Raw genomic sequence first — 47361 nt, 5'->3', positions numbered from 1 at the left:
CCGCAGCGATATTGTCGAGGTGGATACCGGGCGTGGAGGCCACTACACGCAGGATGGCCAGCTCTCGTGTTGTGCGGTGCCGTTGTTCGATGGTGGTCATGTTGTGCTCTCCTGGGTGTTGGTTGAAATGCATATGCAGGCACTGCCACCCCTAAGGGTGTGGCTACGGTGCATCTGGTCGTATCGGTCGTGCATCTGGCGTGCATCTGGCGTGCATCTGTGCTGGTCGTCGTGCATCTGGTGTGCATCTGGCCTGCACAAGCGGTGTGCATATGGCGTGCATCTGAGGGCCGAAAACCAGACAGCTCGTGCATCTGTGCTGGTCACGGCCCCTCAGGCGTGCATCTGTGCTGGTCAGGGGTTCACGTCGAACACGTCCCTGGTGTTGCGTTTCGTGGACCGTTTGACGATCTTTCCCTCGGTGATCAGCTTGAGGAACCACCGATTGTGGGTCGTGACCGCTGCCGGAATCTCTTCCGGTTTGCCGGCCTCGTTGCGGTCAGCCTGGTACCACTTCCACGAGTCCGCTCGGGTGAATCCGTCCACGGTCCCGTTCTCCTGCAGAACCGCACAGAGCGCATCCTTACCGTCGAACGAGTCCTCGGCCTCGGCGAACAACGACTCGGCATCGAACCGCCCGTTCGTCATCACCAACGAATCCCGGTCCCCTGGCATCGCGACTTTCTTCATCACGAATTTGTGCTCACACTTGTCCGGCGCATCCTTGTGTTTCTCGCAGACGATCTTGAGATTCATCGACGCCCCGACCCGTTCCAGCATCAGATTGGTGTTGACTGCGCCGTCCCACGAATTCGAGCCGCGGGCCGACGTTCCTGCCTTCGATGAGTGGTGGATCACGAGCAGAACCGCGCCGGTCTTCTTACGCAGGATCTCAGCCTGTTCGATGGCAACACCTTGATCTTTCGCGGAGTTCTCGTCGAGTCCGGTGGTCATCCTGGCGCGGGTGTCGAGGATGATCAGCACCGATTCGAGGTCGACCGCTTCGGCAGTGACTTCGGCCATCGCGTTCGTATCTGCCAGCGACACCACGTCGGTCATCACGCGCAGGTTGTCTTCGAGTTGTGCTGAGGCGTCGGAGTCGATGGTGATCTGTTTCCATGCGTCGATCCGATCCACCAGACCCGACTCTCCTTCGGCAGCAACGTAGAGCACCCGCCCGTTTCGGTGGATCGGATGCGACTCCCACTGCTCCTGGCCCGACGCGACCGCACACGCCATACCGAGAGCCGCGAACGACTTGAACGTTCCCGGTGCGCCGTAGAGCTGAGCCAGGGTGTTCTGGTAGAGCAACCCTTCGATGAGAGGTTCGGGCCTCGGACGTGACCGCAGTTCACCCAACGACACGAACCGCCGTGGCCGCGCAACAGGATCGGCGGCAACTGCACCCTGAGATCGAACGGCCTCGATCAGCTCGTCTGCGGCGTTGCGGCCCTCGATCGTGTTGTGCTCAGCCGATGGCGTCTGTCCGACCTTGACTCGTGCACCGCCGACCATCCGATCGAACTCGGCTCCAGCATCGGAGCGATCGGGACCGACCGCCGTGACGTACGCGGCCCGCAACTGCGCCAGTGCGTCCTCGGTGCCGGGATGTCCACGCTCAGCCTGCCGAACGATCCGGTTGATGGCACCGAGTACCGCATCATGGCGTGATCCTGAATCGCCCTGTGCTGCTTCGATCGCCTCGGCCAGTGCTCGTGCTACCTCGGTGTCCGCAGATCCGTCCGTGAGCCGTACAGGACCGGCATCGGGTGCTGTGATCGTCGCGGGAGCGGTGCCCAGGCCGTCGAGGTGGTCTACCCACGACTGCGGCAACATCGGCAGCGACTCGACAGCCGGGAAGTCGACCTCGGTGCCGTCGGAGTCCAGCCACCGATACGGGGTGCCCTCGGGATGCAGTGACGGTGGTGCCACCGCGTAGCGATGCCCGCGACGAACGATATCGATCCCCTTGCCGAGCCCGCTCGGGAGCAACGTCGAGACCGGAATGCGGTAGAACGAGATACCCGACCCGTCGGTGCGCGCGGTGGTCCTCGGTGTCGACGGCAGCGCTCCGAGATCCTGCACGAGCACAGCCAGAGTCGTGAGACCGCCGTGATAGGCGTCGATGTCGATCCCGACGACCGTCTCAGGCATCCGTAGACCGATGTTGTCGGCGTCGTGGCCATCCTCGATCCACGCCTGCAGATCCGCACCCGATGCGTCGATACCGTCGTTACCCGTGTAGCCGGTTATCGTGATGCGCTTTGTGCCGTGTGGAATCGGGACTACGTTCCAGCCTGCGGACTTGTAGCTGTGTGCAGTATCGCCGAATCCGCTCATGCCGAACCGCCTTGGATGCAGTGCGGGCAGGTGAGCTTGCCGTCGAGGTGGGTCCAGTCGGACAACGGTTCGTGACGTGGCTGCCGGTGGCAGAGGTGGCAGTGAGCAGTGGGTCGATCAGTCCAGCGTCGGCCGGACACCATGCCTGCGGACTTCACAGCGCGCCCGCGTCCACGAACGCTTCGAGGTCACTGCGCTTGACGCGGATCGGCGAAGTCTTGCCGCCACCGAGTTTCGACGCTTTGAGTTGTCCTGCAGCGATATACCCGCGAACGGTGGTGGTGCCGAGACCTAGTTCGTCGGCCACCTGCGAGATAGAGAGATACGAATTGGACATCGGATTGCCTTCCAGCACACGAAAATACGGTGTGTGGTTGGCATCCGGCCTTAGCGACGGTCAGCCCCGTCGAGGTCGCGCCCACAGTCATGCCTGGCAGTCCTGGGTGTCGTACGTCGGAGCGGTGCGAGCTGACTTCGCTTCTCCGATAAAGTCAGTCTGTATCAGGTTGTACCGGGTTGCAATGCTCGCGCCTCGGAAACGCTCTGAGCAGGTACGATAAGGGGCACGGGTTGCCTTCCCGATTCTGTTGACGATGCCCTCGGTGTGCTGACACTAGCCGGGGGCATCGTCGTGTCATCGGCCTGTCGACAACCGTTGCGCCAGCTCGGCATCTCGGGCGTCTGCGGCGTGCTGGTACCGCAATGCCATCGACGGCGTCGAGTGTCCGATCCTGCGCATGAGTTCGGCTGTGGTGGCCCCGTGCTGCGCTGCCAGTGTCGCGCCGGTATGCCGGAGATCGTGGATCCGTAAGTCCTTGTGGCCGAGCTTGTCCGCAGCAGCCTTGAACGGACGGCGTAGCTCCCAATCGCCCAGGAACTCGCCACCGATCAGCGACGGGAACACCACGGCGTGAACGCTGTTCGGCAGCACGGCCACCAACGCAGCACGGATATGAGGCGGCACAGCAACGGTCCTGACACCGGCCTTTGTCTTGGGAGCACCGCAATGCCACTCGCCCGACCTGTACGAGGCTGCTTTGTTGACTCGGATCGTCGAACCGTCGTCAGCTACGTCCGACCGCAGCAGTCCGCGCATCTCGCCTACACGGAGCCCGCACCAACCCATGACCAGGATCGGCACGGCCAGGTGTTCGGGCATCTCGGCAGCCAGGGCGTCGAGTTCGTCGGCGGTCAACGGCTCGACAGTGCGTTCGGTGCTCGATGACATGGCACCGCGAATTTTGGCGGGGTTGGACTCGATCACATCGTCGGCAGCAGCACTGGCCAGGATCGCGTGCAGCAGCGAATAGGTGTGCGCCTTGCGGGTGGTGCCGGTGGTCAACCCTTGATGCCAGGACCGGATCACCGCCGACGAGATCGCCGATACTTCGAGGTCGCCCAGCACCGGATTGATATGCAGGCGCAACAGGTCGCGGTAGAGCTGTGCCGTGCGGGGCCGCAATGGCTGTCCTGACTTGTTGCGCCGTTCATCGACCCACCGATCGGCATAGTCGGCCAGCTTCTCCCCCGCCTCGGCGACAGCACCGGGCGGCTTCCACTTCGGCCCCTCGGTCTCGGCCCGAACCCGCTCACGAGCAAGCCAGGCCAGTGCATCGACCTTGGCTGTGTACGTCTTGGGTGCGGCATACCGAACACCGTCGGGACCGACGAACGAGGCCCGCCACTTCCCCGACGGCAGCTTCTTGGCCGTGCCCCACGAGTTGCGCCTGCGTGTCGCCATCTGCCGTTCCCTTCGATCCCTCTGCGTTCCCTAAGAGACCTACAGTAGCTCACACAATCGCGAACTATCCGACGCAGCGAACCCGCTATAGCGCCAGCTCAGAGAGCACAACAGGGGCTCTGGCCTGCAGGTTCACTGTACCGGAAAATGAGGTTCGAATCCTGCCGGGGGCACAGTTCGACCAGCGCAGACGTCGGTTGCCGCAGTGTGGAAGAGCATCGTGTGGTGAACGAAAGTTCGCAGGAGGTCACCGACTGACCGGCGCGCTCCACAAACCCACGATGGCATCGACCAGGTCCGATCCGAAGTCCGTCCAACCACTGGGGTCGTGACGCTCCCGCTCGGCGCTCATGTGGACGATCAACTGCCGGGCCATGTCGCTGCGCGTCGTGCGCACCGATTCCGGAAGATCGCCGACACAGCGTCTCAATCCATCCAGAGTCGTACGCAGCGCAGGCGATTCCAACGCGGTCTCGTAGATCAGTCCGCGTAGTACCGGGTCTGCCATCGCCTGCGCACTGAACCGGGCGTAAGACGAGGAGACTCCGATCGCAGCGAGGTGCTCGGTGTACGGAATCACCAGGCACGACACCCAGTCACGGAGATCCGTCGACTCCTCGACCTCGGCCAGAACTCGGATGCGACGCTCTTCGATCGGCCCCGCGTGTTTCTCTACGATGGCCAGGACCAGGTCTTCCTTGGTCCCGAAGTGATAGCCGACCGCCGAACTGTTTCGCTGCCCGGCCCATTCGCTGACCTGTCGATTCGATACCGCGAACACGCCGCGCTCGGCGAACAGTCGTTCGGCTGCCGCCAGGATCGCGTCCCGCGTGTCATCGCTGGACACTCGCACCCCTTCCGCTTGCCATTTTCAACCATGTCACACAACTTCTTCGGGTCGGCCGAATCAATTGTTTCCCGGCCACCCAAGTGACCGGAAGAGCCTGTGAGCTGGACGAACGCTATCTGGGTGGACTTGCTGTGGTTGACTTGAAAACAACGAAGGGTTACACGTGCAACAGCTCACTCTCGGAGTCCTCTCACGTTCGCGCAAACCCGATGAGCGTCGACTTCCGATTCATCCACTTCATTTCGATCGCATCGACGCCGACATCAGATCCCGCATGTTCCTCGAATTCGGCTACGGCGAGCCGTTCGGAATTTCGGACGAGCACCTGGCCACCCAGGTTGCCGGGATTCGCACTCGCGCCGAGCTCATTGCCGAGTGCGATGTGATTCTGCTGCCGAAGCCGCAAGCAGAGGAACTCTCCGAATTACGAACGGGCCAAACGCTGTGGGGTTGGCCCCACTGTGTGCAGGATCAGAAGCTCACCCAGATCGCGGTCGATCGCAAGCTGACGTTGATCGCCTTCGAGGCCATGAATCACTGGACGCAGGACGGTTGGTTCAATCTCCACGTGTTCCACAAGAACAACGAATTGGCCGGCTACTGCTCGGTGCTGCATGCGTTGCAGCTGATCGGCTCCACCGGCGATTACGGCCGTAGGTTGCGTGCCGCGGTGATCGGCTTCGGTGCCACCGCTCGCGGTGCCGTGACGGCGCTGAGCGCACACGGCATCCACGATGTCGACGTTCTCACCCAGCGCGGTGTCACTGCCGTGAGTTCGCCGATTCATTCGGCCAACATCGTCAACTTCGATCTCGACGATGCCGATCCCCAGCAGAGTCGAGCTCTCACTCCCGAGGGTCGGGTACCACTGTCACAGTTCCTCGCCGACCACGACGTCATCGTCAATTGTGTTCTGCAGGATACCAATTCGCCACTGACATTTCTGTCCAACCAGGATCTCCCCACTCTCGCGCCGGGCACCCTCGTGGTGGACGTGTCCTGCGACGAGGGGATGGGCTTCGAATGGGCGAAGCCGACGTCGTTCGCAGATCCTATGTTCACCGTCGGCGACAACGTGCGGTACTACGCCGTGGACCACAGCCCGTCCTACCTGTGGAACTCCGCAACCTGGGAAATCAGCGAATCGTTGTTGCCGTACTTGCGGATCGTGCTCGACGGCCCGTCGGCCTGGAGCACCGATGCCACCATCGAGCGATCGATCGAGATCAGGGACGGCGTCATCATGAACCCCAATATCCTTGCCTTCCAACACCGCAGTGCGGAGTACCCGCACACTGCAGCGTGAACGAGAACGCAGTATGAATCTCACCTGGGTCGAGGATGGGAGCGAACACACCTCTCGTTGGCAGGCGGAGAACGGCGCTCCCCCACCCCGGATGGTCCATATCGTCGACGATTCGACGACCGCGGACGTCGCGTACAAATTGGCCACGATCGGCGAGGCGCTGCTATGGCGTGGTGATTACAACAATGCACGACAACTGCTGTCGGCGATGACCCGTCGGGTGCCGCCGGCCAAACAGTCACCGGAGGCGTCATCAGCGGAACGGTTCCACCTGCATCGTCAATATCAGGCACGACGGGCTCGGGTACTGGGAATGCTTCTGGTGGAACTCGATTCGGGCTTCCAACTCGACCTGGGCCGGGCACCGGACGTCCGAGCGGCAGCATCGCAGGCACTCGGCCCGGACGCCGCACCGTGTGTGCTCTCGTTGCGCGAACTTCTCGGCATGGTCGGTGCGCACGAATGGCGTCGCACGGGCGTCTTCGTGCCGGCCCTGGACGGCTCGATTCACCCGCACTACGGAGTCTTCTCCCCCGTCCGCGGCGAGTACATCCAACTCGTGGCCGACGCACCGCTTCCGGCTGCGGAGCGCGCGTTCGATATCGGCACCGGCTCGGGTGTACTGGCCGCCGTCCTCGCCCGCCGCGGTGTGACCTCGGTGGTCGCTACCGACAAGGACCCTCGATCGGTCGCCTGTGCACGAGAGAACATCGACGCCCTCGGCTACACCGATCGGGTCGAGGTGGTGCAGACCGACATCTTCCCGTCCGGGCGCGCAGGGCTGATCGTGTGCAATCCGCCCTGGATTCCCACGAAGCCGACGTCCGGCATAGAGCATGCGGTCTACGACCCGGGCTCGCGGATGCTCAAGTCCTTTCTGAGCCGTCTGAACGGGCATCTGACTCCCGACGGCGAGGCGTGGTTGGTGCTGTCCGACCTTGCCGAACTGCTCGGACTGGCTACTCGCACAGATCTGCTCGAGGCCATCGATACCGCCGGGCTGATCGTCGTCGACCGCGCCGACACCACACCGACACATTCGCGGGTGAGCGACACCAAGGATGTGCTGCACGAGGCCCGGGCGCGCGAAACCACGTCGCTCTGGCGACTTCGCCGGCGCTAGCTTTCCCAACCCGAAACACGACGAGGCCGCCCGAGAATTACTCGGGCGGCCTCGTCGCTGATCGGATGAATCGCTACCGGTCGCGGGTCTCGAACTCGCCGTTGATGACGGTGCCGAGGGGTGCGTCGCGTTCCGCCTTCTTCGCCGCTTCCCGCATCTCGATGCCGTCGGTGATCAAATCACCGATTTCACGGGTGACGTCGCGGACGGCTCCGGCGATGATCACCACGATCCGGCCGACATGAGTGGCGGCAGATTCGGTGAAGTCCTGCACAGTGTCCTTGTTGCGCTCGAACTTTCCTACCAACAGGACCGCCCCCTTCGAAGTCGTCACGCTGCGTCGGTCTTCTTTCGCTCGACGATAACACTGGCCGGTGCCGCCGATCCCGTCAGCGAATTGGGCAGCGCGAGCTTGAAGATCTTGCCCCACACGGTGCCGATCTGGTGGAAGAATCCACCGGTGTTGTACGGCAGTTCGTACTTCTCGCACAGCGCCTTGACCTCGGGCGCGATCTGCGGGTAGCGACGTGCAGGCAGGTCCGGGAACAAATGGTGCTCGATCTGGTGCGAGAGGTTGCCCGACATGATGTGGAACAGCGGGGATCCCTCGATGTTGGCCGATCCCAGCATCTGACGGACGTACCACTCGCCACGGGTCTCCTCGGCCGTCTCTTCCTGGCTGAAGGTCTGGACGCCGGTCGGGAAGTGACCACAGAAGATGATCGAGTACGTCCACACGTTGCGGATGAGATTGGCTGCAACGTTGCCGACGACTGTGGACGCGAAGAACGGTCCGGTCAGCGCCGGGAAGATGACGTAGTCCTTGAGCGCCTGCTTGCCTGCCTTGCGCCACATGCCCTGCAGCAACGGCTTCACGTCGTGCCACTTCCGCTTGCCCGCGACGATGTTCTCCGTCTCGAGGTCGTGCAGCATTACGCCCCACTCGAAGAACGTCATCAGCAGGAACGCGTAGACCGGGTTACCGAGGTAGTACGGATTCCACTTCTGCTCCTGGTCCATCCGCAGGACGCCGTAGCCGATGTCGCGGTCCATGCCGACGATGTTGGTGAAGGTGTGGTGCATGTAGTTGTGCGAGTGCTTCCACTGATCTGCCGGGCAGACGGTATCCCACTCGAACACCTCGGAGTTCAGGCCGGGCTCACGCATCCAGTCGTACTGGCCGTGCATGACGTTGTGGCCGATCTCCATGTTGTCGAGAATTTTCGCCACGCCGAGCGCGCCGACGCCTGCGAGCCACGCTGGCGGGATGAACGGCAGGTACATGAGGGCGCGACCGGTGATTTCGAGGCCACGCTGCGCCTTGATGACCTTGTAGATGTACTCACGGTCGTCGTCGCCCAGCTTGGCGACCGTGCGGGCACGCAGCGCGTCGAGTTCACGGCCGAGTTCCTCGACCTGTTCGTGAGTCAGCACGGTCGGCTGCTCCGGCAGGGTTTCGTCTCGGCGGAACGGCAGGACGGCGGTGGGCAGGATCGAGAGAATCGGTCCGAGCATCTGATGATCTCCAATTCGATCGGGTCGAGATGGTCTGTGGTCGTCGATGTCTGTGTCGGGGTAGATCTAGATGTCGATGTCGACGTCACCGACGGCAACGGACACGCAGAGCTGGATCTTCTTGTCGGACTCGGTGTCGGTCTCGCCGGTCTTGATGTTCTTGGTGCATCCGGATTTCTTCACCGAGGTGCAGGTGAAGCAGATGCCCATCCGGCAGCCGTTGGCCGGCGTGAGCCCCGCCGCCTCGGCCTGCTCGAGCAGCGTCTCGCCGTCGTTGTCGGAGGCGACATCGCTACCGGAGAACGTGGTGGTGCCGGTGACGTCGTCAGCGACGGTGGCGAACGAGGGCGTGAATTCCTCGAGGTGCAGCCGCTCTCCCAATCCTGCGTCTTCGAAGAAGGACGTCACGCCCTTCATCAGCCCGGGAGGTCCACACAGGAATGTGTCCGCGTCGGCGAACCAGGGAGCCACGGCATCGAGGTGTTCCTGGCCGAAGAACCCATACAGGTCGCCGCCGGTCTTCTGCTCGGTGTACGCGAAGACGATGTTCACGTTCTCGTGCTCGGCGGCGATCTTCTCCAGCTCCTGCTTGTAGGCGACATCGTTCTCGGTGTACCCGTAGTGCAGGAAAGTCAGGTCGCTGCTGTACCCCTCGTCCAGCAGCGACCTGAGCATGGACAGCACCGGAGTGATGCCGCTGCCGCCGCTGATCAGCAGCGTCTTCGCCGGGCGTGGCGTGGGGAGCTTGAACGTGCCGTCTGCCTGCGACAGGCTGACCACGAGGCCGACGTGCGCATTCTTGTGCAGATACTGCGACACGAGACCCTCGGGATGCGCCTTGATCGTCAGTTCGATCCGGCCGTCCTTGCGGTATTGCGAGCAGGCGGGCGAATAGCACCGGGTGTGGCGAACCCCGTCGATGACGACGCCGACCTGAACGAACTGGCCCGCATCGAAGCCCTTCCACTGTCGCGTGGGACGAATGGTGAGAGTGAGCGAGTCTTCGGTGGACCGATGTATCTCGGTCACTTCGCCGCGGAGGTCCCGAACAGTCGTCATAGGATCGACGAGTTCGAGGTAGCGATCGAGCGCATGGGGTGTGGCCATGGCCTCGAACAGGGAAAGAAGCGAGAACTTCCGCGAACCCGAGGTTCGGGTCGGCCGTTCTTGAAGCGTCATTCCATCCTCCATAACCGGATCGAAACCAACGACCCATTCAGTGAACGATTGTGCACTAACATGAGTGTGACAGAGCGACACCGGTACCTGTCAACGTTTATGTGACCGTCGTTACAGGCCGCATCGACAGATTTCCGGAGTCGCGGAGGAACCGGAGGGGAGATCACAGAATGCGCGCCCATAAACTGGACGTTGTGACAGAACCGGGGACCCGCGCCGAACGCAAGGAACGCACGCGTCAGGCATTGATCGAGGGCACGCTCGACCTGTTGCGTGACCGCTCCTTCGCCAGCGTCAGCCTGCGCGAGGTCGCCCGATCCGCCGGTATCGTCCCCACCGCCTTCTATCGCCACTTCGCTTCCATGGAGGACCTCGGCGTCGCCCTCGTCGAGGACAGCATGCGCATGCTGCGACAGATGCTGCGCGATGCCCGAAAGAACCCGAGCACCAAGACGGCCACCGAATCATTCGGCATCCTCGTCCGTCAGGTGCGCACCCACGAAGAGCAGTTCCGCTTTCTCACTCGGGAGCGATACGGGGGTGTGACCGAGGTACGCCGCGCCTTCGCCACCGAGCTCCGACTGTTCGTCAGCGAGCTGACCATCGACCTCTCCCGAATGCCCGGTCTCGAACAATGGGATATTGCCGATCTGGAGATGACGGCAGATCTCCTCGTGTCGACGATGCTGACTGCCGTGGTCGGTCTGTTGGAAATCGATCGACCGGGTAGTCGAAACGAGAAAGACCTGATCCAGCGCACCGAGAAACAAATCCGCATGATCATGCTCGGGATGGGCCAGTGGAAACCACGACGGGCCTGACCGAGCAAGAGAATTCGGGCGAGAAGGGATGTAGATGACGACCGAGATAGCCGTCGGCGAGCACGTGTTCGAGGTAGCGATATCGGGACCGACAGACGGTGTTCCGGTGGTTGCGTTGCACGGCTTTCCGCAGACCAACGCGTCGTGGACGAGAGCGACGCCCGGCCTGATCGCCGCGGGTTGCCGTGTGATCGCACCCAACCAGCGGGGCTACTCCCCCGGTGCCCGCCCGGTGGGTGTCGAGCACTATCGCATCGAACACCTCATCGGCGACGTGCTCGGCTTGCTCGACGCACTCGACCTTCCGTCTGCGCATCTGGTCGGACACGACTGGGGTGCGGTGGTCGCCTGGCACCTCGCTGCCGAACACCCCGATCGCGTGCGCACGCTCACTGCGGCATCGGTTCCGCATTCGGCGGCCTTCAACTGGGCCATCCGCGAGGATCCCGATCAGCGGGAGCGGTCGACGTACTTCGGTCTGCTCCGCGAGCCCGAGAAAGCCGAACGAGTTCTGGCGGAGAACGACGCGCAGCGGCTACGCGCGATGTTCGGCGCCGAAAGTCTCGACGACGAATACGTTCGGCACCTCACGGTGCCCGGGGCGCTGACGGCAGCCTCCAGTTGGTATGCCGCGATGACCAAGGAGTTCGCCAATCTGCCCGCTGTGACCGTGCCCACCACGTACGTCTGGAGCAACGGCGACACCGCCATCGGCCGGGCCGGCGCACAGCGCTGCGGCGAATTCGTCGATGCACCGTATCGATTCGTCGAATTGGACGGCGTCTCCCACTGGATCCCCGAGGAAGCGCCCGAGACACTCACTGCCGAGATTCTGGCGCGTATCGAGTCCGTTCAGACCTGCTGAGGGGCCCGCACTTTCAGTAGCGCCAGCAGTCCGGCGGCGAGGACGATGATGATCCCGGCAATACCCGCGCGGTCTGCGTCGAACAGCCATACGAACAGACCGAACAGCGACGGTGCCAGGAAAGAGGCGGCCCGACCCGTCGTCGCAAACAACCCGAAGAACTGTCCCTCTCGCCCGGGCGGCGCGAGCCTGGCGAGGAAGGTGCGCGCCGACGACTGAGCCGGGCCGACGAACAGGGTCAGGATCAGCCCGAAGACCCAGAACATCGTCGGTCCCGAGACGAACAGCAGGACGATACCGGCGGCGATCATCGACGTGAGGGAGAAGACGATGACCTTCTTCGGGCCGATGCGGTCGTCGAACCGTCCGGCGACGACAGCACCGAGTCCGGCGATGACGTTGGCGGCGACGCCGAACAGCAGGACGTCTGCCGCTCCGATGCCGTAGACACTGACGGCGAGAACAGCCCCGAAGGTGAACACGCCCGCCAGCCCGTCTCGAAACAGAGCACTGGCGATCAAGAAGTAGACCGCGCGACGGTCTGCACTCCACAACTCCCGAACATCGCGAAAGAGAACACGGTACGACGCTGCGAAGCCGGCCTCGGCGGCCTTCGGATCGGCGACGGCTCGCGGCACCTCGGGCACTGCGAACATCACCGGGATCGCCGACACCGCGAACCACACGGCCGCGAGTACGGCGACGAGCCTGATGTTCACACCGCCGTCGGTGCTCAGGCCGAGAAAGCCTCGAGTGTCTCCGTCGCCGACGATGAAGCCGAGATAGCAGATCAGCAACAGCACAATTCCGCCGAAATAGCCCATCGCCCAGCCGAACCCGGATACCCGGCCGATGTTCGCGGGGCTGGAGACCTGCCGCAGCATCGAGTTGTACGGAATGCTCGCCAACTCGAACATGATGGATCCGAGAGCGAGCAGTAGGAGGCCGAGCCACAGGTAGTGGTAGTCGTCCTTGACGAAGAACAGACCCGCCATGGCCACGACCGTCAGTGCGGTCAACACCCCCAGCAGCCACTTGCGTTTGCCGCGCGCATCGAAGTATTGCCCACAGACCGGCGCAAGGAGCGCGATGACGACGCTCGATACTGCGATCGACCAGCTGAACCAGGTGGTGGCCGAGATCGTGCCGGGCAGGTCGTCGCCGACCGCGTCGGTGAGATACACCGAGAACACGAACGTGAGAATCACCGCGTTGAACGCGGCCGAACCCCAGTCCCAGAACCCCCAGGCGGTGACCTGCTTACGTGTGGTTGCGACTCCGACGACAGCGGCCTCCGGCTGGGTTCCCATGGTTGCCAACACTAGACCGAGAAAGACGCCGAACAGACGTGCACCTAGTTGCATAGTCACTGCGTTGCATACATACTCTCGGTTGTGGCTTTGGAACACGCAATTCTTGTTTCCCTCACCGAGCTCAGCGGCTCGGGGTACGAGCTCGCCCGACGTTTCGACAAGTCCATCGGCTTCTTCTGGAGCGCAACCCACCAGCAGATCTACCGGACGCTGACGCGAATGGACACTGCCGGATGGATCACCGGTGAAGCCGTGACGCAGGACGGCCGTCCGGACAAGAAGGTCTATTCCGTCAGCGCTGCCGGCCACTCCGAGCTCGATCGCTGGATTGCCGCACCGACCGATCCCTCGCAGCTACGCGAGGAGCTCGCCGTCAAGATTCGCGGTGCCGCCAACGGTGATGTCGATGCTCTCAAGGTCGAGGTCGCCCGTCACCGTGCTGTTCATGCCACCCGCCTCGACGTCTACCGACTGATCGAGAAGCAGGACTTTCCGGCCCCCGCTGCCCTCACCGGCACCGCATTGCACCAGTACCTGGTGCTGCGCGGCGGAATTCGCGTCGAAGAAGGATTCACCGAGTGGTGCACCGAGGTATTGGAGAAGCTGTGAAGACCGATCAGACCGTAGGTCCGTATCCGATTTTGTTGTCGCCGTTGGACGTCGGCGCGACCACGCTGAAGAACCGCGTGATCATGGGCTCGATTCATACCGGCCTGGAAGATCGCGCTAGCGACACCGGCAGGTTGGCCGCCTACTTCGCCGAGCGCGCCCGCGGCGGAGTCGCACTGATCATCACCGGGGGCTATGCCCCCAATCGCACCGGTTGGTTGCTGCCGTTCGGAGCCAAGCTGACCAACCGCATCGAAGCACGCCGACACCGCCGAATCACCGCGGCGGTGCACCGCGAGGGCGGCAAGATCGCTCTGCAGATCCTGCACGCCGGGCGCTACTCGTATCAGCCGCTGAGCGTGTCGGCCTCGTCGATCAAAGCTCCCATCAACCCCTTTCGGCCGCGGCGACTGACGTCGAGGGGAGTTCGTTGGCAGATCCGGAATTTCGTGCGCTGCGCCCGGCTCGCCCAGAGCGCCGGATACGACGGCGTCGAAATCATGGGCGGTGAGGGCTACTTCATCAATCAGTTCCTGTCCGAACGCACCAACAAGCGGCGCGACGAGTGGGGCGGTTCGGCCGCCAATCGCCGCCGGATGGCCGTGGAGATCGTGCGGCAGACACGGGCCGCGGTCGGGCCGGACTTCCTCATCGTGTTCCGGCTGTCGATGGCCGACCTCGTGGAACAGGGCCAGAGCTGGAACGACATCGTCGCGCTGGCGCAGGACGTCGAGGCCGCCGGTGCGAACATCATCAACACCGACATCGGGTGGCACGAGTCGAGGGTGCCGACCATCGTCACGTCGGTCCCGCGAGCTGCATTCGCGGACATCACCGGCAAGCTCGAGAAGCACGTGGCCATTCCGGTCGCCGCGTCCAATCGCATCAACATGCCCGAGATCGCCGAGAACATCCTCGCCCGCGGCGACGCGCAATTGATTGCGATGGCCAGGCCGATGCTGGCCGATCCGTTCTGGGTCGAGAAAGCCGCCGCCGACTCGGCGGACCAGATCAACACCTGCATTGCATGCAATCAGGCCTGCCTCGATCACGCCTTCGTGCACAAGAAGGTCTCCTGCCTGGTCAACCCGCGAGCCGGCCGTGAGATCGATCTGCAGCTGCTGCCGACCAAGACGACGAAGAAGGTCGCGGTCGTCGGAGCCGGGCCCGCAGGCCTGGCCGCCGCCCTGAACCTCGCGCAACGCGGACATGCCGTCAGCCTGTTCGAGGCCAGGAGCGAAATCGGCGGGCAGTTCGGAATCGCGCGACTCATTCCCGGCAAGGAGGAGTTCGCCGAAACGATCCGGTACTTCTCCAGCGCACTACGCAGCGAGGACGTCGCCGTTCACCTGGACACCCGAGTCACCGCCGCCGAACTGATTGCAGGCGAGTTCGACGAGGTGGTGCTCGCCACCGGCGTCACGCCCCGGATTCCCCGTATCCCCGGCATCGAGCACCCGTCGGTGCTGTCGTACGCGGAGCTGGTGCGCGACGGCAGGCCCGTCGGCGATCGGGTCGCGGTCATCGGTGCCGGCGGTATCGGCATCGACATCTCCGAATTCCTTACCACCGTCGCCTCCCCCACGTTGGATCTGAAGGAATGGAAGCAGGAGTGGGGCGTCACAGAGCCCGAGGCCGCACCGGGGGCGTTGACCACTCCGGTTCCCGCGCCGTCTCCGCGTGAGGTGTATCTACTGCAGCGCAAGTCCGGACGCATCGGTGCCGGCCTCGCGAAGACGACCGGTTGGGTTCATCGCGCAGCCCTCAAAGCCAAGGGCGTGCATCAGCTTTCGGGAGTGAACTACGAGAAGATCGACGACGCAGGGCTGCACATCTCGTTCGGAGAGAAGCACGAGCGCCCACGACTGCTCGAGGTCGACACCATCGTGATCTGCGCCGGGCAGGAATCCGTCCGTGACCTGGTCGACGAGCTCGAGACCGCGGGCACCGTCACCCACATCATCGGCGGTGCAGACGTCGCGGCGGAGCTCGATGCCAAGCGAGCGATCGAGCAAGGCACCCGGCTCGCGGCCACGATCTGATCTGTCCGCTAGCCTGTCTCACCGTGAGCCTGCCCAAGCCCAACCCCGATGCCCGCGCCGTCGTCACCGGAGCCTCTTCCGGTATCGGTGAAGCCCTGGCCACCGAACTCGCCGCCCGAGGTCACTCGCTGATTGTGGTGGCTCGACGCGGTGAACTGCTCGAGGCGCTGGCTGCGAAGCTCACTGCCGAGTACGGCGTGACCGTCGAGGTGCGGCAGTCGGATCTGTCGAATCGTCAGCAGCGGCAGGAGCTGGTCACCGAGCTGTCCGAACGTGAGATCTCGATTCTGTGCAACAACGCGGGGATCGCGACGTTCGGACCGTTGGCCGGGCTCGATCCTGCGTACGAACGCGACCAGGTCGAGCTCAATGCCGTTGCCGTGCACGATCTCACGTTGGCCGTCATGCCCGGCATGATCGGGCGCGGAGCAGGCGGCATCCTCATCACCGGATCCGCAGCAGGAAACATGGCCATCCCCAACAACGCGACCTACGCCGCAACCAAAGCCTTCGTCAATACGTTCTCCGAGTCGATACGCGGGGAGCTCGAAGGCACCGGGGTCAACGTCACCCTGCTCGCTCCCGGCCCGGTGCGCACCGAGACACCCGACCCGGCCGAGGCCTCGATCGTGGACAAGATGGTCCCAGACTTCCTGTGGATCGACAGCGCGTACACCGCGAAGGTGTCACTGGACGGCCTGGAGAAGAACAAGATGCGCGTCGTACCCGGCGTGCTGAGCAAAGGCATGTCCGTCGCTGGGCAGTACAGCCCGCGCAGCATCTCCGCACCGATCATCGGCAGCTTCTACAAGAAGCTGGGAAACTGACTGCGCATCAGCGCCTTCGGCGCCGTCCGGTTCCGAAGATACTGCGCGATATTTCGCGTCCGGCCGCCGACGCAGCAGATCGCAGAAAGCTCTTGACCGCCGGATTGTCCATGATCCGTTCTGCGGCCGACGGTCCGTCCGGCTCGCTCGGGGATAGATCCGGCAGATCCGCGGGCAGGGGCGGGATGTCGAACTTCTCGGCCGGAGCGGGCACGTTCGCCACCCGGGCCTGCATCCGTTCGTAGGCAGACTCGCGATCGATCGTCTGCCGATATTTCACGGACAGTGAGCTCGACGACGCGGCCGCCATGATCGCGTCGTTGCCGATGGTGTCCATCAGCGAGCGGGGCGGGCGAATCTTCGTCCACGCCACCGGCGTCGGAGCGCCTCCCTCCGAGAGGACCGTCACGATCGCCTCACCGGTCCCGAGCGAGGTCAGAGCTTTCTCGAGGTCGTACGCGTCGGTCTTGGGGTACGTGCGCACCGTCTTGTTCAGCGCCTTCTGATCGTCGGGGGTGAACGCGCGCAGGGCATGCTGAATGCGTGCGCCCAATTGCGAGAGAACATCGTTGGGGACGTCGGTGGGCAGCTGCGTGCAGAAGAAGACGCCGACGCCCTTGGACCGAATGAGCTTTACGGTCTGCTCGACCTGCTGCAGAAACGCCTTCGACGCATCGGCGAAGAGCAGGTGCGCTTCGTCGAAGATGAAGACAAGTTTGGGCTTGTCGATATCGCCGACCTCGGGCAGCGTCTGGAAAAGGTCGGCGAGCACCCACATCAGGAACGTGGAGAACATGACCGGACGCGATGCCTGCGCTCCGAGCTCGAACAGTGTGATGATGCCTCGCCCGTCCGGTCCGACGCGCAGCAGATCCTCGGTCTCGAGCTCCGGCTCGCCGAAGAAGGTGTCGCCGCCGTCCGCTTCGAGGTTGACCAGCGAGCGCAGAATCACCCCTGCGGTCGCCGAGGAGACACCGCCGATGCCCTTCAGGTCTGCCTTGCCCTCGTCACTCGTCAGATGCATGATCACCGACCTCAGGTCCTTGAGGTCGAGCAGGGCGAGCCCCTGGGAGTCTGCCCAATGGAAGATCAGGCCGAGGGTCGATTCCTGAGTTTTGTTCAGCCCCAGCACTTTACTGAGCAGAATCGGTCCGAACGCGGTGATGGTGGCGCGCACCGGCACTCCGATTCCTTCGGTGCCGAGCGAGAGGAACTCCACCGGGTGGCCGGCGGGTGTCCAGTCCTGAACACCGGTCTCCACAGCTCGGCTGCGGATTTTCTCGTTCTCCTCGCCCGGCTTCGACAGGCCGGACAAGTCGCCTTTGACATCGGCCATGACGACGGGAACACCTGCAGCACAGAGCTGCTCGGCAATGCCCTGCAGAGTTTTCGTCTTACCGGTTCCGGTGGCCCCGGCAACGAGACCGTGCCGGTTCAACGTGGCCAACGGAATTCGAATGGCGGCAGCGGGGTCGGTGACACCATCGAGCACCACGGTGCCCAGTTCCAGCGCGGCGCCCGAAGAGGCGTATCCGGCGGCGATCTCGGCAGCTTTTCCGGTCGCGGTCGGCGCCTGCCCCTGCTCAGCGGCGAGCGCCTCGGCTTCGGCGGCGTCGGCCGCGGCCAGCGCCTCGGCAGCCACCCGTGCAGCTTCGACGGCGGCAGCCTTGGCCGCCTTCGCCTTCTCTGCAGGACTGAGCGTAGGTGCCGGCTGCGTCGGGTCGACTGTCATGTCCGCGTCCTCCAAGAACGTGTGCTGTTGCTGAACTGGTTCGATCGCCACCGCAAACCCTAGCGGCTGTAGTACGCGCACTACTGTGGAGCGAGTGCAGGACAAACTCGTGTGGATCGACTGTGAAATGACCGGCTTGGATCTGAGTAAGGACAAGCTGATCGAAATTGCTGCGCTGGTGACCGACAGCGAGCTCAATATCCTCGGGGAGGGCATCGACATCGTCATTCATGCCGACGACGATGCGCTGGCGAACATGCCTGCCGTCGTCACCGCCATGCACGCCAAATCTGGCTTGACCGATGAGGTGCGCGCGTCGGAGGTGTCTCTCGAGGAGGCCGAGCAGCGCGTGCTGGCGTACATCAAGGAGCACGTCCCGGTAGCCGGGACGGTGCCGCTCGCCGGCAACTCGATCGCCACCGACCGTGGGTTCATCTCTCGCGACATGAACACCCTCGATACCTACCTCCACTACCGAATGATCGACGTCAGCTCGATCAAGGAACTTTCCCGACGGTGGTACCCGCGGATCTACTACGGACAGCCCCCCAAGGGTTTGGCGCACCGTGCTCTCGCGGACATCAAGGAGTCCATCAAAGAGCTGCAGTACTACCGCCGTACGGCATTCGTGGCACAGCCAGGGCCGTCGACCAGCGACATCGCGGCTGTCGTTCAAGATCTCGACACGCAATCAGGGGCGGATTAGCAACCGTGGATTCAACCCGCTAGTATTGTCGACGCTGCTGATGCAGAGCCCGAAAAGGTTCTGCGGACGCGTGCAATGGTGGGCGTAGTTCAGCTGGTAGAGCACCAGGTTGTGATCCTGGATGTCGCGGGTTCGAGTCCCGTCGCTCACCCCATACGAAGAAGGCCGGTCTCCTCGCGAGACCGGCCTTTTTCGTGCGTCGACATCGCCGGAGTCGAGTCGTTCCGCAGTCCCCACAACCGCCCTGACCTCGAATTACGTTGTTGTAATTCGACTCTCGAAGTTCCCTGTGGGGTAGATGTGACGTACGGTAACCATTGGCACTTTTGGGGAAGAAAAGTACCAATGTGATTCATGTGTTTTCTGCTACGTGAGCTCAGCGTGCCCCGAAGCGTCACCGAACATGTTCTTACGTCCAGCTCGCACCCATCCGACGGGTGCGCGGTGGGCGCAGACGAGGAGGCTTTTTCGTGGGTCGCAGAATGCACAGAGTCATAGCGGGTTCGATCTTGTCGGCGGCACTGTGCATCGGCACAACCGGCTTGCTCAGCCCAGCGGTGGCCACCGCACAACCCACGATCGACTTGCCCCAGATCCCGATCCCCCAGCCCGACGCGCAGCAGCGGGCCGCGATCCTCGCCGCCGTGCTCGACGCCACCGGCGTACTCATCAACCAGGTCGCTGCCTTGGTTCTCGACGGCGACGTACTCTCGGCACCGGACACATCCGACGCACCGAGCGCCGCGGACCTCCCCGAGGTCACAATCCCGATCGCGCCGCCGGCCATCGGACTCGGCGGTTCAGTGCTCCCCATCGATGCAGGCAAGTACCGCATCACTTCGGGCTACGGTGGACGTAACAACCCGACGGGCTACGGCGCTCAGTACCACCAGGGTGTGGACCTGGCTGCGGACAGCGGGACCCCGATCCACGCGGTCACCGGCGGAACCGTCGTTCAGGCCGGAGATGCGGGCGACGGCTACGGCAAGCTCGTCCGGGTCAAGAGTGGCAACACCGAGACCTATTACGGACATCAGTCCAGCATCGCGGTGTCCGTCGGCGACGAGGTCGCACCGGGAGAAGTCCTCGGGGCGGTCGGCAGCACGGGCAATTCGACCGGACCACATCTGCACTTCGAGGTGCGCAACAACGGCTCGAGCATCGAACCGATGGCATACCTGAAGACGCTGGGAATCGATCCCACGCTCTATCAGACCCGCGACCGCAGCTGACCGACGCTCCAGGGGCCGATCAGACCGTGGTGGCGTTGCCCGCTTTCCACTTGTCCCACGGAATGTTCCAGTCGCCAAGTCCGTCGGTGCCCGACAGAGTTCCACCGACGGTGTTCTTCACCACGGCAATGTCGCCGCGCTTGGTGTTGTCGTACACCCATTTGGCGTTGGTAGGACTGAGATTCAGGCAACCGTGCGAGGTGTTCGAGTAGCCCTGCTGCCCCACCGACCACGGTGCCGAATGGAAGAAGATGCCGCTGTAGGACATTCGTGTCGCCCAGTCGACCGGCGTGCGGTAGCCAGTCGACGAATCGACCGGAACGCCGTACGTCGACGAATCCATCACGAGGTGATCGAAACGGTCACCGATGATGTAGACGCCGTTGTCGGTGGGCGTGCTGTCCTTACCCATCGACGTCGGCATGGTGATCACGTCCTGGCCATTGACGTTGAACGTCACCTGCTTGGTGCTGTCGTCGGCGGTGGCGATCACGGCATCGCCGATCGTGAAGGACGTCGTGGCATCCTCCTGCCCGAAGATGTCGTCACCGAGATCGCGCCCGTACACGTTCACCGCCACGTCGACTTCGGTGCCGGGGGCCCAGTAGTTCTGCGGCCGCCAGCGAACTTCTTTGTTGTTGACCCAGTAGAACGCGCCTTCGACGGCAGGCGTCGTGGTGACCGTGATCGCGTTCTGCGCAGCAACCTTGTCGGTGATCTGTTCGTCGAACTGGACCGCGACGGGCTGTCCGATGCCCACGATGGCACCGGGATTCGGCAGGACATAGGGCTTGGTGAAGTTTCCGGGCTGACTGGTGGTGAAGCTCGTGACGGTGCTCGACGCTCCCCCGACTCCGTAGGCATCGGCCTGTACGCGGTACTCGCGGTCGTAACCGAGCGGTTCGGTGTTGGTCCACGACAAACCGTCGGGAGAAATGGCTCCCGACACAGGCTTGCCTGCCGGGTCGAGCATCGTCACCGAGGACAACTTGCCGTCGGCCACCGAGACGGACACCGGATCGGCGGGCGAGAATCCGACTGCTCCGTCGACGACGCTCGCAGTCACTTTCGGTTTCATCAGCTCGGTCATCGGGTTGGAATCGATCGGCACCGACGGTTCGGAGATGTCCGATGCAGAACTGCATCCCGACAGGACCGCTACCGAAGCAACGACTCCCACCGCGGCGAGTACGAATCCGCGATACACCCTCATCAACACACCACTTCCCACTTCGAGCCCGACCCGGACGATTGTCCAGCGCAGAATCTTCACATTCCACTCGACAGCCCGTTCGATGAATAACGTTCGAGTACCAATCGCGGTGCGCAATGTTCGTGTTACCTCCCGACCGAGTCCGGTTAGCTCCGCGGCAGAACATCACCGGGCCTCGCGCAGGACGGTGAGGACAACGTCATGTTCGGCTAACTGACGTGTAACGGTCGCGCACCCTGGGCCGGGCACTGTGGAATCCATGGCCACCACTGTGAAGACACTCTGCGCCTACTGCGGCGTGGGATGCGGCATGGTGCTCGAGGTCGGCGGTCTTTCCTCGTCCTCTGATGCGAGGCCGAGCAGGTCCGTCGTCACCAAGTCCGTCGGGGACAAGTCCCACCCGGCCAACTTCGGTCGGCTGTGCACCAAGGGAACGACTACGGCGGACATGCTCGCCGGGCCCGGACGGCTGGAGAAAGCGCAGATTCGGCACCGGCGCGGTGAGCGCCCGGAAAGCATGGACGCCTCGGTGGCGATCAACGACACCGCTGGACGCCTCCGAACCATCATCGACGAACACGGTCCGGACGCGGTCGCGCTGTATGTGTCGGGGCAGATGTCGATCGAGGCGCAGTATCTGGCGAACAAGCTGGCCAAGGGGTTCATCGGTACCAATCAGATCGAATCCAACTCCCGGCTGTGCATGGCGAGTGCGGGAACCGGCTACAAGCAATCGCTGGGAGCCGACGGCCCGCCGGGATCGTACGAGGACTTCGACCACGCCGACGTGTTCTTGGTCATCGGCTCGAACATGGCCGACTGCCACCCCATTCTGTTCCTGCGGATGATGGATCGCGTCAAGGCGGGCGCGAAGCTGATCGTCGTCGATCCACGACGCACGGCCACGGCGGACAAGGCACACCTGCATCTGCAACTCGAACCGGGATCGGACCTGGCCCTGCTCAACGGACTGCTCGCTCTGATCGTCAAGGACGGCAACACCGACCCCGAATTCATCGCTGACTTCACCGGCGGATGGGACGCGATGCCGGACTTCCTCGCCGATTACGCACCGGAGAAAGTCTGTACTGCAACGGGTCTGGACGAGCACGAACTACGTGCCGCGGCAACGATGATCGGCACCGCGAAGAACTGGATGAGCTGCTGGACCATGGGCCTCAACCAGTCGACGCACGGAACCTGGAACACCAACGCGTTGTGCAACCTCCACCTGGCAACCGGTGCCATCTGCAAGACTGGCAGCGGGCCGTTCTCCCTCACCGGCCAACCGAACGCCATGGGTGGGCGGGAAATGGGTTACATGGGCCCCGGATTGCCGGGCCAGCGTGCGGTCGGCAACGACGCCGACAGGGACTTCGTCGAGGATCGATGGGGCATTCCGCGCGGAACTCTGCGCACCGATGTCGGCGGCGGAACCATCGAGATGTTCTCCAAGCTGGCCGCGGGCGAGATCAAGGCATGCTGGATAATCTGCACCAATCCTGTTGCGTCGGTAGCAAACCGGACCACAGTGATCGACGGTCTCGACCGCGCCGAGTTGGTGATCACCCAGGATGCATTTGCCGATACCGAAACGAACGCCTACGCCGATGTGATGTTGCCCGCCGCTCTGTGGACGGAGGCCGAGGGCGTGATGGTCAATTCCGAGCGCAACCTGACTCTGTTTCAGCCGGCAGTCGAGGCACCGGGCGGGGCACTGCCGGATTGGAAGATCATCGCCGACATGGCCTGCGCACTGGGGTATTCGGAGGCATTCACCTATACGAGCGCCGAGGAGGTGTTCGAGGAGATCAAGCAATTCTGGAACCCGAACACCGGTTACGACATCCGCGGAGTGACCTACGAGGGTCTACGCCAGGCCCCCATCCAATGGCCGTGTCCCCCCGATGCAGCGACGACCAGACACCCGATCCGCTACCTGAACGACGGAGTCAGCCAACGGCAACGGGTATCCGAGGATGGTTCGGTTCCGGCGCTGTCCTTCCCCAACCCGAGCGGGCGGGCCCAGTTCTTCGCCAGGCCGGCCATGCTGCCGGCCGAGATGCCCGACGACGACTATCCGTTTCTGCTCAACACCGGTCGGCTACCGCATCAGTGGCACACCATGACCAAGACCGGCAAAGTCGCCAAGCTGAACAAACTCGATTCCGGGCCCTTCATCGAGGTGCACCCCCTCGATGCCGAGCGACTCAGCGTGACCGCCGGCGACAGCATCGAGGTCGCTTCCCGCCGAGGGCGCGCTGTTCTCCCAGCTGTGATCAGCGATCGCGTCCTCCCTGGCAACTGTTTCGCACCGTTTCACTGGAACGACGAGTTCGGCGAGGACCTGGCGATCAACGCGGTCACCAACGACGCCATCGATCCGTATTCTCAACAACCCGAGTTCAAGGCCTGTGCTGTCGTGCTCACCAAAATTGCTGCAGCCCTGCAGGCGTCGCCCTCGAGGCATGACAGTGTGGACGATCCCGTCGATGCTCTCGCCGCGATCGTCGGCCGACCTTCTCGTCCCGCAGAACCGCTCACCACCATGGAACAACGTTACGTCGCCGGGCTTATCGAAGGTCTCGGCAGCGCCGCGGGGCGCAGTGCCGCGGGCACTCCTACTCTGCCGCTCAGGACTCCCCTGTCCCCCGAGAATCACGCATGGCTCGACGGCGTTCTCGCTGGTTTGTACTCACGTTCACCCGAGGCCGGCGGTGCCGCCGCCGACATTGCGGCCGATGCTGCTGATTCCTCGCGTCCAGCTGTGTTTTTGCTGTGGGCCTCTCAGACCGGCACCGCAGAGGAGTACGCCCAGTCCTGCCTGTCCCACCTGCGGGGAGCAGGACTGAACATCGCCGAGTACTCGATGGACTCGTTCACCGTCGATCGGTTGCCCGCCGAGGCAGACGTGCTGATCGTCAGCAGCACCACCGGCGATGGCGAAGCACCTGACAATGGGGCGACGTTCTGGGACAGCCTTGTCGCCGAGTCCGCACCGGCGCTACCCGGAATCCGCTATGCCGTGCTCGCGTTCGGCGATTCGAGCTACGCCGACTTCTGCGGTCACGGCCGAAGGATCGACGAGCGTCTCAGCGAGTTGGGTGCCCAGCGACTGCTCGACAGAGTCGATTGCGAACCCGACTACGAGGGCGAGGCGGCCACGTGGCTCGATGCCGTGGTCGACACGCTCTGTCGCGACGGCGACGCCCCGGCCGACGCGGCACGAGTGGACGTCACCGAACCTCACGTCGTGCACGTAACGAGAGACACCGAGTCGGAGAGATACAGCAAGAAGTCCCCGCTCGTGACCACTGTCGTGCGCAATCGAGTGCTGACCGCGCGCGGGTCCATCAAAGACGTTCGTCAACTGGGGTTTCATCTGCCCGACGGCACACTCGAATACGAGGCCGGAGACGCACTCGGCGTCTGGCCTCGCAACAGCAGCAGCTTCGTGGACGAGTGGCTACTCGCTACCGGCCTGGACGGCCAGGCAGTGGTCGACCTCACCGGGCACGACTCGATGACGTTGCACACGGCGCTCAGTAGCCACCTCGAAATTGCGCGTGCAACAACGGATCTGCTGAAGTTCGTGCATCGACGGACCGCGGACGACGATCTCGAATCGATGCTGCATCCCGACAACCGACCTGCGCTGTCCGACTGGATGTGGGGTCGCCAGTCGATCGATGTGCTTGCCGCCCATCCGGTTCGGGCCTCGGTCGAAGACTGGTTGGGCGTGCTCAAGCCGCTGCAGCCGCGTTTGTATTCCATTTCGTCGAGCCCGAAGGAGAACCCCAACGAGGTGCAGGTGACCGTGTCGGCGGTGCGGTACAACGTGCACGGAGTTCCCCGACGCGGAGTGTGTTCGACCTATTTGGCCGACCACGCGGCGAACCACGATGTGGGGATCTTCGTTCAGAGGTCCTCGCACTTCAAGCCGCCGGACGACCCCGCTACCCCGATGATCATGGTTGGCCCGGGAACCGGAGTCGCCCCGTTCAGGGCTTTTCTGCACGAGCGTCGGGCACTCGGGCACACCGGTCCCAATTGGCTGTTCTTCGGTGAACAGCACGCAGATACCGACTTCTACTACCGCGACGAACTGACCGCGATGCTGAGCGACGGTTCGTTGAATCGCTTGGATGTGGCGTTCTCACGCGATCAGAAGGACAAGGTCTACGTCCAGGATCGAATGCGCGAGTACGGCGCAGAGCTGTGGAACTGGATTCACCGCGGTGCTCATTTCTACGTCTGCGGCGATGCGTCCCGCATGGCCAAGGACGTCGATGCTGCGCTGAAGGGCGTGGTGGCCCAACACGGCAAGCTCGCACCGAGCAGCGCCGAAGCCTACGTCAAAGCTCTTGCTGCAGAAAAGCGATACGTGCGCGACGTCTACTGAGAAGTCGGTGGAACAGTGCGGGTCAGGAACTCGAGCTGATCTTCCACTACCCGCTCGAATGCCTCGCCCAGGTAGATCTCGAAGTGACCGGCGGCGTAGGTCTTGATCTCACCCAGCGGTGCCGTCCGTGCGTAGCGCAGCGTGGCCTCGGCCGGCGCTACCGAGTCCGTCTCGCAGACGACGAACAAGATGGGACAGCGAACGTCCTTTGCCCGACGCCCGGGCCGGTGCCGCACGATCTGCAACGCAACTCTGGCCGCGACCCGGTTGTGGAACGACTCGTCGGCATCCGGCGCAAGTGCCAGGTAACCGTCGTAGCTGTCGGGAGAGGTCATCAATGCCGTCGTCCCAGGCCGTCCGGCCGTCGACACCATCAGTGGCGGCCGCCCGATCATCGACCCCGCCAGATCCCCCAGCGCACGGACGGACAGCTTCATCGACGTCAAGGTGCTCGACGCGAGTCCCGATGCGATTCCGTCGGTGAACGGACACTGTGCAACCACGGCTGCTACCCGCTGGTCTCGGGCACCGGCCACGATGACATGCCCTCCGCCGAACGACGAGCCCCACAGGACGATTCGAGACGTGTCCACATCCGATCGGGAACGAGCGTGGGCAATAGCAGAAGCCCAGTCCTGGAGCTGCGATTCGATATCGAGTAGCTGTCGTGGTTCTCCGCCGCTCGCCCCGAAGTAGCGATAATCGAAGACGAGGCAGGCATACCCTGCGGCTCGAAAACGCTCCGCGTAGGCGTCCAGTCGCATTTCCCGAGTTCCGCCGAGCCCGTGCCCCATGACGATCACCGGTGCAGGATGGGTGCCGTTCGGAAGGTAGAGCCACGCCGCGCAGGCGTCCCCGTGTGAATCGAATGTCACGTCGATGCGATCAGGTACCGAGCCCCCCGGCTGCGAATTCATGGGCAGACACTAGCCCACGACAGGCGAATCGGTCGATCACCGACCGGAGTGCTCCGCGGCATAGGCGTCGACACGTCCGTAGGCGATCTTGGGCGTCCAGTCTCGATGCACCAGCCCGAAGTTCTGCTCGACGTCGGAGGTGTCCGACCCCGAGTCACGCACCGAGTAGACGAATGCAGGGCCCAGCCAGTCGTTACCGACGACTGCATCGAGGACGATCCCGATGGTGTCGGACTGCGTCTGTTCATCGACGCTGTTGGGGTTGGTACCGGTCGGTGCTCCGAATTCGGTGATCCAGATCTGCTTGTTCGCATCGCCTCCGGCAACCATCACATCACGCATCGACCACATTTTCATGGCGGTATTCCACGACGCCGTGTCGGGGTCGTTGGGCAGCCGACCTGCGCGCTCGACAGAGCGAGTTGGAAGCTGCGGCCAGCGGAGATCAATTGGTCGTACTGTCCAACCCCGAGCAGAGTACGGTGCCGGTCTCGCCGAAACCGCTGTCCGAGGCTCTCGTCGCCGCACTCGCCGCATTCATCGTCGCTGCCGAGCTGATCGTGTTGCTTCGGGGCCGAATCAGCCGCAAACCTTCTCGCTCGTGGGCCCGTCGCGCATCGCGTAAGTTCGGGGCCCACTTCGACCCGGCGACCGGCGACGCCGTGCCTCCCCTGGTGGCATCGAGGATCGCTGCTCTCGAGCGCGGCGACCGGTCCACGACCGGGGCTCGTCACGCCGCACCCAGGGGCGAGAGCGTGATCGTGTTTCTCGTCGGTGAGGGAGCCGATTCCGAACGATCCGACGACGTGCGATCCGACGGCGGCGGTGCAACGACCCGACGGCGCAGAGCAACAGCCGAATACGGATTGTCGGAGGACTGGTGGCACTACACCGACGTGGGTGACGTCGAGAGTGTCGTGATCATGGTGTCGACACGGGGCCGAGACAAGAAGGCCGCCACCGCGGCGCTTCGACGCCTCGACGAGTTCGACATCCCCGTTCATCTTGTCCTGCAGAGCAAGAACACAGACCGCCGTGTGGAACCGACCACGCAGACGACCGCGATGGAGGAACGCCGCGATGCCAGCTGACCGAATCGCCATCGTTCACGAACGGTTCACCGAGATTGCTGGATCGGAACATGTCATCGAGCAGCTCGCTCTGCACTGGCCTGCTGCTGAAGTGTTCGCACCCATCGCCCGGCCGGCAGGCGTTCCGACCGGACTCGTCCGAGCACCACACACGTCGGGCCTGAACAGGATCTACAACGCAGTGGGACAACGCTCCTACGCGCCCGTACTGCCCCTGATGCCGCTCGCGTTCAGACGTATGCCACTGCGCGGGTTCGACGCCGTGGTGGTGAGCCATCACGCATTCGCCACGCAGGCGGTGTTCGCCACCGACTCACCGGTGATCGCGTACGTGCACAGCCCGGCGCGCTGGGCGTGGGATCCGGCACTGCGGGCGGGGGAAGGTGGCGGCAGAGCAGGAGCAGCGATCCTGACGGCGTTGTCGGCCGTGGCCCGCCGGTGCGAGATCGACGCGGCACCGAAATTGACCACGGTGGTGGCCAATTCGACCGCGGTCGCGCAGCGTATCGACGACTGGTGGCACCGCAGTGACGCGGTCGTCGTCCATCCACCAGTCGACACCGAAGGCTTCACGCCGGACCCGTCCGTGAAGCGAGAGGACTTCTTCCTGCTCGCGGGCCGCCTGGTTCCCTACAAGCGCCCGGACATCGCCGTGCGCGCCGCCGCCGAGGCCGATGTTCCTCTTGTGGTGGCCGGAGACGGACGAGCCATGAATGCCTGCCGGGAACTGGCAGGCCCCAAAACGACTTTTCTGGGCCGAGTTTCGCACGAGAAGCTGCTGCAACTGCATCGGACGACCCGCGCCCTGCTGATGCCGGGAGTGGAGGACTTCGGAATCGTTCCCGTCGAGTCCATGGCCACCGGAACGCCGGTGATCGCGTTGGGCGACGGTGGTGCCATGGACTCGGTGATACCGGGGAGAACCGGAGTGCATGTGGCACCGGGTTCCGACGAGGCGGTCGTCGCCGGATTCACCGAAGCGATGAGGTCGTTCGCTCCCGGAGACTTCGACCGCAACGAGATTCGTACGTGGGCGGAGGGCTTTTCGAGGGCCAACTTCCGCAGTCGTATGCAGGAGGTCGTCGATGCCGTCCGCTGAACGTAGATATCGCGCGACCGCGCTGGACCGCGTCTTCGCCGACACCCGAATAGTGACCGCTGTCGGTCCTGTTCGCGGACTCGACATCGAGCGCACGCGCCGAACGCTTGCCGCCGCCGAGCGAGTCGACGACGCGCCCCACGTTGCGCTCGAACCGCGATCGGATGCACGACAGTGGCACTACCGCAATGGAATTGCCGGCGACAATGTCATTTCGAGTACTGCTGCCACCGAGGATCTGGGCCGCGTACTGACCGACATTCGAGCGCGTGGCGGTGAGCGAGGACCACTCGAGGTGATCGTGTTCGACGACTATCTCGCTGTCGACTACTCACACGGAATCGGTGACGGTCAGATAGGCGTGATGATGTTGGCGGCATTCTGCGACGACGCCGACGGGGCTTTGGTTCCCGGCCTCGCCGCCGGAATACCGGCGGGTATGACATGGAAAGCATTGTGGCGTCACTATTCTCGCAATCCTCGGACTCTCGGGGCCTTCTGGAAGCTGCGAGCGCGTCATCGAGCGCAAGCCGATGCCGACACTCCCCGTCGCCGTATCGACAACTGGGAAGACAGCAAGGTCAGCCGAGCCGGGTACATGGACAGAGCACGTGTCGACGAACTCAAACGCTGGACTGCCGAGAACACTCCAGGCGCGACCTCGGCGGCGATCTCGATCGCGCTGGTGAGTGCGGCACTGCGTGCCGAGAGTATCGACGTCGACGAGCGCATCATGGTCTTGTTCAACAACAGACGTTATCTCGATCCGGCGCAGCAGGGCTCGCACGGAAATTTCGCCGTCGGCATCCCACTGCGTATTCCGGCCGCCACCTCGCCCCACGAGATCGCCGGCATCATGCGCGAGGTGATCGAATCCGGCTGGCCCATAGCAATACTGGGAATGTCACAGCTACGGGATGCAACCTCGAGGATTCGATCTTCTGGTCGGCAGCAGCACGCCGATTCGGTGACCGAAGTTTCGGACACGTTGAGGCTGGCCGTCAGTGACCTCGGAAAATTACGAATTTTCGACCATCTCGAATGGGCCGACGATGCCGGACCACCGCAGGTAGCGGCATCGCTCGAGCCCGACGGCCCGGACGGCTGCACGATGCTCATCGCCGAAGTCGCGGGCGGGCGCACCTACACGGCCTCGTTCTGCTCCGAAATGGTCGGCGTCGCCGTCATGGACGCAGCACTGCGTCGTATCTGCGAAGACCCCGTCGCCCTGCTGCGCGATGCGCACTGAACTAGGAAGATCAGCTCCCGAACCATCACAGCCGCACAGACGGGCCCGCCCATGACCGACCGATCGACAGTACTGTTCCTCGCCCACACCGGACAGGTCTCCGGTGCCGAAAAGGTGCTACTGGATTTGATCGACGAGGCGCAGCGCCGAGGCCACGACACGGTGGTGGCCTGCCCGGCCGGTCCCCTGGCAGATCGTCTGCCCGGGACGGCACGACATATCCGCATCGATGAGCTCGGTCTGGGTGGGCAACGAGGTGCAGCCCGTGGCGTCGCAGCGATGCGCATGTTCGGGCGGTGGGTCACCGCCGCACGCGCAGTACGCACGATCGCCCAGGCACCGGGCACGGCCACCGTCGTCAATTCGCTGTTCGCGCTCCCCGTTGCGAGATTCGCGCGACCCACTCGCGGTGCGTCGTGGCTCGTCCACGACACGATGACCTCTCTCAAACAGCGTCTGGTGGTTCGATTCGCGCGTCCCGCTGTTCGCGTCGCGGTCTCGGTGTCCGATGCCACTGCCGAACCCCTACGCACTGCAGGCCTGGAGGTGGTTGTGTCACACAACGGTGTGCCTTGGCCGGTTCCCCGCTTCGGCGGCGAACTGCATACTCCGCCGGTCGTGGGCATGTTGGCTCTGTTGACCCCGTGGAAGGGACATCGAGTCCTGCTCGATGCTGTCGCCGCGCTTCCCGATATCAGAGTCGAACTCGCGGGAGGCAGCTTTCCCGGCGATCGTGAATACGTCGCGGAACTCCACGAGCGAGCCTCACGACCCGACCTGACAGGTCGGGTCGAATTCCTCGGACACACCGACTCGGAAGCTGCGCTGCAACGATGGGATGTAGTTGTCTCCGCAAGTACGTCACCCGAAGCCGGTCCATTGTCGGTTCTCGAAGCCATGTCACATGGATTGCCGGTGATAGGGACCGACCATGGCGGCACTCACGACTTTCTCCGCGACGGTGCCGGAATTCTCGTCGAGCCCGGCAACGCCACTGACCTGGCCGCTGCGCTGTCGGCTGTCATCGGCGATGCGACACGACGGCGCACCATCGGCGAGTCCGCAAGGTACCGCGTCGCCAGCTGCCACGACATCCGTGAGACGCTTCCTGCGCTTCTACGCGAACTGATCAGCTGAGCGCCCTGTACAGCGAGCCCGTAGTTGGTGGAAACTCGGACATACATACGGACGACTGTGTTTCAATCGTATGTCGGCTGTAACGAGGGAGGGCTGCAGTGACTCGCGCAATCACGAGATCGAACGAGCATTACCAATGGGGTATGGGCGTAATGACGTCTTTCGCCGTCACACCGCTCGTCAGACGAGTCGTTTCCAGTGCTGCTCTGGCCATGGCCGTCGTGGTCACCCTCGAAATGGCGTTCGGCTACGGGGCCACCACGACAATACCGTCGATCGTGCAGTGGACCTGCATGATTGCCGCGTACATCATGGGCGCATTCTGGTGGTTCGGTCCGTGGCCGACACTGGGCCAGGCCTTTGCCTTCGTGGTCATCGCCGATCTGGCGATCTTCGGCGCAACCATCACCGCGAACTTCGAGCCCGAGGTCACGCTGGGTAAGTGCACCTTCCTCATCCCGATGGGAATGCTGGCCGGATTCTTCTTCGACAAGTGGCGACTGGCCGCGCACATTCTGCTGTGCCTCCTGGGAACGTCCATAGTCGCGGTCTACATCGTGATGGAGCGGGGAGTCGACACCTTCGTCGCCGTGGTTCTGTGGGCCCCGATCGTGGTGACGCTCACCGGCTTCGTCGTGATGCTGCAGCTCACGACCCAGTCGATACGAGCAGAATTCGAGTAGTCGACCCATCACGGCCGCGAGATTCGGCCGTTCCTCGTTGCTGGCAACGGTCGTCGATGCCGTCGACCATCGTCCCGTCGAACAGCTGAGGAGCCCACGTGCGCACCTTCACCCTCCCCCACACCGAATCCATCGTGTCGAGCATCGTGCTCGGATTCATGCGCATTGCCCAGCTCGACGACAGCCGGATCCGGCGGCTGGTCGACACGGCACTGGACGTAGGTGTCACGGTGTTCGACCACGCCGATATATACGGCGGCACCCCGCACGCCTGCGAGAAGCGATTCGGAGATGCGGTAACCCTGACGCCGTCGCAGCGCGAGCTCATCGACATTCAGAGCAAGGTAGGCATCCGCGAGGGTTGGTTCGACTTCTCCGCCGATCACATCGTCTCCACGGTCGAAGAATCGCTGACTGCCCTCGGCGTCGATCATTTGGACACACTTCTACTGCACCGACCGGACACCCTGGTCGAACCAGAGGAGGTCGCCGCAGCGTTCGACACGCTGCACTCCTCGGGCAAAGTACTCGGTTTCGGCGTCTCCAATCACACTCCAGGTCAAATCGAGTTGTTGAAAACTGCTGTTTCGCAGCCGATTCTCTTCGATCAGGTTCAGCTGAGCATCGTGCACTCGCCGTTGATCGCGGCGGGCCTGACCGCAAATATGAGCACCGAAGACCAATCGGTCGACCGCGACAACGGCTTGCTGGACTACGCGAGGACACGCGGCATCACTCTTCAGGCGTGGTCACCTTTTCAGAGCGGCACACCGTCCGGAGTCTTCGTCGGCGACCGAGAGAACTATTTCGAGCTCAACGAAGCTTTGAACGAGATTGCCGAGTTGTACGACTCGACACCCTCGGCGATAGCGACAGCCTGGATCACCCGGCACCCAGCCGACATCCAGGTCGTGCTCGGCACCACCGATCCCGATCGAGTGAGCGAGGCAGCCGACGGTTCGGACCTTCGATTGACCAGGCAGGAATGGTATCGCTTGTTCCGCGCAGCGGGCCACACATTGCCGTGAGCGCCGCTCAGCGTGATCACATCTGACGTTACCTTCTCGTTATCGAATCGCTATTATTCCGTGACCCTGAGGCTTCGATTCGGTGACGTTGCGCTGTCAGGATCAACGCACGGCGTGCAACGGAATCTGTAGCCCTCGGGTTCCACCCAGAGCATGCCGGTCGTTAGGCCATCCGGACTGAGAGGTTCGCACCGTGACTGTCACCGACCACTTCGTTTCCCGTCTCGTATCCGTCGATCGCGCAGCTGCCCGCTACTCGATCGGCACCGAGTCCTACTCCCCTCGCTTGACTGTCGTCCGCGCTACCGGCGACTTCGACTTGAGCGCTCGTGCAGATCTGGCGTGCGCCCTGAACGAGGCCTCGCGCGGCGAAACCGTCGTGCTGTTGGATTTGTCGGCAGTCTCCTTCATGTACTCGGGCGCAGCCTGCGTGATCATCGACGCTGCTGCTCGCAGCGACGGTCGACTCGAGGTCTTCGCTCCGACGCGTCCGGCCCGCATGATTCTCGAAGCACTGGGCGCGGCGACGATCGTGACGGATCCGCGCGTCACGCCCGTCGACTGACTTACTCGCCGGCGTCATCCCCGGAACCCCGCCACGCGAGCAGCACGCCGTCACCCTCGGCTCGTGGCCACGGCAGAAACAGTGTGACGGCAACACCATCGAAACTAGCAGTGCCACAGGAGCATTGGCCCAGACACCGAGTACCGCGAAAAGTTGAATCTACAGTCGCTTTTTCTTTGCTGTTCAGCAGAGCTATTCGACGCAGCCCTCTGAATCGGAGCAACGCCTTGTCACCTGACACCGACGTCATCGATCTGAGCAGCCCACTGACACTCGCCTGCGGGCAGATCCTGCCGAATCGCGTGATGAAGTCAGCGTTGAGCGAAGGACTGGCGACCGCCGAGCATGCCCCCGACTCACGCCTCGAGACGCTGTACCGCCAGTGGGGTGCAGGCGGCTATGGCCTGGTGGTGACCGGCAACGTGATGGTCGACCGCTCGCATCTCGGTGAACCGGGCAATGTGGTCATCGAGGGCGACCGCGACCACGATGCCCTGGCTCGCTGGGCAAAAGCGACGTCGGACGGCGGCGCTCCCATTTGGATGCAGCTCAATCATCCCGGCCGGCAAGCCAATCCGATCGTCACCCACGCCAAGCCCGTTGCGCCATCCGCCATTGCCCCCAGTATCCCGGGCATCCCAGCGCCGCGGGCGTTGAGCGAGCACGAGATCCACCAGATCATCGGCCGATTCGCCACCGCAGCGGCTGTGGCCGAGACGGCCGGTTTCGACGGCGTCCAGATCCACGGTGCACACGGCTACCTCGTCTCGCAGTTTCTCTCGCCGCTCTCGAACAAGCGCGAAGACTCGTGGGGCGGCGATCTAGACGGGCGAATGCGATTCGTACTGGAAGTAGTCCGCGCAATCAGAACAGCGGTGTCCCCGAGCTTCGCGGTGGGAATCAAGCTCAATTCGGCAGACTTTCAACGCGGCGGGTTCAGCGAAGAAGAATCGCGCATCACCGTCGAGCATCTTGTTCAGGAATCGATCGATCTGATCGAAATCAGTGGTGGCAGTTACGAATCACCCGCGATGATGGGTACCGCGAGCACTCGTGATCGGGAGGCCTACTTCCTGGAGTATGCGCGGACGGTGCGCGAGGCCGCCGGAACCGTGCCACTGGCCGTGACCGGAGGATTCCGTACCCGCTCGGTGATGAGTGCGGCCGTGCAGTCGGGTGAGTGCGACATGGTCGGTCTCGGTCGGCCCACGGCCCTCTCCCCCGCTGTCGCGAGCTCTCTCGTCGACGGCACGTTGGATCGCGTCGAATCACCACGCGTCACTCTGCGAATCCCGTCGAAGGCGAGCGCGTTCAAACAGATCAACGGTGCGCTCGACCTGCAGTGGCACACCGACCAACTGCAGCTCATCGGCGCTGGGCAGCAACCGAATTCGCGCCGTCCGGCATGGAGAACTGCGGCATCGATGGTGCAGCGAAACGGCTGGGACGCATTCCGCAACCGTCGAGGCTCTGGCAACGCCAGCGGACAAGCTGTTGCCGCGAAGTTCCGACGCGAGCGCTTGATCGGCAAATACGTTGCCAATCCCATCGTGAACGGATTGGCCTCCCTCGGAGTGACGACCTCGCTGATCACCGACATCGAGACCGTGGGCCGCAAAACCGGTCTTGCGAGGCGCGTGCCGGTGTCGGCGGCCTTCGACGACTCCGGAGCGTGGGTGATCTCCCAACACGGGACCCGGTCGGGCTGGGGAGCCAACATCTCGGACGAACCGCGGATCCGAATTCGCGTGGGTAGCCAATGGCGGAGCGGAACAGCCACTTTCGTGCCCGACGACGACGTTGTCGTCCGAGTGAGGTCGTTCTCCGACAACCGGATTCTCGGACGCCTCATCGGAGCCGGCTTTCGTGCGCTCCAGACCACCCCGATCTCGGTGCGCATCGAGTTCGACGACTGACCGACTCTTCGACGACACCGGCGAAGATGATGTTCGACGGCAGTACGGCCGGAGTTGCATAATCACTCGATGGCACCGACACCCACAGGCACACTGCGCAGAACCGCTACCGGATTCGCTCTCGAGCTGAGCAGAACCATCGCCGCTCCGCGCGAGGACGTATGGGCCAGCTTGACGGAGTCGCCACGGACGTCACTGTGGTTCGGGCCGTGGGAGCGCATCTCGGACGACACCATCAGGGTCACGATGGTCTTCGAGGAGGGCCAGCCCCAGTCGACCATGACTGTCGAGGCGTGCGAGCCGCCGCACCGGCTGGCGGTGCGGATGACCGATGAGGGCCAGTGGCCACTCGAAGTCCGCCTGACCGAACAAGGCCACACGACCGTCCTCGTGCTCGTCCACAGCTGTGCGAGCACCGATGGTCTCGGCGACATCGGGCCAGGGTGGGAGTACTACCTGGACATGCTCGTCGCGTCCAGAGACAACACCCCACTGCCGAGTTTCGACGACTACTACCCGGCACAGCAGGGTTACTACTCATCGCTTCACCCACAGTGAGTCAGTGATTGCGGAGCGCGTCGATGAGCTCCTCCTTGTTCAGTTTCGAGTAGCCCTCGAGCCCCAATTCTTTGGCCCTGTCGGTCAATTCGTCGACTGTCCAGTCCTCGTAGGATCCGGACTCGCCGCCCTTCTTACCGACCTGCTCCCTGCCCTTGTTCGCGGCGGCATTGGAGATGCGGGCCGACTTCTCCTTCGAGTTCCCTTCCTCGCGGAGCTTGTCGTACAAGTCCGGGTCCTTCAGTTGCGGCTGATCCTGGGACTCGGTTGTGCTTTTCTCGGCTGGCATTTCTCATCCTTTCGCAATGTCGATATCGAGAGCGCTACCCGGTCTGCACGCCGACAAACCTCGGCTTCGGGCGCAGCCCGATGGTGTACATCGAGTTGCGACGGGTACCCGTTGGGAATGGAGCTCGATCGACGGCAGACAACCGGCACGGACACCGAGGAAACGGCCGGTGCGCCGCTCTCCGTGGGGGTGGTCAGTGACGAAGGTTTCGCTTCGACCGTGGCGTCTGCCATCGTCGAGAAGTTGCCGGGCCACGCCATGATCGACGGGCAACGCCGCGAGATACGCGTGTCCGGGTCAACAGTTCCACTTCCGCCCACGGCGACCGGCTCGGCCCCGCTGGGACAGTGGCTGGCAGCTGTGAAAGCCGACGACAACTACGACATCGTGCTGTGCGTGTCGGAAGTACCTCGCCGCCAGGGTTCACGGCCGGTGATCGCCGAGACTCGGGACGGGACGACCGGCGCGCTGTACGTGCCCTCCTTCGGAACGCTCGCGGTGCGAAAACGCGCCGTCGCGGCGGCGTTGGCCGTGTTGCACGAGTTGATCGAAGCCGACGACGCGTCTCGGCTACCGCGGAGATATTTCAAGTCTCGCTGGGCAGCCAGTGACTCCGGCGAAGGTGACGAAGTGCTGCTGACGTCGAGAATTTTCGGCCGAATCAGATTGGTATCGGGGATGATCCGGTGCAATCGGCCGTGGCGATTGGTTCCGACGCTGTCGAGCGCACTTGCTGCAGCCAGCGCGGCGTCCGCCTTCGGCGTGTTCTACGCGAGCATCTGGCAGATGGCAGCGTCGATGAGTCTGGGGCGATTGGCCATGGTCGGGGTCACGGCAGTGATCGCCATGACAGCGTGGGTCATTCTTCCCAACGGCCTGTGGGAGAAGCGGACGTTCCGTAGCTCCACGATCGATCGCTGGATGTACAACGTAGCTACCTTGGGCACAGTTCTGACCGGTGCGCTGTGCATGTATGCCCTGTTGTTCGCTGTCGTACTTGCAGCGGCAGCGGTGGTCATTTCACCGGATTTCCTGGCGGCACAGATCGGTCGAACCGCGTCGCTCGGTGACTATTTCTCTCTCGCGTGGCTCGCCGCATCGCTGGGTACCGTGGCCGGTGCAGTCGGATCGTCGGTAGCCGATCGCGAAGATATTCTCGACGCCACCTACGGTCACCGAGAACTGATTCGTCGACAGTCGGCGACGTCGTCATCGTGAGATCGGCGAACCGTTCGCGTTGTGAGTGAGAACAACAAAACCTGGGTACCTTCGTAAAATGCCATACCTCGAACGAGTTGCTGACGTATTCGTGCTCAACCTCGGCACTCGGGGTGTCGACGACAGCGAGAACCGCATCAGCCCGGATTGGGTCGCCGAGATCAACGCTCTGCTCGACGAGGTCGAGGCCAGCTCCGGCCCCGCCGCGCTGGTCACAACGGCGACGGGCAAATACTTCTCCACGGGGGTCGACCTGTCGTGGGGTGCCGAGAATCTCGATCAGGTCAACCGCTTCATCGGCACCGTGCAGGAGATGTTGGTGCGGTTTCTGACGTTCCCGATGCAGACCGTCGCGGCCCTGCAGGGACACACATACGGCGGTGCTGCATTCTTCGTGATGGCGCACGACTACCGAATCCAGCGATCCGATCGCGGCTTCCTCTGCTTCCCAGGCGTCAACATCGGCGCAACCTACAGCCCGGGAACCGTAGACATGGTCAGAGCCAAGCTGGCACCGCACGCCTTTCACGAGGCGCTGACCACCGGACGCCGCTACGGCGGCGGCGACGCCATGGCACTCGGACTGGTCGACGCGGTGTCGACAGAAGATGCATTGCGAGACGACGCCGTAGCCCGAGCGAGCGACTTGGTAGGAACCCGAGGCGATGTTCTACGGGAGATCAAACGAACGATGTACGCGAGTGAGATCGTGTCGCTACTGACACCGGTCGCGGGCGTCGACGAAATGGAGTGGGCCTCTAACTAACCCCGGGCATGCGTCGACAGCGCTACCCCTTGGCGACCAAAGGTGCGACTTCGGTACCGAGCAGCTCGATTCCTCGAAGCAGATCGCTGTGGGCCAGCCGCGGGTTGGTCATCTGCAGCGACAGTCGATCTACGCCGCCCAGTTGTTCGCCTACTCGCAGGATCTTGTCGGCGACCGTCTGTGGGTCGCCCATGAAGAATGCCCCGTTGGGGCCGGCGGTCGCGTCGAACTGCTGCCGGCTCGGCCGGGCGAATCCGCGTTCGCGCGAGATCTTGGTGAACATCTCGTTCCAGCCGGGATAGATGGTATCTGCCGCGGCCCGCGTGGTATCAGCGACGAAGCCGAACACATGCAGCCCCACCTTCAGCTGCTCTGGTGGATGACCCGCTTGCGCTCCTGCGCGCCGGTACAGGTCGACGAGCGGAGCGAACTGGCGTGGTTCCCCTCCGATGATGGCAATCATCAGAGGCAACCCCAGAAGCCCAGCGCGAGCAAAGGATTCGGGCGTCCCTCCGACACCGACCCAGATGGGCAACGGATCCTGCAGCGGGCGCGGATAGATTCCCTGACGCACCAGCGCAGGGCGGTGCTTGCCGGACCACGTGACTTCGGTGTTGTCGCGGATCTGCAGCAGCAGGTCCAACTTCTCGGCGAAGAGCGAGTCGTAGTCGGCCAGGTCGAGGCCGAACAGTGGGAACGACTCGGTGAACGAGCCGCGGCCGACGACGAGATCGATTCGGCCCTTCGAGATCAGATCCAGGGTGGCGAACTCCTGGAACACTCGCACGGGATCGTCCGCACTGAGTACCTTGACTGCACTGCCGAGCCGGATGTTCTCGGTTCGCGCGGCGGCGGCAGCCAGAATGATCGACGGTGCCGAGTCGTAGTACTCGCTGCGATGATGCTCACCGATGCCGAACGAGTAGAGCCCGACCTGATCCGCGAGCGCGATCTCTTCCAGCAGATGACCCATGCGCTCCTCCGGAGCAATCACCCGACCGTCGGTCGGGTCGGTCACGGAAGAGACGAAACTGTCTACGCCCAGATGCATGATGGGACCTCTCGATTCGGGATGTACGACACCAACAGCATCGGTGAAGATTCAATTATTCCGAGCTCCGCGCGACGAGCCGCTCGATCCACCCGATCGCTTCGGGGTAGGCAGCGGCGTTCGCAGCCGTATGGTCGAACGCGGGAACGAGTTCGGTTCCGAAGTCGAACTCGCGCACGGTGACATCCGCGGCACCGGCGGCGCGCCATCGCTGCGCCAGGAGCCGGCTCTGCTCGATTCCTACGGAACTGTCGTGTACTCCCTGCACGATCATCACGGGCGCGATCGGCGCGGTGAACCCGACGGTGTTCGCCGCCGTCAGAGAACCCAGAACAGGGCCGGTCATGAGTGCGCTCAAAGACGTGCCGTCGGCCGTCAAATCCTCCGACCGCAGCTTTCCGTACTCGTACGCGTCGAACGTGCAGAAGTCCAAGACTGCATCGAGAACCGCACGTCCGCGGTCGTTGAAGAGTGAGCGAATCTCGCCGGCCCGGTCGGGATGCGCGCCGATCAGTCCGTCGATCGTGTACAGCATCGTCGCGGCGGTCCCGGTGCCGTCCTGCCCTTCGACGCGCAGCACGGGATCGGTCGGTGCGGCACCGACGAAGGCACCGACCACGGACAGGTCGGGCGCGTACGTGGAGGCGAGCTCTGCGGCGGCGGCCGAGGCGAATCCGCCGGCTGAATATCCGTAGACCACGACGGGCGCGTCGGTCTCGCCTGCCGCGGCCCGGGCCGAGTCCAGCACCGCACGTGCGCCGGCAACCCGGCCCAGGAACTCGTACTCGCCGGGAGTTCCGAGTCCTTGATAGTCCGTCGTGACCACCTGGTATCCCTGTTCCAGGAGCGGCAGCAGCGCCGGGATCGTGGTTGCCATTCCCTGCACGGACGAGCCCGAGCAGCGGTCGGCGATCCCGTAACTGCCTGGTGCGTAAGCGATCACGGGCCGGGGACCAGGACCGGTCCACGCACTGGTCGGGGTGATCAGCAACCCCGACACCGCGACTGCACGATCACGGGGATCGGCCGACCGGTACAGAATTCGCTCGGTGTGCGATCCCAGAACGTCGAGCTGCGGCACGGGTTCTCGGCGCAGGATGGCCCCGGGTGCGTAAGCATCGAGGTCGGCGACGGGAGTGTCGTAGAAGTCGGTGCCAGCGGGGTCCGCCGAGACGGGTTCGGGCGACAGGACGAGGGACACTGCCAGCACGACCAGGGCGCAGGTGAGGCTGAGGAGTTTCATGTCGCGTGCAATTATGCGGTGCTGAGCGCGGCTCCGCATTCCGTGCTCCACCGTGGCAGTTCGGCGACCTGATAAGCGGTGGATCCGAAGTGGGTCGCTCTGCGACACTGATGTACGGATCACCGACCTCGATGCGGCGGTGGTCGGAACAGGATCGGACACCACATTGGACTGCGCAACCCTTGTTCTGGCGTCCCCGCGGGGACGCTTTTTCTGCGCGAATCTCGGGTATCTGTGCAGCTCGGACGAACGCGCTGCGAATCCATATCGTCCGCACTCGCTCGCAGATGCCGTCGAAGTACTGAAGAGTGTCGATGTTGCTGCACTTGCCGAACTATCCGAATCGGACGTGCTCGGTGCTCTCGGTTTTGCAACGGACTGGGCACGCTACTGGCAGCCGCCGGACGAGGAAGACATCTGGTTCGCCACACCGGAAGCTGTTGCGGCGCTGCACCCTATAGCGTCTGCTATGTGGGCGTCAGCGACTACTCAGTGGTGGTCCGACGGGGTCGACACGAGTTGCCAGCGCATGGTGGCGCATCCATGCAAGACCGACGAGTTCCCAGAATCGACACTGCCGTACAGAAGCAGGAGTGCAGGGCTCGACCTGTGGCGTGAGCACATTCTCGAAGCTGAGGAGCGCTATCGCATCCGGCGAATCGAGCGCCCGGATAACCGCATAGGCGGAGAGTGGTGGTCGATTCCATCGCCGAGCACAGCGCTGGAAACCAGCCGCGCACGTGAGCGATTGGGGGCGCTGGAGTTGCTGCTGGAGGAAGATTCGTCCGGAGGCGGCAGAGCACGCGTGTGGCCGGTGACCGTCCGCGGCAACCCTCGTGTGTACGAGATCAGGAGCCCCGCCGACTGGGCTCACTTGGTCGACGCGTACCCGTTGGCGGTTCCGGAGTCCAAACGTTCGGATTGGTTCGAGACAACGGGCGAATATCGTGACTGGTTCATTCCTGACTGGACCGCGGTGTCCGACGACTTCGACGCCGTGCACCTCACCATGTTGGGTTATCTGACTACACCCGGTATCGCAATACCGTTGACCGACAACGACGGTGCGACGGTACTGGCCGGCTGGAATCCGGACGCGACGTGGTGGTTGAACATCGATTGCGTCGATGCCGAAGACGAGCCCGTTCTGTGGCGGCGGGACGACGATCGTTGGGTCGCAGCACTCGACCCATGAATACGCCGCATCCGCGATCCTCGAAATCGTCCTGGTCGACGGCGGCTGTGATTGTTGCGATCGTGGCGGTCGGCGTCGTTGCAGCGGGTCTGCTGCACACTCCGCAATCCGATGCGATCACAATCCCCGGGTGCGACGAGGTTGCGCAGCCCGAGGACTTGCAGCGAATCAACTTCGCCTTTGTCGTGAACGAGACCTACGACAGTCCGGATTACCCCTGGTTCTCGGAAACAAAGGCCGCCGCAATGTCCGATGCATTGGCCGGAGCGCTGCCCAGAGGTGCCACGGTAAAGGCCGAGTCGATCGGGCCGAGCTTGCTGTTCGGACCGATCAGTACTTCCCCGGATGGAGGCATCGGCGGCGGAGATACCAGTGCCAGCGCAGTCCTCTCGATGAGCAACGTCGACGAGCGGCGCACCCTGGCCGACGGAATTGTCGTCGATATTTCGGACGGCGAGACGAATAGACGCGTTGAGGCCTACGTGCCGGACGGCAGTCGAATCGATGCGTCCTCTCATGGAGCACTCACGCTCGACGAAATGATCGATATCGTGACGACGCCTTCGGGTGGGTGAGCCGGTGCCCTCGTGATCGGACGTGAGGTGGGATCCGTTGTCGGGCATCCAATTCGGTCGCAGCTCGGGTGTCGCCGCACTCGACTTTCACTTCACAGTGTGCGAGAGTTCCCAACCTCGCTTGATAAGGACATATGCGGTGATCCATCCCAGCAGCGCGCAGATCAGTGGAATTCCGATGATGAAGTAGCTCGGCGTCTCCATGAAGTTCAGCGGGTTCGAGCTGCCACCATCGACAAGCGCATACGTCGATCTCGACGGCGCGCTGGAGAACAGTGCGATCACCAGGGTGGCAACAAGTCCGACGCCGAAGCCGAAAACACTGAGTAGAACCTTCATACCGCGCACAGCTTCGATCTCCCTTCGATTCTGTCCGGACCTGAATTTCCGGTTCTCCGAGAGTCTGCACGTTCGACAGATCCGCGGCATCGAAAAGCCGATCACCGGCGTGTTCGAACGGCTTACGCGAGCCTGTTCGAGCGCGGATCCGCGCAGTAGATTCGCTCGACTGGCCTACGGCCGTCCGACATGGTCCACTCTGCCGGACGCCTGTCGACCAGCGTCCAGCCGGTGCGTTCGTACAATTCGATTGCCTTTGTCGAGTACTCGATGACGTCGAGCATCGACGCACCTCCAATTCGCGCCTGCCGCAACAGCGAATCTCCGACCAGCGAGCCCCGGTGTTGCGGTCGGACGAAGAGCCGAGACACCCATAGGGCACCGACTCGGTCGACGATGACGACGTGTCCGACGATGCGGTTCTCATGCTCGGCGACCCACGCTGCTGCCGTGTTCTCGGGCGTCAACCACCCCGCAGGATCGTGGGGCCAACGATGCGGATAGTCGTCGGATTCGTGGACCTCGCACAGCGTCGCGACACACCCAGGAAGGTCAGCTGCAGTTCTCGGTCGGACGGACACCATTGAGGGAGTATCCCGCACCACGGACGTCAACGCCGATCACCGTCATCCAGACAGTCCCCTGGGCGGACGTCCTCCGACCGAAGGGCCGTTGACGGTCGACGGGATCCAGGCTTCGCGATACGTCGCGAAAGGTCTCGGTTGGTCAGCGCTGCCAGGACCGCGGACAGGCCGGGGTAATCGGAGACCCATGCTGTTGTCGGATCGACGCCTTCGGTGCCGCACGATGCCAGCGCGGCATAGGTGCAGGCCGGGATATCGGTGACGTGCTGGGTACTGATTCCGAACCGGCCCGCATCGTCGATCGAGTACAGCGACCGACCGTTGCCGACGACCTTCCACACCGGGGGCAACACCGTGTCCGGTGCGGGAGCCACGATGTGCCGCAGGTCAGTTCGCTACCGGAATTGTTGGTAATCGTGTTGATCACGGTCGACCCGTCGACCTCGAATGCGTACGTCACGTCTGTCGACTGCGACGCCGATGTCTTCGTTCGGGCGAACTATGTCCGAGGTGCCAGTGTGCAACAAAAAAGACCGTTCAGCATCTGTCGGACCGACACAGCCGAAGGGCGGGCAAAACAGGATGGAGAACCGTTGTGCTGGTAGAAGATCATAAACGTCTACCGGCCACGAGCCTTCCGCTCCGCTTCCGCGCGCTTCTTGATGTACGCATTCCGAACGCACAGGACGCGCCGTAGATACAGCCTGCCTGGGACGTCCAAGATCACAGCGCCGAGTCGTCCGCCACGGAATTCAACCGACATGATGTCGACCATGTGCGTGAGTTCGCGTCGCGCGAGAAAAAAATGCTCGTGACGCATCGAGGCAAAGGGGCCAGTGACCTGCTCATCCACGAAATATCGCGATGGCTCGTACTCCGTGATACGACTGGTCAAGGTGAACCACACACCGAGGTGCCTGGAACGGATTTCGATTTCATCGCCCAACCGAAGATCACGTCGACCCGCGTCGACCCGAACGCTCTCACCGAACGTTCCCTGAGACTCGGCGTGAACGAACGCATCCGATTCCAGATCGAAGACCACTGCGGGGTCCGCGTCGATCGACGTCGTCAGCCTGATTGTCAAAGCCATCCGCACAGCTTCGCAGGGCACCCGCTCAGGATCGGACGTTGCGTTCGTAAACCATGCATATCGACCTGAATGCGGCAGTGCCGATCCGAGCAGTTCGAGCATCCGCAGACCCTATCCAGGGTCCGCGAGAGGCCCAGCCTTCCCGCGGGGCGGATAGCCTCGGCTGAAATGTGATTGACACCACACCGCAAGCCGGACGATACTTTCCAGAACCTGAACTTGACGTCAAGTTCTAATTGTTCCTCGGAGGTAGTCAGTGGCAAACGTCGAAGGCGTGTGCGATCAGCGATTCTCTGGATTGAAGCAGGCGCTGGAACTCAATCTCGATTCCGGCGAGGACGTCGGTGCGGCGATCGCGCTGACGATCGACGGCGAATGCGTCGTCGACATGTGGGGCGGGTGGGTCGATTCCGAACATTCCGAGCCCTGGGCCCGTGACACTGTCACCAACGTCTGGTCCTGCAGCAAGACCGTCACCGCGCTGGCCGCGCTGATGCTCGTCGACCGCGGATTGCTGGATCTGGACGCGCCGGTCGCGCAGTACTGGCCCGAGTTCGCAGCAGCAGGCAAGGAACGCATTCAAGTACGGCAACTCTTGTCGCACACCTCAGGTGTGTCAGGGTGGGAAAGCCCGTTCACTTCGAACGATATCTGCGATGACGATTACGCCACCGCTCGATTGGCGACGCAGGCACCGTGGTGGGAACCGGGAACGGCATCGGGGTATCACGCACTCAATTACGGACACTTGATCGGTGAGGTGCTGCGGCGCATCGACGGACGCACGCTCGGGCGCTTCATCGACGAGGAGATCGCAGGTCCGCTCGAAGCCGACTTCCGACTGGGCCTGCCGACATCGGAATACAGTCGAGTCTCGAATGTCATTGCGCCCCCTCCACTGCCGATCGACCTTGCGGCACTCGGAATGGACAGCGTCATGGTCAAGACTTTCACAGCACCCCCACCCGACGCCTCCATCTCGTGGACCGATGAATGGCGCGCCGCCGAAATCGGCGCGGCCAACGGACATTCGAATGCAAGGGCCCTTGCACGCATTCAATCTGTGATCGCATGCGGCGGCAAACTCGGTGACGTACGCCTTCTGTCGCAGGAAACGATCGACAAGATCTTCGACGAGCAGTCTTACGGAATCGACCTCGTCCTCGGTGTGCCGATCCGGTTCGGTGTGGGATTCGGCTTGCCGACGCCCGAAACCGTTCCGTACATCCCCGAAGGACGAATCTGTTTCTGGGGCGGTTGGGGTGGCTCGCAAATCATCGTCGACACGGACAAGCGCATGACGTTCTCGTACGTAATGAACAAGATGGGCCCGGGTCTACTTGGGTCGGAGCGATCGGCGCAGTACGTAACTGCGGCCTACTCATCGCTCGACTAGACGACACGTAGGTGCGCGCACCGGAAAGCGTGATGGGTCGACAACCGATCTCCACCGCGCCCCAGGGTGTGTCATCGGAGTGGTGTCGGCGTGGCACGCGCAATCCCTGGCTATTCGAGGTCACCATCCGATAGCCGGCTGCCTGGTCGCGACGCGAGGTCCGACGACATTCGAGTGGGCGACGACCTTTGCGGCGCTGACGTAGCGTGGCTCAGTATTCGGCCGTCTAGTATTTCGCAAAATAGTGCCACGAGACCCTCATCCGCCCGGAGCCCATATGCTCCTTCTTGCCCGCGTAGGACACGGTGCTATTTCACAGCGGCTCGCCGTTGAGCATCGCGGGCAATGAGGTTCTCCGATGTCGATTAGTTCACCGCGACTGCGGTTTACCGATGCCCTGAAACAAGTTGTCGATCAGGTGGTCGGCGAACGCGGACGTAATCGGCTGATCGGGCAGCAGTAGCCGGTGATAGCACGCACCCCAGAGTTGATCGATGACGCTCTCACTGTTGAGGCTCTCTCGAAGCTCGCCGCGTGAGCGGGCAGCGTCGAGTCGTGCGATCGCAAGGGCGCGGCGCGGCGACGAATACGAAGACAGGAACGCCGAGAGAAGGTCGGGGTCTGTCTGCGCTGCCCCAATGAGTTCACGCAGAACTGTGCCGGCGGGTGTATTGGTCAGCAACGTCACGAACGAGTGCAACTGGGTGCGCAGGTCCTCCTGCAAGTCTCCGGTGTCTGGGAATGCCAATGCCTGGGAGACCGCGCTGAAGTAGCCCGTCAGCGCCAAGGCACCCTTCGATGGCCAGAATTTGTAGATAGTCACTTTGCTTGCGCCGCTGAGAGCTGCGACTTTCTCGATGGTGAAACCGGCCATACCCGATTCGAACAACAGCTTTCCTGCCGTCTCGACAATTTCGGCGCGTACTTCCTCGGTGGGTCTGCGGCCTCGTCCCATTTCCCCTGCCTCTGATCCTGGGTTTGTCGGACACTGCCTGGACCTTTATGTGGACAGTGCGTTCACAACCATGGTTTAATGAACTTATCGTACACATAGCGCAGCGGCGCGCGGTGACATACTGAAGGAAAGTCCAGATGACCGACACCACAACACATTCAGCTGTAGAGGCTACCGACTCCGCCGCGGCCGGCCCGCGCGTTGCGCTTGTCACCGGAGCATCGGGTGGAATCGGCGGCGCTATCGGTGCCCGCCTCGGAGCGCAGGGCATGGCGGTGGGAGTGCACTACGCCGGAAACCGCGACCGCGCGCAGGAGACTGCGGACGCCGTGACGGCAGCGGGTGGCCAGGCAATTCTGGTCTCGGGCGATGTCGCCGACGAGGCCGCCGTGGCACAGTTGTTCGACGAACTCGATGCGGCCTACGGTGGAGTAGACGTCGTCGTCCACACCGCCGGGGTGATGCTCCTTTCTCCTCTGGTCGATCTGTCGTTCGAGGACTTCGACCGGATGCACCGCACGAACGTCCGCGGCGCATTCGTCGTCTCCCGGGAAGCAGCTCGACGAGTCCGCGACGGCGGCGCGATCATCAACTTCTC

At 63.1% G+C, this 47361-nt stretch carries 45 protein-coding genes and 1 tRNA gene (1 of these 46 cut by a window edge); 26 read left to right on the top strand and 20 right to left on the bottom strand.

The genetic code is table 11. The features are described from left to right. Positions 1 to 354: 354 nt before the first annotated feature. The 4 genes from RHODMAR_RS13165 to RHODMAR_RS13150 form a co-directional block, all read right to left on the bottom strand. Complete coding sequence (locus tag RHODMAR_RS13165; RefSeq protein ID WP_008715293.1) at positions 355 to 2340, bottom strand: AAA family ATPase; 1986 nt, start codon at positions 2338 to 2340, stop codon at positions 355 to 357. Positions 2341 to 2494: 154 nt separating this feature from the next. Next, positions 2495 to 2677, bottom strand: a complete 183-nt coding sequence (locus tag RHODMAR_RS13160; protein ID WP_008715291.1) for a helix-turn-helix domain-containing protein — start codon at positions 2675 to 2677, stop codon at positions 2495 to 2497. 297 nt (positions 2678 to 2974) lie between these two features. Then, on the bottom strand, positions 2975 to 4081 hold the full coding sequence (locus RHODMAR_RS13155) for a tyrosine-type recombinase/integrase (RefSeq protein ID WP_008715289.1): 1107 nt from the start codon (positions 4079 to 4081) through the stop codon (positions 2975 to 2977). Positions 4082 to 4328: 247 nt separating this feature from the next. After that, a complete protein-coding gene (locus RHODMAR_RS13150) occupies positions 4329 to 4928 on the bottom strand; it encodes a TetR/AcrR family transcriptional regulator (protein ID WP_008715287.1) in 600 nt (199 codons plus the stop codon). 166 nt (positions 4929 to 5094) lie between these two features. On the opposite strand from RHODMAR_RS13150, the gene RHODMAR_RS13145 reads away from it, so the two are divergent. Further along, positions 5095 to 6237 (top strand): N(5)-(carboxyethyl)ornithine synthase, encoded by a 1143-nt coding sequence (locus tag RHODMAR_RS13145; RefSeq protein WP_008715285.1) that lies wholly within the window; start codon positions 5095 to 5097, stop codon positions 6235 to 6237. Positions 6238 to 6250: 13 nt separating this feature from the next. Continuing rightward, on the top strand, positions 6251 to 7360 hold the full coding sequence (locus RHODMAR_RS13140) for a methyltransferase (protein ID WP_008715284.1): 1110 nt from the start codon (positions 6251 to 6253) through the stop codon (positions 7358 to 7360). A gap of 73 nt (positions 7361 to 7433) precedes the next feature. Here RHODMAR_RS13140 and RHODMAR_RS13135 read toward each other — a convergent pair whose 3' ends face one another. The 3 genes from RHODMAR_RS13135 to RHODMAR_RS13125 all read right to left on the bottom strand — a co-directional run bounded on the left by RHODMAR_RS13135 (position 7434) and on the right by RHODMAR_RS13125 (position 10054). Then, on the bottom strand, positions 7434 to 7667 hold the full coding sequence (locus tag RHODMAR_RS13135; protein ID WP_042939078.1) for a hypothetical protein: 234 nt from the start codon (positions 7665 to 7667) through the stop codon (positions 7434 to 7436). A 23-nt stretch (positions 7668 to 7690) separates the two neighbouring features. Next, entirely contained in the window at positions 7691 to 8875 is a 1185-nt protein-coding gene (locus RHODMAR_RS13130) for a fatty acid desaturase family protein (RefSeq protein ID WP_008715279.1), read from the bottom strand. A 66-nt stretch (positions 8876 to 8941) separates the two neighbouring features. After that, positions 8942 to 10054, bottom strand: coding sequence for a ferredoxin reductase (locus RHODMAR_RS13125; protein ID WP_008715277.1), 1113 nt, complete (start codon positions 10052 to 10054; stop codon positions 8942 to 8944). 170 nt (positions 10055 to 10224) lie between these two features. Here RHODMAR_RS13125 and RHODMAR_RS13120 point away from each other — a divergent pair, with 170 nt between their 5' ends. Continuing rightward, on the top strand, positions 10225 to 10875 hold the full coding sequence (locus tag RHODMAR_RS13120; protein ID WP_008715275.1) for a TetR family transcriptional regulator: 651 nt from the start codon (positions 10225 to 10227) through the stop codon (positions 10873 to 10875). A 34-nt stretch (positions 10876 to 10909) separates the two neighbouring features. Further along, positions 10910 to 11740 (top strand): alpha/beta fold hydrolase, encoded by an 831-nt coding sequence (locus tag RHODMAR_RS13115; protein WP_008715272.1) that lies wholly within the window; start codon positions 10910 to 10912, stop codon positions 11738 to 11740. On the opposite strand, the gene RHODMAR_RS13110 is transcribed toward RHODMAR_RS13115, so the two are convergent. Beyond that, positions 11728 to 13050: an MFS transporter gene (locus tag RHODMAR_RS13110; RefSeq protein ID WP_042939075.1), complete on the bottom strand. Its 1323-nt coding sequence runs from the start codon at positions 13048 to 13050 to the stop codon at positions 11728 to 11730. The genes RHODMAR_RS13115 and RHODMAR_RS13110 overlap by 13 nt on opposite strands. A gap of 84 nt (positions 13051 to 13134) precedes the next feature. Between RHODMAR_RS13110 and RHODMAR_RS13105 the strand changes: the two genes are divergently transcribed. From RHODMAR_RS13105 to cmrA, 3 genes are read left to right on the top strand one after another with little or no spacing between them, the layout of a single operon-like run. Then, positions 13135 to 13662, top strand: a complete 528-nt coding sequence (locus RHODMAR_RS13105) for a PadR family transcriptional regulator (RefSeq protein ID WP_042939048.1) — start codon at positions 13135 to 13137, stop codon at positions 13660 to 13662. Then, positions 13659 to 15704 (top strand): NADPH-dependent 2,4-dienoyl-CoA reductase, encoded by a 2046-nt coding sequence (locus RHODMAR_RS13100; RefSeq protein ID WP_008715267.1) that lies wholly within the window; start codon positions 13659 to 13661, stop codon positions 15702 to 15704. Before RHODMAR_RS13105 ends, RHODMAR_RS13100 begins: the two co-directional genes overlap by 4 nt. 23 nt (positions 15705 to 15727) lie before the next feature. After that, positions 15728 to 16531 (top strand): mycolate reductase, encoded by an 804-nt coding sequence (cmrA, locus tag RHODMAR_RS13095; protein ID WP_008715266.1) that lies wholly within the window; start codon positions 15728 to 15730, stop codon positions 16529 to 16531. Between the two features lie 7 nt (positions 16532 to 16538). On the opposite strand, the gene RHODMAR_RS13090 is transcribed toward cmrA, so the two are convergent. Further along, the gene (locus tag RHODMAR_RS13090) at positions 16539 to 18263 is read right to left on the bottom strand and encodes a helicase HerA-like domain-containing protein (protein ID WP_008715264.1); all 1725 of its coding nucleotides are present in this window, start codon (positions 18261 to 18263) and stop codon (positions 16539 to 16541) included. A 94-nt stretch (positions 18264 to 18357) separates the two neighbouring features. Between RHODMAR_RS13090 and orn the strand changes: the two genes are divergently transcribed. From orn to RHODMAR_RS13075, 3 genes are all read left to right on the top strand, one after another. Then, positions 18358 to 18969: an oligoribonuclease gene (orn, locus tag RHODMAR_RS13085; RefSeq protein ID WP_081605992.1), complete on the top strand. Its 612-nt coding sequence runs from the start codon at positions 18358 to 18360 to the stop codon at positions 18967 to 18969. A 78-nt stretch (positions 18970 to 19047) separates the two neighbouring features. Beyond that, positions 19048 to 19123: transfer RNA gene (locus RHODMAR_RS13080), tRNA-His, on the top strand. A gap of 328 nt (positions 19124 to 19451) precedes the next feature. Then, entirely contained in the window at positions 19452 to 20201 is a 750-nt protein-coding gene (locus RHODMAR_RS13075; protein ID WP_232433647.1) for a M23 family metallopeptidase, read from the top strand. A gap of 19 nt (positions 20202 to 20220) precedes the next feature. On the opposite strand, the gene RHODMAR_RS13070 is transcribed toward RHODMAR_RS13075, so the two are convergent. Beyond that, on the bottom strand, positions 20221 to 21414 hold the full coding sequence (locus tag RHODMAR_RS13070; RefSeq protein ID WP_008715258.1) for a L,D-transpeptidase: 1194 nt from the start codon (positions 21412 to 21414) through the stop codon (positions 20221 to 20223). 259 nt (positions 21415 to 21673) lie between these two features. Here RHODMAR_RS13070 and RHODMAR_RS13065 point away from each other — a divergent pair, with 259 nt between their 5' ends. Further along, positions 21674 to 25816: a bifunctional nitrate reductase/sulfite reductase flavoprotein subunit alpha gene (locus RHODMAR_RS13065; protein ID WP_008715255.1), complete on the top strand. Its 4143-nt coding sequence runs from the start codon at positions 21674 to 21676 to the stop codon at positions 25814 to 25816. Here RHODMAR_RS13065 and RHODMAR_RS13060 read toward each other — a convergent pair. Together RHODMAR_RS13060 and RHODMAR_RS13055 are read right to left on the bottom strand one after the other, a co-directional pair. Beyond that, positions 25810 to 26733 (bottom strand): alpha/beta hydrolase, encoded by a 924-nt coding sequence (locus RHODMAR_RS13060; RefSeq protein ID WP_008715253.1) that lies wholly within the window; start codon positions 26731 to 26733, stop codon positions 25810 to 25812. The genes RHODMAR_RS13065 and RHODMAR_RS13060 overlap by 7 nt on opposite strands. Before the next feature lie 36 nt (positions 26734 to 26769). Further along, positions 26770 to 27090: a hypothetical protein gene (locus RHODMAR_RS13055; RefSeq protein WP_051048010.1), complete on the bottom strand. Its 321-nt coding sequence runs from the start codon at positions 27088 to 27090 to the stop codon at positions 26770 to 26772. A gap of 92 nt (positions 27091 to 27182) precedes the next feature. Here RHODMAR_RS13055 and RHODMAR_RS13050 point away from each other — a divergent pair, with 92 nt between their 5' ends. The 9 genes from RHODMAR_RS13050 to RHODMAR_RS13010 all read left to right on the top strand — a co-directional run bounded on the left by RHODMAR_RS13050 (position 27183) and on the right by RHODMAR_RS13010 (position 36059). Further along, on the top strand, positions 27183 to 27824 hold the full coding sequence (locus RHODMAR_RS13050; RefSeq protein WP_008715250.1) for a hypothetical protein: 642 nt from the start codon (positions 27183 to 27185) through the stop codon (positions 27822 to 27824). Then, positions 27814 to 28923, top strand: coding sequence for a glycosyltransferase (locus RHODMAR_RS13045; RefSeq protein ID WP_042939046.1), 1110 nt, complete (start codon positions 27814 to 27816; stop codon positions 28921 to 28923). Before RHODMAR_RS13050 ends, RHODMAR_RS13045 begins: the two co-directional genes overlap by 11 nt. Next, a complete protein-coding gene (locus tag RHODMAR_RS13040; RefSeq protein WP_008715248.1) occupies positions 28910 to 30172 on the top strand; it encodes a hypothetical protein in 1263 nt (420 codons plus the stop codon). Before RHODMAR_RS13045 ends, RHODMAR_RS13040 begins: the two co-directional genes overlap by 14 nt. A 51-nt stretch (positions 30173 to 30223) precedes the next feature. Then, a complete protein-coding gene (locus tag RHODMAR_RS13035; protein WP_008715245.1) occupies positions 30224 to 31309 on the top strand; it encodes a glycosyltransferase family 4 protein in 1086 nt (361 codons plus the stop codon). Positions 31310 to 31407: 98 nt separating this feature from the next. Next, positions 31408 to 31992, top strand: a complete 585-nt coding sequence (locus tag RHODMAR_RS13030; RefSeq protein ID WP_008715243.1) for a hypothetical protein — start codon at positions 31408 to 31410, stop codon at positions 31990 to 31992. A 98-nt stretch (positions 31993 to 32090) separates the two neighbouring features. Continuing rightward, entirely contained in the window at positions 32091 to 33020 is a 930-nt protein-coding gene (locus RHODMAR_RS13025; RefSeq protein ID WP_008715241.1) for an aldo/keto reductase, read from the top strand. 193 nt (positions 33021 to 33213) lie between these two features. Beyond that, positions 33214 to 33585 carry an STAS domain-containing protein gene (locus tag RHODMAR_RS29100; protein ID WP_008715239.1) on the top strand — a complete coding sequence of 124 codons (372 nt, stop codon included), beginning with the start codon at positions 33214 to 33216 and terminating at the stop codon, positions 33583 to 33585. Positions 33586 to 33812: 227 nt separating this feature from the next. Continuing rightward, positions 33813 to 35501 carry a nitroreductase family deazaflavin-dependent oxidoreductase gene (locus RHODMAR_RS13015; RefSeq protein ID WP_008715238.1) on the top strand — a complete coding sequence of 563 codons (1689 nt, stop codon included), beginning with the start codon at positions 33813 to 33815 and terminating at the stop codon, positions 35499 to 35501. A gap of 69 nt (positions 35502 to 35570) precedes the next feature. Next, on the top strand, positions 35571 to 36059 hold the full coding sequence (locus tag RHODMAR_RS13010) for an SRPBCC family protein (RefSeq protein WP_008715236.1): 489 nt from the start codon (positions 35571 to 35573) through the stop codon (positions 36057 to 36059). Between the two features lies 1 nt (position 36060). Here RHODMAR_RS13010 and RHODMAR_RS13005 read toward each other — a convergent pair whose 3' ends face one another. Beyond that, the gene (locus RHODMAR_RS13005; protein ID WP_008715234.1) at positions 36061 to 36348 is read right to left on the bottom strand and encodes a DUF7218 family protein; all 288 of its coding nucleotides are present in this window, start codon (positions 36346 to 36348) and stop codon (positions 36061 to 36063) included. A gap of 117 nt (positions 36349 to 36465) precedes the next feature. Here RHODMAR_RS13005 and RHODMAR_RS13000 point away from each other — a divergent pair, with 117 nt between their 5' ends. Continuing rightward, the gene (locus RHODMAR_RS13000; RefSeq protein WP_008715232.1) at positions 36466 to 37566 is read left to right on the top strand and encodes a hypothetical protein; all 1101 of its coding nucleotides are present in this window, start codon (positions 36466 to 36468) and stop codon (positions 37564 to 37566) included. A 58-nt stretch (positions 37567 to 37624) separates the two neighbouring features. Beyond that, entirely contained in the window at positions 37625 to 38332 is a 708-nt protein-coding gene (locus RHODMAR_RS12995; RefSeq protein ID WP_042939043.1) for an enoyl-CoA hydratase-related protein, read from the top strand. A 22-nt stretch (positions 38333 to 38354) separates the two neighbouring features. Here RHODMAR_RS12995 and RHODMAR_RS12990 read toward each other — a convergent pair whose 3' ends face one another. Next, complete coding sequence (locus RHODMAR_RS12990; RefSeq protein ID WP_008715229.1) at positions 38355 to 39383, bottom strand: LLM class flavin-dependent oxidoreductase; 1029 nt, start codon at positions 39381 to 39383, stop codon at positions 38355 to 38357. Positions 39384 to 39438: 55 nt separating this feature from the next. After that, a complete protein-coding gene (locus RHODMAR_RS12985) occupies positions 39439 to 40626 on the bottom strand; it encodes a lipase family protein (RefSeq protein ID WP_157226091.1) in 1188 nt (395 codons plus the stop codon). Between the two features lie 139 nt (positions 40627 to 40765). Between RHODMAR_RS12985 and RHODMAR_RS12980 the strand changes: the two genes are divergently transcribed. After that, a complete protein-coding gene (locus RHODMAR_RS12980; protein WP_008715225.1) occupies positions 40766 to 41821 on the top strand; it encodes a hypothetical protein in 1056 nt (351 codons plus the stop codon). Then, positions 41818 to 42396 carry a hypothetical protein gene (locus tag RHODMAR_RS12975; protein ID WP_042939042.1) on the top strand — a complete coding sequence of 193 codons (579 nt, stop codon included), beginning with the start codon at positions 41818 to 41820 and terminating at the stop codon, positions 42394 to 42396. Before RHODMAR_RS12980 ends, RHODMAR_RS12975 begins: the two co-directional genes overlap by 4 nt. Positions 42397 to 42483: 87 nt before the next feature. Here the strand turns inward: RHODMAR_RS12975 and RHODMAR_RS12970 are convergent, their stop codons facing one another. The 4 genes from RHODMAR_RS12970 to RHODMAR_RS12955 all read right to left on the bottom strand — a co-directional run bounded on the left by RHODMAR_RS12970 (position 42484) and on the right by RHODMAR_RS12955 (position 44412). Then, positions 42484 to 42735: a hypothetical protein gene (locus tag RHODMAR_RS12970; protein WP_042939041.1), complete on the bottom strand. Its 252-nt coding sequence runs from the start codon at positions 42733 to 42735 to the stop codon at positions 42484 to 42486. Positions 42736 to 42857: 122 nt separating this feature from the next. Then, positions 42858 to 43319 carry a GNAT family N-acetyltransferase gene (locus RHODMAR_RS12965; RefSeq protein WP_051048004.1) on the bottom strand — a complete coding sequence of 154 codons (462 nt, stop codon included), beginning with the start codon at positions 43317 to 43319 and terminating at the stop codon, positions 42858 to 42860. A gap of 26 nt (positions 43320 to 43345) precedes the next feature. Next, positions 43346 to 43693, bottom strand: a complete 348-nt coding sequence (locus RHODMAR_RS27010; RefSeq protein WP_008715217.1) for a hypothetical protein — start codon at positions 43691 to 43693, stop codon at positions 43346 to 43348. A 245-nt stretch (positions 43694 to 43938) separates the two neighbouring features. Then, positions 43939 to 44412, bottom strand: a complete 474-nt coding sequence (locus RHODMAR_RS12955) for an SRPBCC family protein (RefSeq protein WP_042939039.1) — start codon at positions 44410 to 44412, stop codon at positions 43939 to 43941. Between the two features lie 256 nt (positions 44413 to 44668). On the opposite strand from RHODMAR_RS12955, the gene RHODMAR_RS12950 reads away from it, so the two are divergent. Beyond that, positions 44669 to 45808, top strand: coding sequence for a serine hydrolase domain-containing protein (locus tag RHODMAR_RS12950; protein WP_008715212.1), 1140 nt, complete (start codon positions 44669 to 44671; stop codon positions 45806 to 45808). A gap of 370 nt (positions 45809 to 46178) precedes the next feature. Here the strand turns inward: RHODMAR_RS12950 and RHODMAR_RS12945 are convergent, their stop codons facing one another. Further along, on the bottom strand, positions 46179 to 46763 hold the full coding sequence (locus tag RHODMAR_RS12945; RefSeq protein ID WP_008715210.1) for a TetR/AcrR family transcriptional regulator: 585 nt from the start codon (positions 46761 to 46763) through the stop codon (positions 46179 to 46181). A gap of 137 nt (positions 46764 to 46900) precedes the next feature. Here RHODMAR_RS12945 and RHODMAR_RS12940 point away from each other — a divergent pair, with 137 nt between their 5' ends. Beyond that, positions 46901 to 47361: the 5' portion of an SDR family oxidoreductase gene (locus RHODMAR_RS12940; protein WP_008715208.1), read on the top strand. The gene runs 319 nt beyond the window's last position; only the first 461 of its 780 coding nucleotides appear in the window; the start codon lies at positions 46901 to 46903; its stop codon lies off the right edge, out of view.

Origin of the sequence: Rhodococcus sp. AW25M09 (assembly GCF_000333955.1) — a bacterium.
Lineage (GTDB): Bacteria > Actinomycetota > Actinomycetes > Mycobacteriales > Mycobacteriaceae > Rhodococcoides.
Note: the sequence above shows the minus strand (reverse complement) of the source record. Positions and strands in the feature narration are given on the sequence as shown.

Excerpts from the sequence above, each read along its gene's own strand:
- RHODMAR_RS13165 (WP_008715293.1), bottom strand. The coding sequence starts at position 2,340 with ATGAGCGGATTCGGCGATACTGCACACAGCTACAAGTCCGCAGGCTGG.
- RHODMAR_RS13160 (WP_008715291.1), bottom strand. The coding sequence starts at position 2,677 with ATGTCCAATTCGTATCTCTCTATCTCGCAGGTGGCCGACGAACTAGGT.
- RHODMAR_RS13155 (WP_008715289.1), bottom strand. The coding sequence starts at position 4,081 with ATGGCGACACGCAGGCGCAACTCGTGGGGCACGGCCAAGAAGCTGCCG.
- RHODMAR_RS13140 (WP_008715284.1), top strand. The coding sequence starts at position 6,251 with ATGAATCTCACCTGGGTCGAGGATGGGAGCGAACACACCTCTCGTTGG.
- RHODMAR_RS13130 (WP_008715279.1), bottom strand. The coding sequence starts at position 8,875 with ATGCTCGGACCGATTCTCTCGATCCTGCCCACCGCCGTCCTGCCGTTC.
- RHODMAR_RS13125 (WP_008715277.1), bottom strand. The coding sequence starts at position 10,054 with ATGACGCTTCAAGAACGGCCGACCCGAACCTCGGGTTCGCGGAAGTTC.
- RHODMAR_RS13120 (WP_008715275.1), top strand. The coding sequence starts at position 10,225 with ATGCGCGCCCATAAACTGGACGTTGTGACAGAACCGGGGACCCGCGCC.
- RHODMAR_RS13115 (WP_008715272.1), top strand. The coding sequence starts at position 10,910 with ATGACGACCGAGATAGCCGTCGGCGAGCACGTGTTCGAGGTAGCGATA.
- RHODMAR_RS13110 (WP_042939075.1), bottom strand. The coding sequence starts at position 13,050 with ATGGGAACCCAGCCGGAGGCCGCTGTCGTCGGAGTCGCAACCACACGT.
- RHODMAR_RS13090 (WP_008715264.1), bottom strand. The coding sequence starts at position 18,263 with ATGACAGTCGACCCGACGCAGCCGGCACCTACGCTCAGTCCTGCAGAG.
- RHODMAR_RS13075 (WP_232433647.1), top strand. The coding sequence starts at position 19,452 with ATGCACAGAGTCATAGCGGGTTCGATCTTGTCGGCGGCACTGTGCATC.
- RHODMAR_RS13070 (WP_008715258.1), bottom strand. The coding sequence starts at position 21,414 with ATGAGGGTGTATCGCGGATTCGTACTCGCCGCGGTGGGAGTCGTTGCT.
- RHODMAR_RS13065 (WP_008715255.1), top strand. The coding sequence starts at position 21,674 with ATGGCCACCACTGTGAAGACACTCTGCGCCTACTGCGGCGTGGGATGC.
- RHODMAR_RS13060 (WP_008715253.1), bottom strand. The coding sequence starts at position 26,733 with ATGAATTCGCAGCCGGGGGGCTCGGTACCTGATCGCATCGACGTGACA.
- RHODMAR_RS13055 (WP_051048010.1), bottom strand. The coding sequence starts at position 27,090 with ATGAAAATGTGGTCGATGCGTGATGTGATGGTTGCCGGAGGCGATGCG.
- RHODMAR_RS13045 (WP_042939046.1), top strand. The coding sequence starts at position 27,814 with ATGCCAGCTGACCGAATCGCCATCGTTCACGAACGGTTCACCGAGATT.
- RHODMAR_RS13040 (WP_008715248.1), top strand. The coding sequence starts at position 28,910 with ATGCCGTCCGCTGAACGTAGATATCGCGCGACCGCGCTGGACCGCGTC.
- RHODMAR_RS13035 (WP_008715245.1), top strand. The coding sequence starts at position 30,224 with ATGACCGACCGATCGACAGTACTGTTCCTCGCCCACACCGGACAGGTC.
- RHODMAR_RS13010 (WP_008715236.1), top strand. The coding sequence starts at position 35,571 with ATGGCACCGACACCCACAGGCACACTGCGCAGAACCGCTACCGGATTC.
- RHODMAR_RS13005 (WP_008715234.1), bottom strand. The coding sequence starts at position 36,348 with ATGCCAGCCGAGAAAAGCACAACCGAGTCCCAGGATCAGCCGCAACTG.
- RHODMAR_RS13000 (WP_008715232.1), top strand. The coding sequence starts at position 36,466 with ATGGAGCTCGATCGACGGCAGACAACCGGCACGGACACCGAGGAAACG.
- RHODMAR_RS12995 (WP_042939043.1), top strand. The coding sequence starts at position 37,625 with ATGCCATACCTCGAACGAGTTGCTGACGTATTCGTGCTCAACCTCGGC.
- RHODMAR_RS12990 (WP_008715229.1), bottom strand. The coding sequence starts at position 39,383 with ATGCATCTGGGCGTAGACAGTTTCGTCTCTTCCGTGACCGACCCGACC.
- RHODMAR_RS12985 (WP_157226091.1), bottom strand. The coding sequence starts at position 40,626 with ATGAAACTCCTCAGCCTCACCTGCGCCCTGGTCGTGCTGGCAGTGTCC.
- RHODMAR_RS12975 (WP_042939042.1), top strand. The coding sequence starts at position 41,818 with ATGAATACGCCGCATCCGCGATCCTCGAAATCGTCCTGGTCGACGGCG.
- RHODMAR_RS12970 (WP_042939041.1), bottom strand. The coding sequence starts at position 42,735 with ATGAAGGTTCTACTCAGTGTTTTCGGCTTCGGCGTCGGACTTGTTGCC.
- RHODMAR_RS12965 (WP_051048004.1), bottom strand. The coding sequence starts at position 43,319 with ATGGTGTCCGTCCGACCGAGAACTGCAGCTGACCTTCCTGGGTGTGTC.
- RHODMAR_RS12955 (WP_042939039.1), bottom strand. The coding sequence starts at position 44,412 with ATGGCTTTGACAATCAGGCTGACGACGTCGATCGACGCGGACCCCGCA.
- RHODMAR_RS12945 (WP_008715210.1), bottom strand. The coding sequence starts at position 46,763 with ATGGGACGAGGCCGCAGACCCACCGAGGAAGTACGCGCCGAAATTGTC.